The sequence below is a fragment of the Acinetobacter sp. CY79 genome (assembly GCF_059515845.1).
In genome coordinates, this window is sequence record NZ_JCAKMY010000002.1 from 57,672 (window position 1) to 115,342 (window position 57,671).

The window sequence follows — 57,671 nt, forward strand, 5'->3', positions numbered from 1 at the left end:
CGTGAGTTGGGTTATCAACAACCGATCACGTTGATTGAAGGCGTTTTTTCAGCAGATGAAATGCCGATCATTATCGAAAAAAATATTGAATGTGTCGTACATCATACACCGCAAGTTGAATGGCTGATTCGTCATAAAGTTCAATACATTCAAAAAGAACTTAAAGTCTGGGTAAAACTCAACAGTGGTATGAATCGCTTAGGTTTTAAAATTGATGCGATTAAAGATGTAATCAATCAACTGAAAGCTGAAGGATTTACATGCGTATTGGCGATGCATTTTGCCAATGCAGATGCCGATCATCCCTTAAATGATGAACAAATTCGTCAATTCTTAAAAATTAAAAATGACTGTGCCCCAATATTAGCATCGTGTTGTAACTCTGCTGCTATCTATAAATATCCTGAGCTTCACTTTGATTTTGTCCGTCCAGGCATCATGCTTTACGGCGCAACACCATTTGCAAATCGCAATATTCACGATCTTGATTTAAAACCAGTGATGACCTTTAGCGCTGAAATCATTGCACTGAATGATATTCAAGCTGGCGAAGCTGTCGGATATGGTTCACACTTTGTCGCAGATGAAGCAATGCAACTCGCCATTGTTTCCATTGGTTATGGTGATGGATATCCACGTGCCTTTCCAAAACAAAACTATGTAGCGATTGATGGACAACTCACACGTGTTATTGGTCGTGTTGCTATGGATATGATTGCCATTGATGTAACGAATCTGAAAACTGAAATTGGTACGACAGTTGAACTTTGGGGTGCGACGCGATTAGTGGATGATGTTGCTGAAGCCAATGGAACCATTGGCTATGAATTACTGTGTCGATTGAGTCAGCGACCTAAAAGAATAAAAATCTAAGTCATACAAAAAAATCCAAGCATTGCTTGGATTTTTTTTAATTGTCTACAAGTTCAACCGACGCTGTATTGACCATGAAAAAAATCAGATCATCAACATGATTTTGTTGAAAAAAATGTGGTTTAAAACCATCAAAACCTAGAGACTGACAAAATTGATGAATCTGGTGATTTCTAGAAATATATTTCATAGACCAATCTGGGAATAATCTCTGTTCTAAAGATTTAATTGCAAATAGTTTGATATTGTCATGCCTTGAATCATTATTTAATTTATTTAACAGCAGATTCAGGATTTCTAACTCACCTTCTAAGTACTGAAAAAAATAGCCATTGGCATAATACAAAACACCTGATATCTGGTGCTTATAATTAAAATCACGAGCTTCACTGAGTATTATCGTCAGATTTTTCAGCAAGCTTTTTTTATCAGATGTACTTTCACTTGCATAACAGAACTGATGCATGATGAACTCTTATTCTTATCCGTAGAATTTGAGATTAACATGCAATCATTAGTAAAGGTATGAAACATGAGAATTTTTAATACACAATCATCTTAATGAAAGTAATCATCAGTCGGTGCTGGAAGTTCTTGCAAACCTTGTTTTAAGGTTTCAGACCATCGCTTACTAATATGGGTAAAGTAAGCATCTTCTTCATAGATACGCTTACCCGCTGGCATAATCAGAGAACCTTTTTGATAAATCACGGCATCCAAAGGCATACCAACCGAAACATTAGACCTTAAAGTCGAAGCGAATGAGATTAACCCACAGCGCAGCCCATCTGACAAACCTGTCTCGTAAGAAAGTGCACGATCTAAAATAGGTTTTCCATATTTACTTTCCCCAATCTGAAAGAAAGGCGTATCACTGGTTGCACTAATAAAGTTACCCTGAGGATAGATATTATAAAGTTGAATATCTTCACCTAAAATTTGCCCACCGACCAATAAACTACAGTAATAATTACTTTGTTCTTGCTGATCCACTGTCACTTCTGCGATCACACGTCTGACCGTATGACCCACCAATTCAGCCATTTCGAACATGGTATTTACACTGTACAAGTTGGGTTCTTGCTTAAGATCTAATTGATTTTTTAAATGTCCAATCACGGCTTGAGTCGTTGCGAGATTTCCAGACGTTTGAATCGTGATAAATCTTTCTCCCTGAATTCCAAAAGTATATAACTTGCGGAAGACAGAAATATGATCAACCCCAGCATTGGTTCTTGTATCACTAATAAATACCAAACCATCTTTTAAACGCATCGCACAACAGTATGTCATTACTTTTCCTTTATTTTTTCTAACAAGGTAGTACTTGCACAATTGTACTCATGCTTTCAATACCCCCTTTTTCGCGCACCCCTCTAATAGGTGCAACATCCCAATAATCACGACCAATTGCAATATAAATATGTGAACTCGGTGTATATTTTTGATTACTCACATCAAAAGTATGCCATTTACCATCTACAAATGCCTCTGCCCATGCATGACTTGCCAAATGAATGGACTCAGGAACATAAAGATAACCTGATGCATAGCGAGCAGGAATACCCAATGCTCGACACATCGCGATAAAGACATGACTGTGATCTTGGCAAACCCCTTGTTGATGGTGAAATGCCTCAAGTGCTGTCGTCGTTACCTGAGTGCTATAACTGATATAAGGCATATATTGCAATAGGGCCTCAGACAATCGAACTAAATTTTGATGATTCGTATAGGGTACATAGCTTCGAGCGAATTGAATCATTTGATCATCACAGACCGTACTCGGCGTCATCTGCAAAAATATACTGGGTCTTAAACCAATCTCAATCGCCTGAGCATAATCTTGCTGAATATCGATCGTTCCTTGAGCCATGATCGTCATCGTTTGATAACTGAATCGCTGTGAACTGGTTAACCAGACATTTTGAAAGGCATCTAATTGTTGTTGCACTAAACCCGGCACACTGATCCCCCAAGATAACACCTGCTGATGTGTATTATTTTGCGGTGTCATTTTAATGTATTGAATACTGTTTTTAGCTTGCTCAGTATAGACATAGTGGGTTTGATGATTAATCATCACTTTCATGCATCCACCTCAAATAAACATTGAACTTGGTCATTTAATTGATAAAAGCTGTGCGCATTACGTTGATGCAATAAATGTTGCCATGCTTCATCAATACTATCCCAACCCTTTGCTTTCAACATTTCAATCAAAGCACTGAGTGATTGAATCGTTTGATCAATACTTTCGTTTAAGCGTATTTGGCGATCCAGATTTTCAAACAGTTGTCCCATACTGAAAAATAGGAAAATATCTTCATTTTCAGACTCAAGCACATCGCTACATTCATCAACAACCGTGCAAATAAGCCCTGCATTGAATTTTGCTGTATCAATCATGTGTTTCAATTCACAATAAGCATCAATTGAAAGTACACCGCGCAGGTCTTGAATATTATTGATCACCAATTGGAATTGCTGGTAGAACGATGCAGGCTGTTCTGGACTCATCACCAATTCATTCAGTGAACTTGCATTAAATGCTGGAAGGCAAAATGCATGTGCATAGGCTAAAGCTTGTTCATCATTTTGAAATGGGAATTGACCGCATAAATCTTGAATACGAGCAAGGTAACGGCCGACCCAATAAATATTTTGTGCATTACTGTTTAGAATAATCATGTCCTTGTCCTGATTTCATTAGGAATGAGGTGTGTCAACGACCCATGTATCTTTAATGCCACCACCTTGTGAAGAGTTCACCACCAGCGATCCTTGTTGCATCGCTACACGTGTCAAACCACCAGGCACAATTTCAGTTCTATACGGCGAACTTAAAACGAAAGGTCGTAAGTCAATATGTCTTTCCGCAATACCAAAATCGGTCATGGTCGGTGCAACGGAAAGTGCTAACGTGGGCTGAGCAATATAATGATGTGGGTTGGCTAGCAACTTGATTCGGAAAGTATCAATCTCTTGCGAGGTCGACTGAGGTCCAATCAACATGCCATAACCACCTGAACCTTGCGCCTCTTTAACCACCAATTGATCTAAGTTTCGATTGACATAGTCCAAGGCATCGGGATCGCGACACTGATACGTCGGTACATTTTTTAAAATCGCCTGTTCGCCCAAGTAATATTTGATCATCTGATCTACATAAGGATAGATCGATTTGTCATCAGCTACACCTGTACCTGGTGCGTTCGCAATGACGACATTATGGTGTAAATAGGCAGACATTAGGCCCGGAACACCTAGAGTACTCGTCGGCATAAAGAATAAGGGATCTAAGTAAACATCATCTAAACGTCTATAAATAACATTGACTTGCTGTTTCCCCCAAACCGTTTTGACATAAACCTTGCAGTTTTCAACAAAAAGGTCACTTCCTGTTACCAAAGGTACATCCATTTCCCTTGCTAAAAAGCAATGTTCATAAAATGCACTGTTATAACGCCCCGGGGTCAGCACGACAATAAAAGGCTGATCCACGTATGCATTTTCAATCAGAATTTCTTTTAGTAGTTGCGGATATTGTTCAATGCCCATCAAATTACTTTTTTGACAAAGTTCAGGCATTAATTTTTCACTGATCTTACGGCTTTCTAACATATAAGAAACACCAGACGGTGTTCTTAAATTATCTTCCAGAACAAAGAAATCTCCTCGTTTATCTCGAACAATATCAATACCGCTGATTTGGCTATAAATTTTCCCTTTCAATGTGTGATTACACATTAATGGTTGATATGCTTCATGCGTAAGCACTGGGAGCTCTGGAATAATACCGTCTTTCAAAATGTCTTGATGATGATAAATATCATGTAAAAAATGGTTTAATGCTTGCACCCTTTGCGCGCAACCCTGCTCTATTTTTGTCCATTGTTGTTTAGCAATCACACGCGGAATTAAATCATACGGAATAATTCGATCGGTGCCTTCTTGATCATCGTAAACAGTAAAAGTGATACCTTGATGTATAAAATGCTCTTTGGCTTTTAAGTTTAATGCTTTGAGCTCATCCAGACTTCGCTCACATAGCCATGATTCAATCTTTTTAGATGATTCACCTGAAATACTCGCATCATCCAACATTTCATTAAAAAATTCTGATTTTAAATGGTCGAATAAATAAGCTGTACTGTTATGTTCTACTTCGATTTTTACTGATTTTTCAAACGCAACTTGCGTCTTTGTTGTAAAACCATTCGAAGTTGTATCTTTATCCTCTTTAAGCATACAGACCTCATCATTATTTTAAATTATTATCTCTATTCAATTCATTAAGTCATTAAGTCATTAAGCAAATTGAGTGCCAAACAAACAAAACATTGGCTTATCTCTATTAATTACTGATCTAGAAGATCCATTCAATGTGTTTATTGATTTAAGTTGTTTCTAAATATAGAAAATTGAGGCTTGATAATCTGACTCAGTTTTCTTATTGTGTCAGAGTAAATTTAAAGTCATTGTTAATATTAGATTATGTCATCACAAGAAAAAGAAACCTCAAATAGCCTGTATCGACAATGGCAAATTCTCTCTCGACTTTCGACTGGAAAGTGGATGGGAACACGTGAACTTCAAGAAACCCTTGAGCGTGAAGGTATCGAAATTAGCTTGCGTACCATTCAACGAGACTTAAATCAAATTTCTCAGCGCTTTCCTATTGAAAGTAATAAAACCGTACCACAAGGCTGGCGTTGGCGCTCAGATGCGCCTATCCAAAGCTTACCACATATGACCAGCTCTCAAGCTGTGACATTTATGATGGTTGAAGAACATTTAAAACATTTACTCCCACCCAGCCTAATCGAAGAAATGAACCCTTGGTTTGACTTGGCTCGTCGTAGCCTTTCAACTCAAAATAACGTTCGCCAGTGGATTAACCGTGTTCGTATTGTCCCTGCCAATCAACCCCTGATTCCGCCTGTGGTTGAAAAATATGCACAGCAAGCGATTTATGAAGGCTTATTGCAAGATAAGCAAATTGAATGTGTCTATCGCGCTCGTGGTCCATTGGGTGAAGATCGTAGTTATATTCTGAATCCGCTTGCTTTAGTTCAGAAGGGTTCGATTATTTATCTCATTTGTACTCGTCATGATAAAACTGAAGTTCAAACCTTTGCACTTCATCGTTTTAAATCTGCTTCTGTACTTGATACACGTGCCCTCCACCCTGTGAATTTTGATATTGATGCTTATATTGATTCAGGTGCTTTAGGCTTCCGTGTTGATTTTGATAAACCGACTGAGCATGTTGAGCTTGAATTGATCATGAATGAAGCCGATGCATTATATTTTTCCGAAAGCCAGCTCAGTAGAGAGCAAACCATTACGCAAATTTCAGATGATTTGTACAAAGTCAGTGCCAGTGTTCCCTTTACTTCTCAATTGGTGTGGTGGCTAAGAAGCTTTGGTAAGAAAATTATTCGTATTGAACCGCTCAATGTCTTCAATGCAGTACATGAAATTGAATAATCACATTTACTTTATGTTTTTATTCTAAAAATCCGCATAAAAAAAGAGCCTAATTCGGCTCTATCTAAAATTTTTAGGATGGTTATCTAAAATCAAAATCTTTTTATATGGTTAGGATTTACAACAGTGTTTAACCCCGGCATCTGTTGTAGATGATTGATCTTTAGATTGATGCATAAATGAATATTTAGCATTGCATCATACAGCATGCAAGTTCATAGCCATTATAGCGAATCGCTTTTTTAGTCATGATGCTTACCTCTCGTTGTTGGTGTAAAAATAAAGTAGCATCGTAAATCCAGTATGAAAAATAATTAAAACAGCTTAACTAATCTTTAATTTTGGTATGAAAGACTAAAAATTGAAAAAGCCTGCAATTTGCAGGCTTTTGTTTAACTGTTATTTTATAACTAAAGAATTTACAACTGTAGAATTTACAACTTAAGCAGACTTTTTCGTCTGAGCATTCTTACGAATTGTAATCATGACCAATTGAACTGCAGCAGGTGTCACGCCTGGAATACGACTTGCTTGAGCAAGTGTTTCAGGGCGAACATCTTTAAGCTTCAAAGTAATCTCACGAGACAAACCAGAGACAATATCGTAGTCAAAATCAGCTGGAATCTTGGTATCTTCCAAACGCTTCATTTGAGCAACATCTTCATGCTGACGGTTAATATAACCTGCATATTTCACTGCAATTTCAATTTGCTCACCGACAAATGGCGTTACTTCAGAATCTGTCAATTCTGCGATTTGAGCAAAGTTGATATTTGGGCGTTTCAATAGATCAATTGCAGAACATTCTTTAGAAAGATCAGCACCTGTCATTTCTACAAACTTTTTACCCATTGGGTTGTTGGGTGCAGCCCATAGATGTTGTAAACGACCAGTTTCGCGCTCGACTGCTTCCATTTTTTCACAATAAGACGCCCAACGCGTATCATCTACCAAGCCAAGTTCACGACCGATTGCTGTTAAACGCTGATCCGCATTGTCTTCACGAAGCATTAAACGATATTCGGCACGTGATGTGAACATACGGTACGGTTCTTTGGTACCCAACGTGATTAAATCGTCAACCAATACCCCCATATACGCTTCATCACGTTTCGGTGTCCATTGCTCTTGATCCCATGCACGACGTGCAGCATTCAAGCCGGCAAGTAGACCTTGCGCACCCGCTTCTTCATAACCTGTTGTACCGTTAATCTGACCAGCAAAGTACAAATTATTAATGGCTTTAGTTTCCAAAGAGAATTTCAACGCTTGTGGGTTGAAGTAATCATACTCAATCGCATAACCTGGACGAAGAATGTGTGCATTCTCCATACCTTTCATTGAACGCACTAATTCAAACTGAACGTCAAATGGAAGCGATGTTGAAATACCATTTGGATAAAGCTCATGCGTATCTAAACCTTCAGGCTCAAGGAATACCTGATGAGAGTCTTTATCGGCAAAACGGTGAATTTTATCTTCAATCGATGGGCAGTAACGTGGACCTACACCCTCAATCACACCGGTATACATCGGTGAACGGTCTAAACCACCACGAATGATGTCATGTGTTTTTTCATTGGTATGCGTGATATAGCAATTTACTTGTTCAGGATGCATTGAAGCATCACCCATGAATGACATTACAGGAGATGGAAAATCACCCGGCTGAGCTGTCATCACAGAGAAATCAACGGAACGCGCATCAATACGAGGTGGCGTACCCGTTTTTAAACGACCTACAGGAAGATTCAACTCACGTAAACGATGAGCTAATGAAATTGAAGGTGGATCACCTGCACGACCACCGCTCGATTTTTCGAGTCCTACGTGAATCACACCGCCCAAGAATGTTCCTGCTGTCAGTACTACAGTTTTCGCATCAAAGCGAATTCCCATTTGAGTGACTACACCTTTAACGGTATCGCCTTCAACGATTAAATCATCAGCAGCTTGCTGAAAAATGTCTAAATTTGCTTGGTTTTCTAAAGTCTCACGAATCGCAGCTTTAAAACGTACACGGTCAGCCTGCGCACGCGTCGCACGTACCGCAGCACCTTTACGTGAGTTTAGAATACGGAACTGAATACCACCTTTATCGGCAGCCAGTGCCATTGCACCGCCCAAAGCATCAATTTCACGGACTAAATGCGATTTACCAATACCACCAATCGCGGGATTACAGCTCATCTGCCCTAGAGTCTCAATGTTATGAGTAAGGAGCAATGTCTGTCGTCCCATACGTGCTGCAGCCAAAGCCGCTTCCGTACCTGCGTGACCGCCACCGATAACAATGACATCGTAAACTTTAGGATAATGCATAGTGGTATTTAGGAGATAAAAATAATGACTGGAAATTATAGCAAATTTTAAAACACAAGAGGCACATTCTCTTGCATTAATTCGCAACCGACGATTACAGTTGATTTAAAAGATTTCATGATTGGTAAAGGTATTTCAACTCAAAATAGGAATGTTCCATTCATGATTAGATACATGTAAAAATGAATTATTTACATCATTACCATGTCATTGTATTGCTTATTTTTATAGCATATTAAAAGTTAACTCAGCACAAGGATAGACGATATGAATTTCAAAAAAATATTCATGCCTTTATGTATCTGCATGGCGATGACGACCACTGGTTTTGCAAATGATAAGGTTGAAAACACCTATAACGCCAAACAGTATCAAAATGTCTGTAAAGGAAAAACTGAAGGTGCCGAAGTGAGTTTTCCATATAAAGGAATCATTTGGAATGGCACCTGTCAAACGCAATTTTTTCCAAGTAATGCAACAGGTTTAAAAGGGACTGAGGAGCCGTTAATTTCGAGCTGTAAAACGGATGCTGATGTTAAATCGATTAATATTGAAGGAAAAGACTATAAAGGAAAATGCGCGCTAGGTTATGCACCACCGATGCCCAAGACTTAATCGGTCGTTCCAAATAAACCCTAGTCACAACTCATGTCACTTAAAGCAATCATTTCTAACGATTTGATTGCTTTTTTTTGATTTAGAAGCTAAAACTGAAGCTCAATAATATTCGAATATTAGATCGAATTCCTAAATTAAAACAATAATCTATTCAGGACGAATATATGGATAATGGATTAATCACAATTTTTTTGCCACTTGCACTTGCCATTGTCATGGCAGGATTAGGCTTAGAACTCACACTCAAAGATTTCGCTCGTGTTTCCAAACACCCTAAAGCCGTGTTGATTGCACTGTTTTCACAATTGGTGATTTTGGTTGCAATCGCTTTTCTAATTTGCAAGGTGTTGAATTTGCCACCACTTTTGGCAGTGGGTCTGATTTTATTGGCAGCATCACCAGGTGGAGCAACAGCCAATCTGTTTAGTTATTTATTCCGTGGAGATGTGGCTTTAAATATTACATTAACTGCGATTAATGCCATTATCGCCGCTGTGACGCTTCCACTGATTGTTAACTTTGCGATTCATCATTTTATTCAAGACTCCACGCAAATTGGTTTACAATTCAGTAAAATTTTACAAGTTTTTGCGATTATTTTAATTCCTGTCAGTATCGGTATGTTGGTGCGACGTTATGCACCGAATATTGCTGATAAATTAGAAAAACCTGTTCGTATTTTTGCGGTGCTGTTTTTAGTTCTGATTGTAATCGGCGCAATTTACTCCGAACGTGCAAATATGATGAATTATATCGGTCAAGTCGGTCTTGCAACGGCTTTATTCTGCTTCGCTAGCTTATGTGTGGGTTATTTCTTACCACGATTCTTTGGCATTCCAAGCTTTCAAGCACGAGCATGCGCATTCGAGATCGGGATTCATAACAGTACACTTTCCATGACCATTGCTCTTACAATTTTACATAGCACCCCGATTGCCATGCCTGCTGCGATTTATTCAATCTTTATGTACATTTTCGCCATGATCTTTGGTTTTTTGTTGAATCGCTTTGCACCGATCACGCAAAAGCAAGCTGAGATAAATGCACAAACTTAGATTTTATAAATTTCAACCATACATATTAAAAGGGTATTCAAAAGAATGCCCTTTATCTATTTCACTCAGCATGAAAGCTAAATCCCGACACACCTCTGTCGAATAAGTTACAATACGCCATCCAATATATTTTTAGGTTTTAATACTGTGAAGTGGTTACAAATTCATATTACTGTTGAAAAGTTACAAGTCGAATTCACCGAGACGCTTTTAGAATCGCTTGGTGCTGTGAGCGTGACTTTAGATGATGCTGAAAATCAAGATTTACTTGAACCACTTCCAGGTGAGACACCGCTTTGGAATAAAGTCATTGTAACGGGCATCTATGCTCAGGAAGATGATGAACAGATTGATGTTGTAGCGCTTGAGACCTTTATCCGTACTCAACTTCCAACTGAACCGATGCGTAGTGAGTTCATGGAAGATCAAGAATGGGAACGTACATGGATGGATGCCTACGAACCGATTCAAATTGGTGAAAAATATTGGATTGTTCCTGAATGGATGGAAGCGCCTGAAGCAGATGCTGTGAATATTAAACTTGATCCAGGTCTAGCATTTGGTACAGGTAATCACGCATCTACATTTCTTTGCTTACAATGGTTAGGCAAAACGGATGTGAAAGACAAAATTGTGATTGATTATGGTTGTGGTTCAGGCATTTTAGGTGTAGCTGCTCTGTTGCTGGGTGCTAAAAAAGTCTATGCTACAGATATTGATCCACAAGCCGTTTTAGCCACACAACAAAATGCAGATTTAAATGGTGTACTGGATAAACTTTATGTGGGTCTGCAAGAAGAGTTTAATCAAGAGCTTGGTGATCAAAAAGCGGATGTCTTTGTTGCGAACATTTTAGCAGGCCCTCTTATGGCACTTGCGGCTGACTTCTCAACATTGATTAAATCTGGGGGTGAGTTCGCACTTGCAGGTGTGATTGAAGAGCAAGTTGATGATGTTTCTCGTGTTTATTCTGAATATTTTGATATATTAGATGTAGAAAAACGAGACGGCCATTGGTGCCGAATTTCCGGTAAACGCCATCAATTCAATTAACTCATTTTATACTATGACTGAAAAACAAACCCGCTGCCCAAATTGTCATACCGTTTATAAGGTCTCCGTGACTCAATTAACGATTTCGCAGGGTATGGTTTGTTGTCCAAAATGTTCTGCTCAATTCAATGCATTGGTTCATTTGGTTAAAATAGACAATGATGACGCTGATCTAATGCTCAGTTCAGAGCATTCTCCTTACTCTCAAAAATTAGATTTTGAAGAATATGCATCGGAGACTCATGTACTGGACATTTTCGAGCGCAAAATCGAAGGATCCAATATTAACCTCAGGACTTACCTGAATAATTTAAATACCTTTAATAAAGACCCGATTACCAACTACCCTTCGCTAAATCTTTCTTCACAGCACAATATTGCCTCTCAAGATCCACAAGCACACAGCACGCTGTATTATCTGATTTGGACCTTTGCCAATTTCATTTTGGCACTTTTACTCATATTTCAAATTTTGTGGTTTAACCCGAATTTTTTAGATCGTCATCCATTCATCAATTCAGCATTTATTGCAACCTGTCATGCTTTCAACTGTGAAACGATTGATGAACGCTACATGCAGATCAAAATGAGTCATATCGCCTTGGTAGATGCAAACGACCAGTCGACTCTATTTAAAGGTCAATTGATCAATCAATATCAAAAAGGCTTAGCACTGCCTTTGATTAAAGTCACTTTAATCAAAGATGACAAAATTGTGCTTAAACAGATAAAAACACCTTCTGAATATTTAATCAAAAGTTTAAATGGAATTACACGGATTCCCACAAAAAGCCCATATCGTTTCGAATTTAGCGTAAATAAACCTAAAAATTCCTTTGATCGATATAAATTAGAAGTGATACGTCCTTAAAACTAAAAAAAAACATAAAAAAGTGAAAAAAAATGTAGTTTTCTTGCTCACTTTTTCTAAGACAATGGTATGATACGCGCCACGAAAGCTATGCCATAGCAACTTCTCGCAATTTTTCAAAAAAATACTTCTCACTATTGTGCTTAATTTAAATATTTTGCGCATGGAGTTTTTTCTTTTTTTGAATATAGCCAGTAACAAATATTAAAGTATTGTTACGGTTAAATTTCGCGCAATTGTTATTTATATGGCAAGCTAAAGTTCTTGTTTTAGAGCCATCCGTTTTAGGATCTAGAACGGGGCTCGTTTTTTACTTTGACCACATTTTATCACTTCACCCAAGTGATTATTGATTTTCGGATTATCTCGCATGAATAGCAAATCTCCTATTTTTACTGCACAATCTGATGTCGCTCTTCGTATTCACGTAGATCGCGCAGTTCGCCATTATTTTGCACAGTTGCAAGGTGAGCAGCCATCTCAGGTTTATGACATGGTGCTAGCAGAAATGGAGAAACCTCTTTTATCTGTAGTATTAGAATACACACGTGGTAATCAGACGCGTGCTGCCGAGATCCTCGGATTAAACCGTGGTACTTTACGTAAAAAGTTGAAAGCTCACGGTTTAATGAGTGAATAAATGATAAAATGCTTGCGATTTCGCAGGCATTTTTTTTAACTTGCATTTCGCAAATTTGTTTTAATCTGTTTCTATAAGACTGTGACGAAGATCATGACTATTAAGCGCGCTTTAATCTCTGTTTCTGACAAAACTGGTATTGTTGAATTTGCACAACAACTTGTTGCTCTAGGGGTAGAAATTTTATCAACTGGCGGTACATATAAATTGTTGAAAGACAATAGTGTCGCTGTTGTTGAAGTTTCAGAGCATACAGGTTTCCCAGAGATGATGGACGGTCGTGTTAAAACACTACATCCGAAAATTCATGGTGGTATTTTAGCTCGTCGTGGTTTAGACGAAGCTGTAATGGCTGAACACAACATCGATGCGATCGACTTGGTTGTGGTTAACCTATATCCATTCGCAGCGACTGTCGCTAAACCAAATTGTTCACTGGCTGATGCAATTGAAAATATTGACATCGGTGGTCCAACGATGGTTCGTGCTGCGGCAAAAAACCATGCATCTGTGGGTATTATTGTTAACGCATCTGATTATGATACTGTTGTTGCTGAATTAAAGGCTGAAGGCAGCTTATCTCATGCAACTCGTTTCGATCTAGCAGTTAAAGCATTTGAACATACTGCACAATACGACGGCATGATCGCCTCTTACTTAGGCGCACGCGTTGGTAAGGAAGAAGGTCAAGCAGACAAATTTGCACGTACGTTCAATACGCAATTAAATAAAGCGCAAGATTTACGTTACGGTGAAAACCCACATCAATCTGCTGCATTCTATGTTGACTCTGCTGCAACTGAAGCATCTGTTTCAACGGCACAACAGTTACAAGGTAAAGAACTCTCTTATAACAACATTGCAGACACTGACGCAGCGCTTGAATGTGTTAAATCATTCGCTAAACCTGCTTGTGTCATTGTAAAACACGCAAACCCATGTGGCGTTGCAGTATCTTTAGACGGTATTAAAGCTGCATATGATTTAGCTTATGCCACAGATCCTGAATCTGCATTCGGAGGCATCATTGCATTTAACCGTGAATTAGACGTTGCAACAGCTCAAGCAATTGTTGATCGTCAATTTGTGGAAGTAATCATTGCTCCAAGTGTTGCTGAAGGCGTGCTTGAAATCACTGGTGCGAAGAAAAACGTACGCGTATTGGTATGTGGCGAATTACCAGCAATTGATGAACGTACTGCACAACTTGACTATAAACGCGTCAATGGCGGGTTATTAGTACAAGATCAAGACTTAGGCATGATTACTAAAGATGATCTTAAAGTTGTGACTAAACGTGCGCCAACTGAACAAGAAATTGACGACATGATTTTTGCTTGGAAAGTCGCGAAATACGTGAAATCAAATGCGATTGTATATGCTAAAAACCGTCAAACCATTGGTGTGGGCGCTGGTCAAATGAGCCGTGTTAACTCTGCTCGTATTGCTGCGATTAAAGCTGAACATGCAGGACTCGTTGTTGAAGGTGCAGTTATGGCATCTGACGCATTCTTCCCATTCCGTGATGGTATTGATAACGCTGCCAAAGCAGGGATCAAATGTATTATTCAACCGGGTGGTTCTATGCGTGATGAAGAAACAATTGCAGCAGCGGATGAAGCTGGTATTGCAATGGTGTTCACAGGTATGCGTCACTTCCGTCACTAATTGATGGTGAGTTTTGTAATGACAATGTCATTTACATTAAAGCACATAGATTTTTAATCTGACATAAAGTCCTCTCCTATTTTTAGGCTGAGGACTTTATGTCATTTTCGATTCATGGAGTATGAACCGATGAATATTTTAGTTTTGGGTAATGGCGGTCGTGAACATGCGTTGGCATGGAAAATCGCACAAGATGAAAAAGTAGCTAAAGTTTTTGTCGCACCAGGTAACGCAGGCACTGCAACTGAAAACAAATGTGAAAACGTCAATTTAAGCATTTTAGACAATGCTGCAATTATCGACTTTGCAAAAAACAATGCGGTTGAACTTGTGATCGTTGGTCCAGAAGCACCACTTGTAAATGGTGTAGTTGATGCTTGTCGTGAGGCGGGCGTTAAAGTTTGGGGCCCGACACAATATGCGGCTCAGCTTGAAGGCTCTAAAGCATTTGCAAAGCATTTCTTAAAACGCCATAACATTCCAACTGCTTTCTATGACGTATTTACAGAAGTCGATGCGGCAAAAGCTTTTGTCGAAAAAAATGGTGCGCCAATTGTGATCAAGGCTGATGGTCTTGCTGCGGGTAAAGGCGTGATCGTTGCCATGACCAATCAAGAAGCATATGACGCAATTGATGACATGCTTGCAGGCAACAAATTTGGTGATGCAGGTTCTCGTGTTGTGATCGAAGAGTTCCTTGCAGGTGAAGAAGCTTCTTTCATTTGTATGATTGATGGCGACAACATTTTACCAATGGCAACTTCACAAGATCACAAACGTATCTTTGAAGGTGACCAAGGTCCAAACACGGGTGGTATGGGTGCTTACTCTCCTGCTCCTGTTGTAACTTCAGAAGTGTTTGAAAAAGCCATGAATGAAGTAATGCGTCCAACTGTTGAAGGCATGAAAAAAGACGGTCATGTTTACACAGGTTTCTTGTATGCAGGTTTGATGATTGATGAACAAGGTCAACCTAAAGTGATCGAATTCAACTGTCGTTTTGGTGACCCTGAAACTCAACCCATCATGATGCGTTTAAAATCATCTTTAGTTGAATTAGTTGAAGCTGGTATTGCGGGTAACTTACCTGCGGAAGCAGAGTGGGATGAACGCAAAACGGTTGGTATCGTACTTGCGTCACGTGGCTACCCTGAAACTTCAAGCAATGGCGATGTCATTACAGGTCTAGACACGATCATGACCGATGCGAAAGTATTCCATGCAGGGACTAAAGCACTTGAGAATGGTGATATCGTAACTGCGGGTGGTCGTGTGTTATGTGTAACTGCACTTGGCGGTACGATTGGCGAAGCTCAAGCAAAAGCTTTAGAGCTTTGTGAAAAAGTAACGTTTGATGGTGTTCAATACCGTAAAGATATTGGTTACCGTGCCATTGCGCGTGAAAATGCTTAATCTGTATTTTAATTAAGAAAAACCCCGCTGAATGCGGGGTTCTTTATGTGCCTTTACATGCTCTATTTAATTTCGATTTTAATGATGATTAATCCACTGGATATTTATCATCTGAATACTCATTGTAGTTAAGCAACAACCCACATAATTGCTATAAATCTGCAATCAATCCCAATAATCATGTGATAGCGCATTCACATCAAAGATGTTCCCAATCTTGTGATAGCTTATTTCAAACTTTATATAGTGAAAATAAAACTATAGAAACAGCAAAAACATCGTTACTCTTCTAATAAGGAATCAACATATAAAAAACCCAATACACTGGATCTCTTATGAAAAAAATTCTCCTTTTCAGTTTAGCACTATTTACTATACTGCTTTCAGCTTGCTCAAAGCCTAAATCAAACGAACATGAAACAGCGAATACCAATACTTCAGCGGAACTTCGTACCATTCGCCTTGTTTCAACAGGATCAGATACTGATATTTGGAATTATATCGCTGGATTGCCTGAAACCAAAGAAGCCGGTATTAAGCTTGAAGTTAAAAATTTAACCGACTATGTATTACTCAATACAACAGTGGCTAGCGGTGAACAGGATGTCAATGCATTCCAATCATTTAACTATTTGGCTGCGTACAATGCTGCCAATAAAGATAAAATTGCTGCTGTTGCAACCACGTATTTAGAGCCAATGGGTATTTATACCAATAACATTAAGACTGTTTCAGCGTTCCCACAAGGTGCAACTATTGCTATTCCGAACGATACAGCCAATGAAGCACGTGCTTTATCGCTTCTACAAACTGCGGGCTTAATCAAGCTAAAAGATGATTTTGATGTCGCTAAAGGTAGCGTCAATGACGTGATTGAAAATAAGAAAGATATCCAACTCAAACCCATTCAAATGACAACTGCGATTCGTGTCAAAAAAGATGTCGATGCGGTTGTATTAGGCAATACCCTTGCGCTTGAAGGTGGTCTAAACGTATTAAAAGATTCTATATTCCATGAACCTGTAGATAAAACTACAACCTTGTATGTCAATTTATTAGGTGTAGCTGAAAAAAATAAAAATGATCCAATTTATGCAAAATTGGGAGAACTTTATCATTTGGCTAAAGTACAAACTTTTTTATCTGAGAAATTTGATGGCACTAAATTTCAGGTAAACCGTCCAATCAGTGAGTTTGCAGACATTAAGTAAGACTGTTCCACCCGAGTTCTGAATATCAACCTAGGTGATAAAATAGAATAGCGATTGTCATCACTGAGGTTGTGCAATTAAGTCTTATTTTTAGATCTAATTAACTTTCATAAAAACAGACGATAAGATCAAAATGAAAAAAATAATTACTAAAATACATCCATTTGGACCTTGAACACTCAGCTGATTGCATCGCTATGAACTTCGACTCATAAATTTTTACACCTTACATTCGATATGCTGAGAATCGAATCAGCGCATAGATCATATTTCATAAGTTAGTGAAACTAGCTTGTCCGAGATTAATTTAAACTTTGATCAATTTCGATATATATTATTTATATTCAATAAAATATTATATCAAGTCAAAAGCAGAAATATAAAAACTTAAACAATCAATATAAGCTTTTGTAATATCTAGGTAATTTAAATAAAAATACAAACCTTAATCATATTATTAGATAAAAAACTTAATTGTTTACACTATATCAGATAACAATTTACTGATAAGATAAATTCAAATCCACAAGCAAATATCGACATATTATTTCTACAATAATCGCTTTTAATCTTAGGGTTTTAAAGAAAGAAATAACATCCTGTCATTTGCATAATACAGCAATACTTTGAGTCTTTTGAGTGTATTTAGCGTAAATGCATACTATGCAACACTCATTATACTCACTCAAATTTAGAGTAAATATTTCATTTACTCTAGGGAACATTTATGAAAAAGATCATTGGTCTTGTATTGGGATTAAGCGTAGCTATCGCAGGTTGTTCTAAACAAGAAACTCCTGCTCCTGAAGCTAAAGCTAAACCAACAGATACAGCAGCAGTTCAAACCGTAACTATCGCGTCAACCGGTTCAGATGCTGACACATGGCGTCACATCGCGTCTTTACCTGAAACCAAAGAAGCCGGTTTAAAGCTTGAAATTAAAAACTTTACTGACTATGTTGCGATGAACACAGCTGTAGCCAATAAAGAAATTGATGTGAATGCTTTCCAATCTTATGCTTATTTGGTTGCTTTCAATGAATCTAATCAAGATAAGATTGCGCCATTATCGACTACCTATTTAGAGCCAATGGGTATCTACTCGAGCAAAGTTAAAAAACTGGAAGAGTTTAAACAAGGCGCAACGATTGCAATCCCAAATGACGGTGCAAACGAATCTCGCGCATTATTGTTATTACAATCAGCAGGCTTAGTAAAGCTTAAAGCTGACTTTGACAATGTAAAAGGCACAACGGCTGATGTAAGCGAAAATGCGAAACAAATCGTGATTAAACCGATTCAGATGGCAACTGCTGTACGTGTGAAAGATGAAGTTGATGCAATTGTTTTAGGGAATACGTTGGCCATGGAAGGTGGTTTGAACGTATTGAAAGATGCGATCTACTACGAACCAATCGATCAAAGCACAAAAATGAATGTGAACATTCTTGCAACCGCTGCTGATCGTCAAAATGATCCAGTTTTACAAAAAGTAGGTGCGTTGTACCATACTGAAGCGGTAAAACAGTTCGTTCAAGAAAAATTCGCAGGTACAAAAGTTGATGTAAACAAACCGATTAGCTACCTCACTGAATCAAAATAGTAATATACTTCTATTCAATAAACAGGCAAATTAACTTTGCCTGTTTTTCATTTTATATATAGTGCTTGACGATATGATCGAATTTAAAAATATTTCAAAACACTATCAACTCAAAGGTCAAACTATACGCGCGTTGGATCAGATTAATTTATCGATTCCTCACGGCAGTATTTTTGGCATTATTGGGTATAGTGGTGCAGGTAAAAGTACGCTAATTCGCTTGATTAATTTATTGGAAAGACCCAATGAAGGTCAGGTGATGATTAATCAAAAAGACTTTACTGTATTGGATGCTCGTTCGCTCCGTCAAGAACGCGCCAATATTGGCATGATTTTTCAGCACTTCAATTTACTGCAAACCAAAACAGTTGCTGCAAATATTGAGATGCCGCTTAAGCTCTTAGGTTTTAGTAAAGCTGAACGTGAAAAACGCTTAAATGAATTACTCGAATTTATTGATCTCAAACATAAAAAAGATGCCTTCCCTGATGAGCTTTCAGGTGGTCAGAAACAACGTGTCGGTATTGCACGCGCCCTTGCCAATCATCCTAAAATTTTACTGTGTGATGAAGCAACCAGTGCGCTTGACCCACAAACGACCAAGTCTGTGCTCGAATTACTCAAAAAAATTAATAAAGAGCAAGGAATTACCATTGTCATGGTGACGCATGAAATGGATGTGATTGAATCGGTTTGTGACTATGTCGCTGTGATGGAACAAGGGAAAGTCATTGAAACAGGTTCGACTTTAGAAATTTTCAGCCAACCTCAACATCCGACCACGAAAACATTTATACAGACCGTTTTACAACAACAGCTTCCTGTCAAAATTTTGAATAATTTAGAAAATCAAAATCACCACAGTATTTATAGCCTACAGTTTTTAGGTACGTCAGCTCAAGAAACCGTTGTACAAGCGGCAATTAAGCAGTTCGATATCAGCTTGAATATCTTATTTGCCAATATGACCGAGATTCACGGTGCTGTGATTGGTCAGATGTTTGTTCAACTGTTAGGTGATGCAGAGACTATTCAACAAACTATTCAATTTTTTGAACAGCATGGTGTCAAAGTTGAACAATCAGGAGTTTCAGAATGAGAGATTTGATTGTTCAATGGTTAACTGAAATCACAGCGCCATTTTGGAAAAGTTCACTTTCAATCGACCAGTTTGTCACTGCACTGCAAGAAACCTTCCACATGGTTTTCTTTGCGATGATTTTTGGTACGATCTGGGGATTTATTCAAGGGATTACTTTAGTGGTAACACGTAACGGAGGGATTTTACCCAATCGAGCGATTTACCATGGCTTAAACCCCATTGTGAATGCGCTTCGATCACTCCCCTTCATTATCTTACTGATTGCAGTATTACCTTTGACAAAACTGCTTGTGGGTACATCGATTGGTACATGGGCTGCGATTGTTCCGTTGACGATTTATGTCGGCCCTTATATTGGTCGTTTGGTTGAAACATCGCTGCTAGAAGTCAATGAAGGCATTGTGGAGTCTGCTCAAGCGATGGGGGCCTCTCCGCTTCAAATCGTATTTAAGTTTATCTTGCCTGAAGCACGTAGCTCACTGATTCTCAACCTGACTACTGCCACTATTAGCTTAATTGGCGCAACGGCAATGGCCGGTGCTGTCGGTGCTGGGGGCATTGGTGACTTGGCGATTTCTTATGGTTACCAGCGCTTTGATACCAGTGTGGTAATCTTAACTGTGGTTGTATTACTGATCTTAGTACAGCTCGTACAAATGATCGGTGAACGCTTAGCAAAAATGCGATGAAATGAAGCTCTCAGTTGAGGGCTTTTATTTTATTGGCGATCTTATTTTTATCGTTTGCATTTCGCATTTGAAATGTTTAGTGTGCTTGAAAAATCTAAACCCGATAAAAAAATGAAAATTATCACATCCTCAGTTATCGCATTCACCTTAATTTTACCAACATATTCTTTTGCTAAAACCACGATGGACTATGTGACCTCGGTTCAAGTGAATAGTATCGAACTTAGCAAGCCTGTATCCGCCAATCAAGTGGATAAAATATTTGGTAAAACGATTCAAAAAATATCAAAAGAGTACTCCGAATGTACAGCCAACCATGAATATTCAACGGCGTTTAACCATCATAAGCAGCTCAAATTCGAAATATTTGCAGAAGACAATCCGCAAATCAAATCGGATGAATACTACAAAACAAAAAATAATTTCCAGCAACTCAGCACAACCAAAGGTCGTGTCTGGCTTAGTTGGAGCAATGCTACCCACTTAACCGAGCAACTCAAATTAAATCAAAAAACAATCGATGCAAAATATACCTTAGCCCAATTCAAAAAAGACTTTCCAATCTCTGCTAACAATAAAAACAATATTGTTTTGATACTCAATGCTTCCGAGGCAAAACATTACCTCAAAAATCCAACAGATTTTGATGCTGCTTATACGTCAGCTTTGTATTTTAAATTTCAGAATGGCAAATTAGCCAGCCTTGAGATCAATCAAGGTATTGCCTGCTAATTTAATAGGAATGAGCCTTTAAGCTTGCTACATTTAAAGGCTATTCATATTTTTTAAATGGCTTAATCCACCCAAAGATCAGCGATCTTTTTCATTAAATCCGCTCGAAATGGCGCTGTTGGATTGCATGGATTGCGTTTCACTTCATTCTCATAGAACGCTTGCCACTCTTTCACCATTGGCAACGTCACACCTTTGTCTTTAAAACCTTGGATATCTTTTGAAGCTACATTTTCCAAACGCGCTTTTGCCCCTTCAGGTCCTGTCGCCCAACCAATCACCCCTTGACCAAAACTCGGTAGACTCATGTTATTTGGCGTTGCAGGCACTGCATTTCGTTCAATACTTTCATTCACTTTACATAATGGGTCACGCTTAAATTCGCTACTCGCCTTATTCTGCGCTGGCGAATTACTCGCACATGCAACCATCACACTTGAAGCTATCAAAATTGCTAGGATATTCCATTTTTTCATTTTCTAGATTCAACCCTATATATTTATATATTCAAAATACCCTGCTGTTAAAAAGCTGAAAAGCTCAATTTTATGCTTTTATATTTGAATGAATAAATTATGACTAGAATTTACAATTTTGCCTGCATAAATTAGGATGAAATTAGAAAATACTGTTCGATCAAGCAAGTCACCTAAGGATATGTTCATGGCTTACCAAATACACGTGATTGATGTTAAAAATGCACTTCAGAATTATATTTGGTTATTGGAAGACACTGACACCAAAGAAGCGATTGTCGTTGACCCAACTGAAGCAGATCTAGTTCATTCTTTTTGCCTAAACCATCAAATTTCACTCAAACAGATCTGGCTGACGCATTGGCATAAAGACCATATTGGCGGTGTGCCTGAACTGATTGCTGAACATCAAATACCTGTCTATGGACCTCGAGAAGAACTGTCGAAAATTCCTTTTATCAGCCATCCACTAGATAATAATGCCCAATTTCAATTTAATGGATTAGTTGTCGATGTTTTTGCAATTCCAGGTCATACGCTTGGACACATTGCATTCTTTATTGATGAGATTGATACGCTGTTTTGTGGCGACACATTGTTTGCAATGGGGTGTGGTCGCTTGTTTGAAGGCACAGCGGAACAAATGTATCAATCGCTCAATCGCTTGGCCGCCCTCCCGCCTCGAACTCAAGTCTACTGCACACATGAGTACACCCTATCCAATGGCTTGTTTGCACTCACTGTAGAGCCAGACAACAAGGCACTACAACTACGTGTAAAAGAAGTCCAAGACCTCAGAGCAGCAGGTAAAATCACACTCCCGTCTAGTATTGAACTAGAACTTGAAACCAATCCATTTCTACGGGTTGAAAATGCCGAAGAATTTAAACATATTCGAGAACGAAAAGATAATTTTTAGAACAGTATTGCTATCTAAATGAATTATTTAATTTTATTTTTCGTAAAAATTTTCATAAAATTAAACACTTGAACGTTTAGTTTAGGTGTTTATTTAAATAATCTCTCAATTTCACAATAAAATTCATTCAATCCAATCACACAAACTCATCACAAAATAAAAATATTTCCAAAAACTCAAATTTTTTTATATTTTTATAAATATTTATTTAAAACATAATCTTAACTTAAATTTACAATGCATCTTGAAACATCTTTAATATTTCAAAAATAAGAAGTGGGTATAAAATAAACAAACAAAATTATTTTTACTCATCCATCAGCATTTGCCCTTTAAAAAGTTTTTTTTCACCCCTATTTAATAAAGATCACTAAAAGGAGTTATCTAATGAAAAAGGTTGTTAAAGCAAAAAATTTAATCGCATTTCGTATTTGGTTAGAAAAATTAGGCTATTCAGTAAAAACCTTGACCGATAACCGCGGCTTTACTTTTAGCTTTAAGAAAGAATATGGTTTAGTCACGTGTGATTTATCTGGCAACAATTTGGCGATGCAATTGGGCGAAGAGTTCGAAGATCATTTAAAAGCTTAATTACTTTTCAGAAAACTGATTGAAGTTATTCTGGTAATTAAGCTCTAAATTTTCTAAATCAAATTAAAAAGACAAGTAAGACCATTCATGCCCAAGGATTTGGGCTTTTTTATGTTTTAGATTTAATCATTAAATTTCATAACCAAAAATAATCTAATATTGATGCACACAAACAGATTCAAAAAGATTTATCAATTCAACATAGTCATTCAACTGAGCGATTAATCTAGCACCTGCCCCTTTAAGTTTATAGATTAGAAATTTATAAAATATTTTTAAATTGATTTATCAAATTTTAGGCAATAAAAAAGCAAGGTATCAAACCTTGCTTTAATCATGGTGGGGACGGAGAGACTCGAACTCTCACACCTTGCGGCGCTGGAACCTAAATCCAGTGCGTCTACCAATTTCGCCACGTCCCCATTAAACACTCAAAATCTGAGGTTCATAAAACTTGGCAGAGGATCAAGGACTCGAACCTTGACGAACGGTTTTGGAGACCGTCATGCTACCATTACACCAATCCTCTATTTCACTTACTTCGGTCGTTCCACCTAGTAAATTACTTGGTGGGGACGGAGAGACTCGAACTCTCACACCTTGCGGCGCTGGAACCTAAATCCAGTGCGTCTACCAATTTCGCCACGTCCCCGATGGCTGTGTATATTATAGAGATCACCCCCACCTGACAAGCCCTTTTTATTAAAAAAATGATTGTTTGATTAAATATAAAACGATTTAACTATTCCTTGCTTTTTCTTTAAACAATATCGCTTAATTGCTGTTTTATTTGATAAAAATTTGTACAACGCAATGCTTTATTCTTATTTAAAAGTAGCTCAAACAAGCTTTCAAATTGTTTAAATTGCTCATCTAATTCAATTTTTAAGCTTTGACAGTGTAATTTTGCCCATTCCATGTAGGTTTTTGCTTGTAATTTAGTTTGTGTTAACCATTCCAACCAAATAATACCGAGTGCATAAAGATCGGTTGCATACGTTTTTGGTTCAGCATGAAATAACTCAGGTGCCATATAGCGTGGCGTAGCGGTATTTTCCAGCGAAGCTTTACGATTTAGATCTATGCATTGCTCCAGATCAATCAACACCGCGCTATTTTTAAAAGTTCTAAAATGCTCAGCTTTTAAATCACCATGGAGATAGCCAAGTTCGTGTACGTTCTCCAACACTTCAAGACTCTGTAAAAAAACTGATTTGATAGAACCCAAAGGTACACCTAATGGAGAAATACCAAATAAGGCTTGAAGATCTTGAATAATCAAAATTGAAGGAACAGCATTTTCTATTATTCGATGTTCTAATTGATTAAAGTCGATGATTTGGTGTGGCGCTAAAAGCTTTGGATTGAGCTGATAAATATTCTGATATTGATTGATCTCATTTAAAAAACTCAGTTCATGCTGTGCGCTCATATTTCTATTTTGCAATTTTATCCAATAGCTTTGGCCATCATTTGCGATTCGATACAAATGACGACCAAACTTTTGGCTTTGCTCTGAATTATGAGCTTGCTTGAGCTGAGGGAAGATTTGATCTTGAAATTTGAGGTTCAACACGTTGGCTTTTCGCTTGCAATGGTTTCAATAGGTCTAAGCAATGCTCAATGGTTTTGCCAATTCGAGCATGTGCTTCAATACTGGATATTTTAGACCATGTTGCACGCTCGCCTTCTTGTTGTAAAACTTTAAATAAATGCGGACGTGGATTTTGCAGCATGTATTGATAATGTTTATAACTAAAATTTCCAATAATATTTAAATCACCATAATAACGCTGATCGACAATACCATAACCATGATCCAGCATACGGCGCACTGTTGGCACCCGCCCCATACGATCACGGGTGAAATTCATTACATCCATTGCAATCGCCTTACCATGCGTACGTACAATACGCTGAGGCCAACTGAGTAGGTCGGTACGAAAGCGCTCTTCATCTGATTGCATGAACGGTACAATATGCGGATTGACCTGACTGGCAATGGTGTAATTGACATTATACAAGCGTGCCAACTTCTCCTGAGGGAAGTCACTTCGTACACTACCATCCACCCAGCGGATACTGGCCAAATAAGGGGTATGAACACCATCATAGCGCTTACTGGTTAAACGTACTGGTGGGAATAAGATTGGCACTGCACAGGAAGCAAGCACAGCACTCCACACCAATAAATCTGGTGCAGTATACTTATTCATAATACGCGCACCCTCTTGTGCTACGTCATAAGGCGCAACACTGATATTGATATCTAAGCCGGATTTTTCATAAGCTTCTTCAAAGGTCAGATCACCTAAATTTTCCACCAAGAACTTTTTAAGATAGCGCACATCGGCAAAGCCACCATCTCCGCGGAGTAATTCTTTGAAACTCCGAAAATGGAATGCTTCACTGTAGAAACTTTCACCTGTAAGAATCTGATCAATTTCGGCTGAATTCGATACACCGAGCATTGCTGTCATCATTGCACCTGCACTCGAACCTGAGAGCACTTTCGGCATTAAGTCCTGTTCTCGAAGCGCTTTACATACGCCTGTATGAAATAAGCCCAATGTTGCACCACCTGAAAACATCATCGCAGGCTGACCATAAGCCAGCTGACAGTTTTGGAAAAAATCGATCTTTTCTTGAATACTCAGTGAATCACACTTGTGAGATGCGATAAAAATCAGGCTTTCACTGACTTCATGAATATAATCCTCAATGATTTTTTTAGTTCCAACAAAGGTTTGTGTATAAAGCATCGGGTGACCAATATTCGCAACATCATGCGATAAGCCTTCCCTTAAAATATAAATCAAATCCACGACACGATTTTGTAGCTTGTAACGACGCAACATGTTCAAACGGCGTGAGATAATTTCAGCATCAAAATATGGAGAACTATTGTCATATTTCCATTCTTGAGAACCCGTTTCCAAGTCTAAACTCAGTGCAATATCTTTCCATTCTGCGTAAGTTTCAGCTCGATTCAGCTCTCTTTTTAATTTTTTAATACGGTAAAGTTGATGTGGATTAAGATCAGAACGGTGATTAAATGCCATTTTTAATTATTCCTTTGATTTTAATCCTGAGGATTCAAAATTTTTCTCCTCAAAACTATGCTGAATTTATGCACATTAATCAATCACCAAAATATTATTTTATTGATGATTAAATACTTTAGCTTTGTGATCAATCTTCAGTTATTGTTCGGTGAACTATGCTAGATTAAGATGGTTTTAAACAATACTTTAGCTTAAATATATGGCAACTTTAGAACTTCCAGATCACCTTATAGAGCGCCTTTCCACTGTTCTAGAACAATTACAAAATGTTCTACCAGAACCCAAGCAAGATACAGACTTCACTGCTCCTGCCTTTAAATGGCAGAACAAGCAACTCAAAGCAATTCACCAACCGAAGCAAATTCTTTTAGATGACTTGAAAGGCATTGATCGTCAAATGCAAAAAGTGTTGCAAAATACCGAGCAGTTTTTAAACGGACTGCCTGCAAATGATGTGCTACTGACAGGTTCCCGAGGAACAGGTAAGTCTTCTATTGTGCGTGCACTGTTATCAAAATATCAAAATGATGGTTTAAGACTGATTGAAATTGAACGTGATGATCTAGCGGATTTACCTGAAATTCAAAAGCTCATTCAGAATCGTCCTGAAAAATTCATCGTCTATTGTGATGATTTGGCTTTTAATGCTGAAGATGAAAATTATCGAAGTTTAAAAAGTGTTTTGGATGGTTCACTACAGTCTGGCTCAAATAATTTTATTATTTATGCCACCAGTAATCGTCGCCACTTACTGCCTGAATTCATGCATGAAAATACGCCTGTCACACGGGTGGATGTACCACAGTACACCGAATTACATCCTCAAGAAGCAATTGAAGAAAAGATCTCATTGTCTGATCGATTCGGATTATGGTTGTCCTTTTACCCGATGGATCAAAATCTGTATTTAGAGATCGTTGAACATTACTTAGCGAAACAAAATATTCCAATGACTGAATGGGTTCGTGCAGAGGCGCTACGTTGGAGTCAAAGTCGTGGGCAGCGTTCTGGTCGTGCAGCCTATCAATTTTCTAAGCATTGGATTGGCTCACAGCAATTAATTAATGCTCAAAAATAATAAATCCTCTATATTATTCAATAGGATGAGTTTAAAAACTCATCCCTTTTTTTATTTATGGATTCAATTTAATATCTGCAATAACATATAAAGTATTGCCATCAATGATTGTTTTTTGATTGTCTAAATACTTTTGCTGAATCACGCCTTGATCATCACTAAATGCATAATCATCATCATTGAGTATTGCTAAATGCTGTTGATCAATCAGCCAAAGCCCCTCTACTTTGTCATGTGGATACTTGAGTTTTTCTATCAAATCTAATACCAAAGTTTTACTGACTGGATGTATACCTTGTTGCTCTAATCCATCCCATCCATGTTGCAAAACATATTGTTCCGGAGTGAGTCCCCCGATTAGCAAACCTAATTCCTCATCCTGTTGAAATAATCCCTGCGATTGAATAGCTTCTAAATCGGTAGCATGCTGAATTTCTATTTTAAAAATGCGTTTAAATGCCTTGGGATTATCTTTATAAAAATCATCATCTCGTTCAGATACCAAAAACTGATGTTCATTCAACGCCATAATTGCGGTATTAGAATGCACTGTTTCGCTAGCCTCTTGACGATATAAGTATTGCGAAATTTTGCCTGTAACCAAATTTAGCATCAATATTCGAGTTAAATCAGCAGCATTCACCGAAGCATTTGGTAAACTCATAGCAGATTGCATAATGCCGACCAATGTGGTTTGATCAGAACTAATGTCTAACCCTTCCATACCGCGATTTTGTCGGCGTCTAGAATATTCTAGCGGTAACATATATCCACCAACTCGGCGACTATCCTGCTCATAGGCATTAATGCGGTCAATTTCAACACCTTCGGCATTAAAATGGACTAAATGTGGACCATATTCATCACTCACCCAAAAAGTTCCGTCTTTGAGTGCCACCAATGCTTCACTGTCTAAGCCATATTCATCTGTGCCTGGCACTATTCGCTGACCATTTCGATCATAGGCCGTTTCCTTATTTGCGCCAAAATGCGCATTAGGTAAGCCTGTAATATTTTTCCCCTGTGGTGTCTTTAGTAATATTTCTTTAATTTTTATAATTTTTCCGTCATGAGTAAGTTCGAAATGACCAATACGTGGACAATAACTTGGATCTAAAAACTTTTTACCGTGATCCTCATTTATATTGTAGTCGGTGTTTGGTCCACGGTCTGTTAAGGCATAAAACTGATTTGGATGTACCGGGTGTGGTGAAAGGTCTGAACCAAATCCCCCTAAGCGAAACTCGATCATTCGCTCTGGATTTGCACCATCAGTAATATCATGCACATTCATGATCTTATAATCAAAACGTACACCTTGGGCAAAGGCTTTATAATCAATAGTTGTATTCAGTGGGTTTAACATCGAATTTCATCCTTATTGGCATTATTTTTCATTTTCTCGTTTCAATACTGCTTCATTTCTAATTACAAAAGAAGACTTCTTGTCCGTTTTGTTCGCCGTATCATGGTGCTTAAACAAGGAATTTAACCATGAAAAAGAAAAATACTGCAGTGATTCCCAAACGCCTGTCTCGAGTTCACTCCAATTCGTTTAATTATGAATTGGATTTCGATCAGATTAATTTTAGGAAACGCCCTGAGCTTTATCGTATTGGTCGTGGTGAACAAGGTGTTCTATTGGTAGAACCTTATAAATCAGAAATTCTTCCCTTTTGGAAATTTGCCGATCCTGAAAAAGCAACAGAAAGTAGTGAGAAGATTTATGCATTATTTTTAGATTACTTAAATAACAATGATTTTGTCGGTGCCGATATGGCGAGAAAATTTCTTCAAATGGGCTATACCCGTGCAAGACGTTATGCAAACCATAAAGGCGGTAAGAAATATGATGGGCCCGTACCTGATGATAAAAAAGGTTTAAGCGGTGCACACGGACGAAATGAACTTCCTCGAACGTCAGAAGACCCTATTAAAGCTGAATCGGCTCGAATATTTAAGGCAAAATGGGATAAGGCAAAAATTCACCCAAAGTATATTGAATTAAAAGAAGATTTTAAAAAATTAATTCATGAAAATTGAAATTAATACAAGTGATACAAATTTTGATACTCATTTTCTATGACAAAAATTCAGGTTTAATGTTAAACATAAACCTGAATCAAAAATACTGAGCAAAAAACGTCTCTCACTAATATTCTTATTCAGAATTTTATCATTGAATCTTTCAATATGCACAAACATTCCCTTATTTCTAAATTTCTTGGTCACTCCCTTCTAAGTTTAAAGCCATTGCTTGATTCTGCTGTCTCGAGTTCAAGACTTACGTTCTTAGATGATTCAATTATTCGTCCTAGAATAGACGAACAATATTACAGCTGGACTCACTATGGGATTTATATTCCCAACTTACCTGAACCGCATCGCTATTTGAATATCATCATTATCTTAGGTACACCAAGCGCCCTAGCATTTGACCATCATCATTTGATTTCAGCTAAGAAATCCCCTCGACGTACTGCAACAGTATTTTCAAGTACTGCAGCTCGTTCAAATTCTTTTTTGAAAGCTTATGATTTTGATGAGGAATGTGACATTACCGAACAGGGAGATCTCATCCGTCTTGGGAATGATTTAAAAATTCAGGGACAATTGCCAGATATAACACTTAAAGGCCAGTATTTGGGATTAACTTTCAATTTTAATTTAGAAGTCACTCGTCATGTTTCTTGGTTTTTAAAAAATCCCATTTATGACCATTTTAGTTTGCTGTCGAAAATTTCGGGCACGTTAAAAGACCAGCACCGAACATATCACATTACAGATCTATGTACCTATGAGTACGCACGATCCACAGGCATGCATACATTTTATTCTAAACTTTTGCCTCAACAGCATAAAATCCCACTCGATTTTTTTACTTATCAAATCATTAACGTGAATCAATCTACTCAAATTTTACTGACGAAAGCAGATATTTTGGGCAAAGTGGCTACTTACTCCGCTCATATTAGATACCTCAATCAACATGCAGAAGTCTATACAGATGTAAAATTTGAAGTTGTGGAATACTTTGATCAACCCAAGGTATCACCTTATGGTCAAGCAATGAAAATTCCAAAAACGTTCCAGTGGGTCGTAAAAAAAGAGGGTTTAGAGATTTTAAATGTGCTGGGGGAATGTGAAACTGAATTTCAGTACGGTCTGGGTTGTGGGTATGCCGCTTCTTATCGATACAAAGGCATATTAAAATCTGAAAATATTGAGGGTGTTGGATATATAGAATATATCAATCTCCAAAAAAATGACTCCTGAACACCCGATGTCCACTTTTTAGGTACAATTAAATTACACTTAGTTTTTCAATATTTGAATCCATACAAATAATGCACATCACGATTAATTAAAAATACTTCATTACTAACTCATTAAGACCAATGAAATAAATTTACGCTAACTTGATATTTTTTAGTATGGTTTGCATTCTTTAGAAATATTCATTTGAGACATGAATTTTCTTTATTTCGCTTATGGCGTTGGCTTGTTGGCTTGTAATGAATATTGTGTTATTCACTCTCACTTTAGTGGGTCACCAATTTTCAGATAAGCAAATAAATGAAAGCATTACTCATCTCTTTTTTCATTGGGTTGATTGTGATTGGCCTTATGATTACTTGTAAAGCGCCACGAAAAAAATTATGAATTTACTCCTTTTAGTTTTAATGTTCGTTACTGTAATAGGTGGATTTATCTTTATTTCAGGCTTTGTTCACACTGCGTTTAATCTATTTCTTTTAGGTGGTTTTTTGCACTGAGTGCTAGAACAGGTGCATTTTCTTGTATAAATGATAAAGCGGTAAATCTAAAATAATGTTGATTTTAAAACTAAAAAATTCAGTTTAAGTTTTTTTTAAAAAGTGTGGTGATAAAAAAGAGGCTTAAGCCTCTTTTCTTTCAATCAATCTGCTTGTGGATTGCTTAATTCAGTCATCGGCCAACGTGGTGTGGTCGTGACAACCAGATCATCCTGTTGCCCCGCTTTCAAGCGTTGATAACCAGAGAAAGCAATCATCGCGCCATTGTCCGTACATAATGCAGGTTCTGCATAATATACCTGAGCTTTGATCTTCGCCAGATCAGCTTCTAAGCGCTCACGCAAGCGTTTATTAGCACTTACACCACCTGCGATCACCAAACGTTTCAGATTGGTTTGTTTCAAAGCTTTTACAGACTTTTTAACAAGGGTATCAACCAAAGCTTCTTGGAATGAAGCCGCAATATCAGCTTCACGCCCCTGACCTTCCACTTTTTTCAATTGATTAGAAACAGAGGTTTTTAAACCACTAAATGAAAAGTCTAAACCTTGATGTAACATTGGACGTGGAAAATCAAAGGCTTTAGCATCACCTTGCTCAGCCAATTTTGAAATATTTGGACCACCTGGATAAGGCAGGCTCATCATTTTAGCCACTTTATCAAATGCCTCACCTGCTGCATCGTCAATCGACTCACCCAACATTTCGTATTGACCAATACCGTAAGCCGCCATGAGTTGCGTATGACCACCTGAAACCAGGAGTGCTACGAACGGAAATTCCGGTGGAGTCTCTGACAATAATGGAGCAAGCATATGACCTTCCATATGATGTACCCCAATCGCAGGCTTATTTAAAGCAAATGCTAAAGTTCGACCAAACAAAGCACCGGTCATCAATGCACCCATCAGGCCTGGGCCACGTGTATAAGCAACAGCATCAATCTGTGACTTATCTACACCACTTTCTTCAAGCAATTGATTCATCAAAGGAATAAGCTTCCGAACATGGTCGCGAGAAGCCAATTCTGGCACCACACCACCATATTCTGCATGCAATTTAATTTGACTATAAAGTACCTGTCCTCTTAAGCCGACTTCACTGTCATAGAGTGCGAGACCTGTTTCGTCACACGAAGTTTCTAAGCCCAGAACGATCATTAAATTGCCTTTTATACATTTCAAAATATTGCTAAAGCTATTATAGACTTGTGGTATGAGATGTAAATGAGTAAAATACTGACCTTCACTTGTGACTTAGCGCAATTCGGCGTTAAGTCTTATCCATAAACTAGAGGATTCTTCATGCCACAAGTTAAATTGAAAGAAGGCGAACCAGTAGACGTAGCTATCCGTCGTTTCAAACGTTCATGCGAAAAAGCTGGTGTTTTAGCAGATGTTCGTAAGCGCGAATTCTATGAAAAACCAACTCAAGAACGTAAGCGCAAAAAAGCTGCTGCAGTTAAACGCTACCAAAAGAAATTGGCTCGCGAATCTGTACGCACTACTCGCCTTTACTAAGATTAATTTGTGATTGATTGACTGTCTGGAATATATAAATGACTACTTTAAAAAGCCAAATAACTGAAGTTTTGAAGGTAACAATGCGTGCCAAAGAAATGGACAAGTTAACGGTAATCCGTAGTCTTCAGGCAGCAATTAAGCAAATCGAAGTCGATGAACGCGTTGAACTAGATGATAATCGAGTTCTCGCGGTCATTGAAAAGCAAATCAAGCAACGTAAAGAATCGATTAAAGCCTTTGAAGGTGCTAATCGACAAGACTTAGCTAGTAAGGAACAAGCCGAAGTTGAGATTTTATCTCAGTTTCTACCAGCAGCTATGACTGAGGAAGAACTTGATTCCGTGATTGAGCAAACTATTCTTGCTCAACAAGCTACTAGCATTAAAGATATGGGTAAGGTGATGAATTCTCTACGTCCGATCATAGCCGGACGTGCCGATCCTGCACAAGTTTCAGCTAAAATCAAAGCTAAACTGGCGTAACCCTCTTTTCGTATACTGTTTGATTTGGTCTATTTAATCTCATCATCTTTCGATGAATTCTCTATTTGATTAAATAGCCAAATATATAATCCAAGTTTCTTAGATTCAAAAATAATAAAAATAAACTTGCTCATTTTCAGCATCCTTAATCACTGATCATGCTTTGATTTTTAAAATTTCATTTAATTCTTCAAATTATCCGCTTTAATTCTGATTTAAATCACATTGAATATCATAGTCTTTTAAAATTTGCATTTCTTTCGATTGTTGGACTTTATCGATCACATCTTGTTTTGTCATATTTGCATAAGAAAAAGGTAGTGAATCTCTATTTTTAGTGGTTAATTGATAAAAATCATGTACATAAGTAGCCACAATTGAACAGTATTGATTTTTTTGCTGAGTATTAAATTGAACCGTGGTTGGTGGTAGAGACTTTAAAAATTCACGCATATCCTGACTATATTGTTGCGTGATTTTATCTAAATCACGAGCAAACCTTTCAGGAAGTTGCTGCGCAAATGATGGAGTGCAAAGTGCAATGAGAAGCAACGCCAATATCTTATTTTTCATCAAGTTAATTTCTTCAATCCATGATTAAACACCAATGATTATATGTTGAATTCACACTTACAACCATCGATTTACCACATAAATCAAACACTAAGCGTGATTAAGTTCTACAAATTTAGGTTTATTTTCAATATAAAAATATTCTTTAGGAAACGGCACCTTGCCTTTTGTCACTGTGCCCAATCTTAGACGAATAACATCAGGTAAATCGAGACGGTAAGAATAGATTGGACTACCACATACGCCACAGAATACACGTGCTTTATTTGGCGTATGAAAATATTCTTTTAAAATGTCATGACCCGTACAGATTTCAAATTTGGAGCGTTCTAATGCACTATTCCATGCCATAACTGTGCCTTGAGCTAATTGACAATCACCACAGAAACACAGAATACTTTGATGAATTTGGCCGTGATACTGATAACTCATTGCGCCACATAAGCACTGACCTTTAATCATTCTCAGCTCTTTTCCTACCATACTATTTCCTTACCATCCTATAAGGGTCGTTTTAAATTATAATTTTAATTACTCTTTAATTCGAAAACTTAGCTTAACAAAATGTTTTAAATTTTCTGAGTATGCTCTTTTTGCATGGCATTCAGTCGGCTATTAATCTTCGCTGACATTGAATTGTTTTCCTTAGCGAGCCGTTGTGCATGGATTAGAGATTTAATAGCCACCTCTTCAGCACCTTTCCAATACTCAACTTCTGCTCGATAACGCAGTACATTAATTGTTCGCATTGGATTTTCACGGTTTAAATTTGCAGATTGCTGCATCAGTTGCCAAGCAACAATATCTCGATTATTTTTAATCAGGAATCTATTTACGATTCGCTCCGCTTCAATAGGCTGTTTTTTTAAGTTATAGATATGCGCCAACTTATAAGCTAGCGCTCTATTTTCAGGCATGACTCTTTGCTTAGACAAAATCACCTGCATTGCAGCATCTATTTTATCTTGTTCTAAATAAAGATCTGCTTGAATCAAAGCCAATAAGGTATGTGCAGGTTGAATCGTTTTAGCCACATCTAATTGCTGTTGGGCTAAAGCGAGCTCACCTTTTCTCAGGTAATATTCAGCAAGTGCCAGTATTCCACCAAAATTTTTATTCTGCGCTAAAGTTTTCAGTTGTGATTCTGAAGATTGACTGGTCACCACTGCGGTGTACCACTTAATCACTTCGAATTCTTGCTGAGTATTACTAAGTGGTATACGTGGAAACTGATTCGCTCTTAACCGAGCTTCACTCATACGTTGCGTCGTCAATGGATGCGTAAACCAAAAATCAGGCATAAAGCTGACGCGAGCCGTTGCACGATTCATGGTCTCAAAAAAATCAGCCATACTGTGCGGGTTATATCCCGCTCCATACATTAACTGCATCCCAATACGGTCAGCCTCACGCTCCTGATTACGGCTGTAGCTGAGTTGTTTATCGACCAATGCTGCCTGAGTTCCCATCATTACCGCACTACCAACATCACTATCTGCTTGTGCTGCAATGGCAGCACCGACAATAATACCAGCGAGTGCTAATAAACCTTGCCCCTTAAATGCTTCCTGAGAGCGACTATAATGACGCTGTGATACATGCGCAATTTCATGCGCCATCACCCCCGATACCTCATCTAGGTTCTTAGATGACGTGATTAAACCTGCATTTAGCGCAAACAAACCACCAGGTACTGCAAAAGCATTAATTTGAGGATCATTTACAATAACCAGTCCAATCGGTCTTCCAAGCTTAGTTTGGCTTAATATACGTGTAAATATGGACATGAATTGATCTTCTAACCAGACATCATGCAAAACTGGTAGTTGATTTTGAACTTGACGATAGACTTTTTCACCGATCATTTGTTCGCGTTGCTGATCAATCAAACCTACTCCAGCCCCAATCTCAGGAATGTCAAATGTAGGTACCTTTTCAGTATTAAAAATATCATCAGCGCTACACATAGCACTCAAACATAAACTCAATGCAAATAAGGTTTTTTTCAAAACATCAACTCAAACAGATGAATACGTTCAGACTATAACACTGAAAATTGAATGAATTTGCAATGATGTGTTATGAATCTTTAACTTTTAAAAAGATAAAAATCACATCAACATATAGCTCAAAACCTAACTCCCCCAATAAGATATTTTAAAAATAACTCACATAAAACATTTAGCAGAATTTTTCATTGACTAAACATTTCGGAAGTTCACCGTCTAATGCTTGGACTAGATTTAAATAAGCTAGTTCAGCCATTTTCAGGCGTGTTTCAGCCGTAGCAGAGCCAACATGAGGTAAGGTCACCACATTGTCCAGCTCAAATAATTCAGAATCTTGCAAAGGTTCTTTCTGATAGACATCTAAGCCTGCAGCAAAAATTTTATTTTGTTTTAATGCATCAATTAAAGCATCTTCATCGACCACTGAACCACGTGAAATATTGATAAAAACCGCGGAAAGCTTCATTTTGTTAAATTGCTCACGCCCCATGAGGGCTGTCGAATCTGCATTTAAATCTACTGCAACCACAATAAAATCAGACTGCTCTAATAACTCATTGAGTACTAAATATTGTGCATCGACCAACTGTGCACGTTCAGGTTTTGGATTTCGATTATGATAATTAATCTTCATATTAAAACCATGAAAGCCACGTTTCGCAATCGCCAATCCAATATTTCCTAAACCAATAATACCGAGCTTTTTGCCATATATGTCTAAGCCGAATTGAGCTGTTCCAACTGTCCTTGTCCATGAGCCTTGTTTAGTCCAAGAATCTAACTGAGGTACTTTACGTGCTGCACTCATCAACAACGTAAAAGCTAAATCTGCGGTGGTTTCTGTCAATACATGTGGTGTATGTGCTAACCAAATTTTCTTTTGATTCAGATAGTCAACGTCGTAATTGTCATATCCAACACTCACTGTAGAAATAATTTTAAGTCTTTGAGCAGTGTGCAGATTCGTTTCATTCAGTAACCGACCCGCGCCAATCATTCCATCTGCATCAGCCACTTCATTTAGAATTTGCTGATTAATATCACCAGCTTTCGGATCAATCTGTACGATATGATAACGATCTTTTAATTTTGCAAGAATGATTGAATCAATTTGACTAAATACCACAACCTTTTTTTGCATATACATCCCTAATATTGTTTTAAATCCTTATGGTCTTTTATACACTTTATTTATTATTTTGTTTGAAGCTTTATTTTATTTATTAAAAGGATTTTATGATCTATTCAATTTTTAAAACTTTAATCTTATATTTTTGAAAGATTATTTTACTGGCTTTTGCATATAATCCCATAACTCACTCTTTAATAGAGGCTGATCCAACATTTCTTGGAGATTTGGCAGTTCAACGATGTTATCAATTTGAGCATGTGCAATTTTACCTATGCTGAGAATCTGCTTATCCGCTTTTAAGGCGTCCACAAAACCTTGGATATAAACTTTCACACCCCGACCATCTTGTAATGGTGCTAGTGCAAATGGCCATTTTAAAACAGCAAACTGACCCGTTTTAGCCATTTGAATATTTTGCCATAGTGCAGCCTGCTCAGAAGTCAATTGAGTTGTGTCAACTAAGATCACACAATTTTCAAGGCTGAATGCCTGAAGCTCGAAAGGTGCAACATAAACTGCCTCCCGTACTTCTGTAGAAATCACAACCCTTGATTTTAGATCATGTTGTTGATTTGACTTCTCGACATGAGATTTTTCTAATGGATTCTCATCAACTTTATTTGGTTGAATAATTTGATCAGCGTTGGTCGTATTTTTAGATTCAAATACTTCGGAAGTGTCTAAATGATCAACGTGGAAGTTGTGAACATCATGACGCTCTGGCGCTGCTTGGTCACGATACAAACTTGATGTATAGGTACGCGTCCGCGCATCAGCTTTAGGCATCCATAAATCAATACCAATCACTGACAATATACTGCGCTGATGCTCTACCATATTCACATTCATTTCATACGTACTAGCATTTAATGGGCTGGACATTCTACCGATTTTTACAATGAATTGCTGAGCTTTAATTCCTCAACCAATCATACTCTTTTTCAATATTCTTGCTTACTCTTCTTCGCCAACCCCATTCCATTTTGGGACGCGTTGTTATTCTAAGCAATTTAATCATCATTTGTTTAAAAAATATCAATTTCGTTGTTTATTTTCCAGAAAACCCGCTAAACAATCATAATACTATTCTTCTTATGCATTTGACTCACAATCTCTTCACTGTCAAACCCTAAGCGCCAATACAGCAGTTCCAGCACATCCAATTCATCCTGTGTAATGACCCGGTCATGCCACAAGCAAATCTCAGCCACACCCAAAATACTTAAACGATCACGCAACAACAACCCTGCTATATCATTCAAGATTTCACCCAAATCTATAGGCTCATCTGAAATTTCTTCATAGATTTCTAATTCTTCAACCGATAATACTCGTTTTAGAATCTTATAACGCACTTCAAGTTGATTTGCGCTATTCAGCTGTTGCACATGGAGTAATGCATCCACCAGACGCACAATTTGCGGTTTCGCATCCTCTAATGAAGTCGGTCGATGAATCGGTAAAAGACCCAATTCTGATTTTACTTTTTCAATTAACAGTGCATCTAACAATCCAATTTCACCATCTTCTTGAATAATTTTAGCAAGTTTAGTAATAAACTGGCGCGCACTGGTGGCTGGCATATTGCCTAGATTTGAGCAAGCCTCATGAAAAATTTGGATATGGACACGACCATCGATATGAAGAAGAGAATCGACAATGGCACGGCTCACCTGTGCATTTGAAGGAATGAATTCTCGATATTGACGAATCATCAAAATCGCGATCATCACCTCTCTTGATCCAGTCGCGGTTTGCATAGCACGGGTAATTAATTCTGGACGTGACATCTGTTGACGTACTTCCAAGCTTAAAGGCTTGATCGCATCCTTGATTGCAAAACTAATTGGGGATAATCGCAATAATGGCAAAGGCTGTGGAGACATCCAAGGATTATACTCTTCTGCAATCGACTCCTCTAAAGATCGCATCAAACTGAACAAAGGTTGAGATCGAAGTTTCTGTAAATTTTCCAATTGCAAATCTTGAAGTAGGCTTGGATTTAACTCATAAATACGATCTTGAATGCTAGGATGAATATTCAGCCAACTTTGTGGGCTTAATGAGTTTGCAAAGCACATGTGTGAAATTGCTTCTGAGTATTCACTATGAATCTGTGAACCTGCATGATGCACATAGATGCGAAGTAAAGTCTGAACATTGGCATCATTGAGTAATAACTTTTTGGTTTTGAAATCATTATAATAAGTTCTTCCCCCTAAGGTCATATATTTAATCAAACGATTGATTAAAACCCCCAGACTACCAATCAGCCAAATTACCCCTCCTATAGCAACCAAACTCGTTTCAAACTTATGCCGAGTATTCGATGCATTGCGCTTAAATCCCTTTTTAGCAATTTGACTCCCCCATTGACTAAACGTCGTTACCCCACTATATAAAATTTTTAAACGCGTATTTTCCGTGGCCTCACCTGACAAAATTTTATTAAATTCATGTCCCAACAAGCCATAAAGCTCCAGTTCATCCAAATTTTGTAAAGCACCCCAGGTTAAAATAATCACGGTGTCTTTGGGATGGAAACCAGCAGTGAGTGCATTTACTCCAATTTCATCTTGTAGTACATACAATGTAGGAATATCAATTGCGAAGTTATTGGCTAACTTCTCCGTTAATTTTAGTGCAAGTCTCTCTTCAGGAGTACTCTCCAAAAGCGTAAGCTGTCTTGCATTCAATTGTTTCGCCAGCGTATGTCCACCTGAACGAAAAACATAAAACTCATAAATAATCGAACCACCGATAATCGAGCCGATCAACAGTAAAAAATAAGGGCTATAACTATTCCAAAGAATAGAGTGTTGAGGATTTAGATAATGGATCAGAAGACCTAAACCACTATTTAAAAGAAAAATGGACAATAAAATGACAAGCGCACTAATACTTGCAGGCCAAAGCATGTTTTTGTTTTTTATTAAATAATGACTTACATCTTTCAATGTAAAAGTTCCTGATTACATTGTATTCAGATCATAAATTAAAAAAGCGAGAATTACTCGCTTTTTTAATCATTTTTTCAGAAGGGCTTATGCGTCTTTTAAACCACTTAAGTCGACCGATGACGCATCCACATTGACATCGATATAGCCATCTTTATCTTTCTTAGCAGACTCACAACGCTTCTGTTCAAGACCATCTAAATAAGCGTCGTTAATCCCCCCCGCCACATAGATCCCATCGAACACTGAACAATCGAATTCACTTACTTCTGGTACTTTTTTGGTACGTACAGCATCTTTTAAATCTTCCAAGTTCTGGAAAATCAAACGATCAGCACCAATTAGTTCACGAATTTCCTCAACATCACGGTTGGATGCAATCAGCTCATCCTTCACTGGCATATCAATACCATAGACGTTTGGATACTTCACCATCGGTGCAGCAGAAGCAAAAAATACTTTTTTCGCACCAGCATCACGCGCCATTTGGATAATTTCATTACACGTTGTGCCACGTACAATTGAATCATCGACTAAAAGTACATTTTTACCCTTAAACTCTAATTCAACAGGGTTTAATTTTTGACGTACAGATTTTTTACGTAACTGTTGACCTGGCATAATGAAGGTACGACCGATATAACGGTTCTTCATAAAGCCTTCACGGAACTTCACGCCGAGGGTATTTGCTAATTCTAATGCTGAAGTACGCGATGTATCTGGAATCGGAATCACGACATCAATGTCATGAAACTCGCCCCACTCGCATAAAATTTTGTGAGCAAGCTTTTCACCCATTTTAAGACGTGCTTTATAAACAGAAATACCATCAATGATTGCATCTGGACGAGCAAAGTAAACATATTCAAAAATACATGGACGATATTCAGGATTTGCCGCACATTGTTTCGAGAATAATTGACCTTCAGCATCAATAAAAATGGCTTCTCCAGGAAGCACATCCCGTTCAACTTTAAAACCTAACGCAGTCAAAGCAACGGATTCAGAAGCAAGAATGTATTCCAGCCCCAATTCAGTTTCACGTGAGCCTAGAATTAACGGACGGATACCATTTGGATCACGGAAGCCGACTAAACCATGTCCAGTGATCATTGCAACGACTGCATAACCACCTTTACAGCGATCATGCACCTTAGCAACAACGTTGAAAACATCGTCAGCATTCGGATTGAGTTTGGCGAGCTTTTGAAATTCGTGTGCAAAAACGTTTAACAACACTTCTGAGTCAGAATCCGTGTTCATATGACGTAAGTCAGTTTTAAACAAGTCATCATGAATTTCTTCAGCATTGGTTAAGTTACCGTTATGCGCCAAAGTAATCCCATACGGAGAGTTTACATAAAACGGTTGCGCTTCAGCACTGCTTGAAGAACCTGCAGTTGGGTAACGTACATGACCAATACCATAATTTCCCAACAACGCGCGCATATGGCGAGTATGGAAAACATCACGAACCATCCCATTGTCTTTTCTTAAAAATAGACGACCATTATGGTAAGTCACTATCCCAGCAGCATCTTGTCCACGATGTTGTAACATCGTTAATGCATCAAACAACATTTGGTTAACCGGGGATTTACCCGCTATACCAACTACTCCACACATAGCAACCTCGCAGACAAGCTAGGATTAATAAAAAGGATTTTTCGTTGAATCTGAAGATGCATCTTTCTGATCAGAATCTTTGGACATTTTGTCACTATCCTGATCATTAGTTTCATCTGAATTAATCTGATTTAAGGCCTTATTGGCAGTATCTTTTGTAAATTGAGTTGCCATAGGTGCATAAGGCAATAATGCTTGGATAAATTTAGACTGTTTCCAATGAGGAGAGCTTTCTACAAAAGAGCCTATTCCTTGCATGGAAATGAGGACGATCAATAAACCTTTCAATGTTCCAAAAGCACCACCTGCTAGACGGTTGAGTGGGCCTAATTTCAGTGTTTTAAGCATTCGATTGAGAATCGCAGTCACAATCCATGTCAAAACAACGATGAGTAAAACAATGAAAGCAAAAGCTGCAATTTTTTGAACAACAGGATCTTGACTGAGCACTGTCATGGAAGGCGCGATTAAATTGGCATATTTAGCACCGATAATCAGTGCAAAAATCCATCCAACCAAGTTCGCAAAGGCATTAACGAATCCTTGACGCAAACCGTTAAGCCCTCCAATGAGCAGAATAATCAGTATGAATATATCTAAGTTGTTCATAAAAATCAGATCATAGCATTAACACAATCTTTGATTAAAGCCGGTCCTGTATAAATCAAACCACTGTAGATTTGTACGAGACTTGCGCCTGCTTGTTGTTTCGCTATAGCCTGTTCACCTGAAAGAATACCACCAACGCCAATCAATGGAATTTGATCTTTTAAGATCTTTGAAAAGGCTTGCAAGCAAGCAGTACTCTTTTCAAACACGGGTGCACCTGATAAACCACCAGCCTCATCGCCAGAAGGAAGGTTTTCTACCCCTTCACGAGAAAGCGTAGTATTGGTCACAATCAAACCATCAATTTTAAATTGGATTAACTGTGAAGCAATAAATTGAATATCTTCTGCTGTCAGATCAGGCGCGACTTTCAACACTAAAGGCACATAATGCTGATATTCTTCTGCAAGTTCCAATTGACGCTTTTTTAGTGTTTCAAGTAATTCAGTCAGCGCATGACCGCTTTGCAAACTACGCAAATTTTTAGTATTAGGCGAAGAAATATTTACCGTGATATATGATGCGTAATTATACACTTTTTCTAAACAAATCAGATAATCAGAAACAGCATCTTCTACAGCAGTATCCGCATTTTTACCAATATTAATGCCTAAAACACCTTTAAAATTGGATGCTTTTACATTTTCAATCAGTTGATCAACACCCTCATTATTAAAACCCATACGGTTAATAATGGCTTTAGCTTCTGGAATACGAAATAGACGAGGTTGCGGATTGCCCGCTTGTGGACGAGGGGTGATTGTACCGATTTCGATAAATCCAAAACCCAAACTTGCTAGTGCATCAATATAAGCACCATTTTTATCTAAGCCCGCAGCTAAACCCACTGGATTTGGAAATTGAATTCCCATACATGTTACAGGCTTAGCTTCAATCACCTGACGCATTACACCTAACTTATAGGTTTTTTTAAGTAATGATAATGTCAGATCATGTGCACGCTCTGGCGCCAACGAAAATAGAAATGGACGAGCAAGCGAATATAACATATTCAAAAAGTCTACTGCTTTTTAAGTTGGCATATTATAGGCACAGTCTGTATAAAAGGCTATGGCTGTCAGTTGTTTATTTTCACCAGTCACTTCACAGTCGCTGTTAATTTAATCTGCTCACCCACTTTATTTAATTCAAGTTTTTCAATGCTCAAACCTATCTGTGCCAGTTGAGTCAGAAAGTTTGCTAAAATTGAATAGTTTGCATGTTCAGCCACAATTTGCGTTGCATCCCCCATTTGTTGTGATGCTACAGAAATACCTTGCTGTTGTGAAACTCTTTGAATCTTATCTGTTATAGATAAATTTAAATCATCGGCTGGCTTCATGGTTGCAACATTGGTTTGCATCCAGACCAAATCATCCTTCAGTTGAGTTAAACGACTTTGTTGTAAGTCAGCAGCTTGATGCATTTTCCATAGCGATGTACCTATGATCGCAACGACAACAATAATCGTCGCACCAATCACCATAATTCGTTCACGCAAAGAAATACGTTCTAAGTTCTCGCTGATTCTATCTAACCATAGATCAAACCAGTCATGTGCTTTATTGAATGCTTTCATTATTGTATTTTCACCGCCCCAATCACACCATTTGCCTGCGTTTGAACATTTCCAAGTTCGGCTTTAAAGCCTTGTTGATTTAACTGACCGACCAAACTTTGAAGTGCATCAGAGCTGCGTGCGACTAGATTCATATTCAGGACATTGGCATCATAATTGACGTTATTCGCCACGATTTGATTTTGCATCAAAATGGGTCCTACTCGACTAATCAACTGCAATGCCTGTGTATTTGCTGTTTGACTTAAACGTAAATTACTCTCAAATAAGCTTTTGATGTTCTGCTCAGTGACACGGCTATTGGCACCAAACCATGTTTTATACTGTTCAATAGACAACACGGCCGTTTGATCTGCTAATTTTTTCAACTTTACCCAACGCGCAAGATCATAACTCAATTGTACAACCAACAATGCAAGCACTAGCATCGCACAGGCTTTCCAATAGCCCGAAGCACGACTTGCTTCACGTTTAGCTTTTGGCAAAACATTAAATGGATGGTTTTTAGCTTTTAAAATAGGCTTGAATTGATAATTAAAACTTTCTCGTTGTTCCGCAGTCGTCATTATAAGCAAAGCATGTTCTTGCTCATCCGTTAGTGCATCATATTTGAATATCTCTGGTTGAGCGCACATATCCAAATATAAAGACAGATCATCTAGCGATGATCCTTGCAACGCACTTTCACGCACCAGTAATTGTTGTTGCACATTGGCAATGATTGTTTCATTGTCTTGCGGAATCGGCAATACCAGAAAGTCTGGTAATAACGCTGTTACTTTGACAGGAATGAGTGTCAGCGAATGCTGCATGGTTAAAACTGCATTTTTCGCAATCGCAAGAATAGAAAGTTGATCGGGTGCTTCAAAACTCGAAATCACGTTCATTTGATCAATCGGGAATATCACATATTCTTCAATTAAATATTTAATTCCATCATGACCCAACTGTTTATATTGAGCTTTAGGGATTTTTTGCTGAATAATTTGCACATCACGACTGGGAAAGAAAACCACGGCTTCCTCCCCTTGATATGGTTTGATCTCTTGAATCAATTGCTCAAGACTAGATGCCTGCATCCAGTTATCACCACGTGACCATTGCCAAACCCCATTGGCCTCAGGCATCCATAGATACAACATTTATAATTTTCTACCGTTTAATTTTTAAATTGATTTATATGTTAGGAATAAAGGATTTTCGCTGTGTTGACAAGCCATTTGCGATAACACTTTGCTCATAAATACGTGCTTCTGCAAGCGCATAAGGATTAAATGATTCATGCGTTAGTTGTTCAGCAATATGAGCCACAACATTCATATGGCAAACCACCACAATATTTTCGAAAGGCAATTGGCTCAGCCAATCAATCGCTTCTTTGGCATGATCATCGGGCTTGATTTTGTCACAAATCAAAACTGTAACTTCTGGAAAAATAGTTTGCAGATGTGAAAGCGTTTCTTGTGCGCGTATTAAAGGACTCACCACAAAAATATCTGGCGTCACCTGATCTTTTAAGAAAATTGCTGTTTGCTTCGCCTGCTCATGTCCGCGTCTCGTCAAAGGTCGTTTAATATCATTACCATCTGTAGCTGGCGATGCCTCTCCATGACGAACCAATGTTAATTGCATATATTTTCCCTAAAATTAAAATCCTATTTTAACGAAGCATGATGACATTTTTTTGATCATTTTGATCATTTGTGTTTAAACATCTAAAGCTCTAAACCTAAAAATGATCAGTCGATGTATTGCCATATTAAAGGTGTTGAAGCATCCATATAAATTGCTACGATTTTCTAAAAATATCATTCTGCTTCGTTTAAAGTCTTTTATTCAGCATTCAAACTATCATACTTTGTTATGCGGTAGCACAAACTCGACGTCACTACGATGACCATTTTTCATCAGTGATACTGCAATATGCATCGCTGGGGCACCTTCATATATCACTTCATAAAGTGCTGTGGTAATTGGCATATAGACATCGAGTTCTTTAGCACGGCTGTTGACCTGAACAATCGTGTTAATACCTTCAGCAGTTTGACCCAACTCTTGAGTTGCTTGCTCCAAAGATTTTCCTGAACCAAGCGCGAAACCGACTTGATAGTTACGACTTAACGGACTACTACAGGTTGCGAATAAATCACCAACGCCGGATAAACCCAAGAATGTCAGTGGATTCGCACCTAACTTAACAGCAAAGCGACTCATTTCTGCCAAGGCACGCGTTAAGATCATGCTCTTGGTGTTTTCACCCACTTTATAAGCAGCAGCCATACCCATTGCTACTGCATAGATATTTTTTAGTGCGCCACCTAGCTCGACCCCATTCACATCATCACTACCAAAGACACGGAATAAAGCACTATGTAAAGCTTGTTGGACTGCATAGCGCACCAGCTCTGAATCACTGGCAATCACTGTACCTGCTGGCATTCCTGCCATGATTTCTTTGGCAAGATTCGGTCCTGACAAGACACCATAAGGCACTTCAGGTAGCTCTTCACGAATAATATCACTCATAAAACTAAAGGTTTTAGCTTCTACCCCTTTGGTGAGAGAGACAACAGCTTGCGCACTTATAAATGGCATAATTTGACGTAATACATCACGAAAAGAGTGACTTGGAATGGCAACCAAAATAATGTCTCGATCACGTACAGCCTTTTCTAAGTTAGACTCGGCAACCAATCCTTTCTCAAGTGTAAAATCGGGTAAATAACGTTGATTAATATGCGTGGCATTAATCTCAGCCGCAATTGCTGCATCACGAATCCAAATTTTGGTATCACAACCATTTCGTACAGCAGTATTCGCCATCGCTGTACCAAAGCTACCCCCACCTAATACAGTAACGCGCAACGCTGTTTTACTGTCCACTGCGACAGGTTCAACCAAATCCGTGAATTTTAATTCCGACATTATTTTTATCCCAAATTTTTAATTTAACTGTTCAATTTCAAAGCTAAGTCGATACCATCTAAATACTGGTTAAGGCTTCCAATAAGATACATTAGACTCAAACGGCATCTCTAAACGCGCAGGAATTGATTTAAAAGCAGTTCCTATATAAATAATCCCTGAAATCAGATCATCTGATTGCAAACCTAATTTTTGCTTAAACCAATTTGATTCAACCACTGCCCCACTACGCCACATAGTTGAAAAGCCTTGAGCTTGAAGCGAAAGTAGAAAATTCTGTACAGCAGCGCCTGAACTTAAGGTTTGCTCAAAGTCAGGAACTTTAGGATGATCTTGAAAACGTGTCACCGCCAAAACAAGCAGTGGCGCTCTCATTGGATGATGTCGAACACGCTCGACTTGTTGCTCATCAATTTCACCCAAGTCGCGCATGGCTTCAACCAAAATCTCACCAAATGCCTCTCTTTGCTCAGCTGCCACCACTATAAAATGTGTGGGTTTCAATCGATGATGATCTGGTGCAGTTAATGCCGCCTGAAATGCAATCTCAAGTTGTGCGGCATTTGGTGCAGGTTCCACCAAGTGTCCAATTGACTGACGCTGATGAATATTCTGATGTACTGCATCTAGAAAAGAATCTGACATTGACTACAAATCTATGTATTACGTATTGAAGCTTAGCTTATCACAAACCTCAAAATTTACTCTATAGCTGCATTTGTCTATAGCAGAATCAAAATTCACAAAAAACCTGATTAAAATTCAAAATATATACAAACTATTCAAAATCAATCCTTAACTCACCGCTAATATAAACGTTGAAATTTATCTAAGCTTTAGGAAGAAAAATAATGAAAGCATTTTTAACAACATCAACAGTTCTCACTGCCGGACTATTGCTCACTGCCTGCGCATCAAACCCCACTGAAACATTGGCCATTCAAAAGGCAAATAATCAATATGAGGTTTCAGGTTTAGGTAAAAGCCAAATCATTGCAAAAAACAATGCCATTACGGCTGCCAATAAAACTTGTGGTAAAAATCATGCCCCTATGCTTGTGGATGAAAAAACAGAATATAACGGCGCCTTAAAAGGTGTATTTGATGAAAAAACAGGACAAATGGTCTCTGCAGCAGCGAGTGTTTTAGGCTCAGTGATTGGAAAAAATACAACCATTGAAAAAGACACCGACTACCAAACGGTATTAACCTTTACCTGTAAAGCCAATTAACGATTTAAGATCAATACTGATTCAATAAAAAAGCCCCGTTGAGGGGCTTTTTTATTGAATGACATTTAAATGTTCATCAATGACGTCTTTTAGGATTAGCAATAACCATCTAAACGTGTGAGTGGAATTTTTTGTCCAATCGCTTTTTCAATTTCAGGAAGATAAAATGCATCATCTTCCGACAAGAAGCTGATACTTACACCACTGCTTCCTGCACGTCCTGTGCGTCCAATGCGGTGCACATAGTCATCAGATTGCTCAGGTAAGGTAAAGTTAATCACATGTGATACGTTATCTACATGAATACCACGTCCCGCAACATCTGTCGCAATCATGATATTGTGTTGACCATTTTTAAACTGATCAAGCATCTTGATACGCTTATCTTGAGCAATCTCGCCTGACAACATCACGACTTTATAGCCATCACGTTTCAAGTGGTCATATAACTTACGAACCTGATCACGACGATTGGCAAAGATCATCACTTTTTCAATCGGTTCATCCCGTAGAATTTCTTCCAAAAGTTTATACTTATCTGACTTTCCAACCACATAAACACGTTGTTCAACATCCGCATTGGTTTTCTTATCCGGCTCAATTTCGACTGTGACAGGCTCAAACAACCATTGCTGTGCCAAATTAAGCACGTCATAGCTAAAAGTTGCAGAAAATAATAAGGTTTGACGTTGTTCTTTACGTGGAGAATAACGCACGATACGTTTAACTGATGGAATAAAGCCCATATCCAGTAGACGATCCGCTTCATCAATCACTAAAAATTCAATTTGGTCTAACCAGATTTCTTTTTGTTCAGTAAAATCAATTAAACGACCAGGTGTCGCGACAATAATATCGACAAAGCCTTGGTCCAACTGCTTCTTTTGTTTATCAAAATCAACACCACCCACCAAAGTGACTACATTTAAGCCAGAAAACTTAGTCAGATCTTTTGCATCATTTTCAATTTGAATCGCAAGTTCGCGGGTTGGTGCCAAAATCAAAGCCCGTGGCTCACCACGAAAACGTTGATGTTGAATTGGATTTTTAAGTAAATCATTAATAATACTGACAAGAAATGCAGCAGTTTTACCTGTACCCGTTTGTGCGCGACCAATTGCATCATGACCTGCTAAAGTATATTGCAATACTTTGGCTTGAATTGGGGTCATTTCTTTAAACCCTAAAGCATCAATGGCTTGCTTAAGTTGTGGCTCTAAGTTTAGGGTTTCGAAACCAGATGACATATATACGTGCTCGGCGGTCAGATTTAAAAATATTATATTCATTATAAACAAAAAACGCCCCAATTCCTAAAATTGGAGCGTTAACCTAATTTAAAAAAACTAGGATTAGTCTAAAGGCTGAACTTCTTCAGCTTGAAAACCTTTTTGACCTTGTACAACACTAAATTCTACGCGTTGGCCGTCACGAAGTGAACGGTGACCGTCGCCTTGGATAGCACGGAAATGAACGAAAACATCATCACCGCCAGCGCGTTGAATGAAGCCAAAACCTTTAGTGTCGTTAAACCACTTAACTACGCCTTGTTCGCGAGCTGTCATAAGTTAATCCTCAGTTGGTAAGAAAAGGGACCACCCGGTGTTGCAAACAGCAGAGCAAACAAATTTTAAAACATTTTTGTATTTCAAAGCTTGTAATCATTCTATAAAACTATTAACAAAATCCCGGTTACATCCATTCATAAATAAGGCTTAGAGACGAAAAATCCCTATTCGATTCCTTAATTACGCAACGAGCTTATCATGTGTTTATTACAATTAATAGAGGTTTTTGCTCAAAATATTATACAAAAATTTGTTTATTTATCACCCAAATAGATTAACCGTAGAATCACTACCCTAATTTTTATTGAAATTTCACAAAATATCATTCGTAATGCTGCACACTTTGTTAAAATAGCAGGGTAAATATTATATTATTGAATGAAATGAATGCTTTAATTGAAATCGATGCTTTGGGTAAACCCTGCCCGCTTCCCTTATTACTTTTAAAAAAGCAATTAAAGCTCCATACGCCACCGCAAAGTTATTTATTGAAATCATCAGACCCGAATAGTCAGCTAGATATTCGCCGTTATTGCGAAATACATAACTATAGATGCAATTTTTTGCAAATTTCTGAACAAGAATTTCATTACGTAATTGAATCTTAATTGTTTTCAATTAAACTGATTGTGTGGCAATGTTGAATATTAATTTACATTTCACTACCCAATTCCCTTTAACACCACATGCAAATCGAATTAAGATATTGTTATTGGTTTTATAACTATTATCCGATTTAAGGAGAACACATGACTGACAGCAGCAATCAATTGATGCCCCTGTCATTGTCTGCGCCTGGGGTAAATCTTGGTGCTTATATGAGCACTGTGAATCAAATCCCAATTTTGACAGCTGAACAAGAAAAAGAGTTAGCTGATCGCTATTTTTATGATCAAGATTTAGATGCAGCCAAAATGTTGGTGATGTCGCATCTGCGCTTCGTTGTGCATATTGCTCGTAGTTACGCAGGTTACGGTTTACCACAAGGCGATTTAATTCAAGAAGGCAATTTAGGCTTAATGAAAGCTGTCAAACGCTTCGACCCCAATATGGGTGTGCGTTTGGTGTCATTTGCCGTGCATTGGATTAAAGCCGAAATTCACGAATATGTCATTCGTAACTGGCGTATTGTAAAAATTGCTACCACCAAAGCACAACGTAAACTGTTCTTTAATTTACGTAGTCTAAAGAAATCGAGCAAAAAACTTACTTTAGACGAAGCAAAATCAATCGCTTTAGACTTAAATGTGACACCTGAGCAAGTGTTAGAGATGGAAGGTCGTTTGACTGCCTATGATGCTGCATTTGATGCCCAAGGTGATGATGACGATGAAAATACAACTTACGTATCGCCTGCACTCTATCTAGAAGATAACCGCTATGATCCTGCACGATTAGTTGAAGAAGAAGACTACGAACAGCAAAGTACGTCTGCTTTACACACTGCTATGGATCAACTAGATGATCGCTCACGCAACATCTTACAGCGTCGTTGGTTAGATGATGATAAATCGACATTGCATGAACTTGCCGCTGAATACAATGTATCAGCCGAGCGTATCCGTCAGCTAGAAAAAAATGCGATGGATAAGATTAAAGTTGCAATGTCATCTAACTAAATTTATTTAGCACATCAACTTTAGATGATGGAAATTCAGAATATTTAAAAAAGGGCTTTTATGCCCTTTTTTATCGATAAAATGTTGTGATTTCCGTAATTCGTATTGGTTAATTTATGCTAATGTTAGTCGCAAAGTTATAGAGCTTAAATCGCTATGTGGATTAGTATCTCTGCCATAAATCTTGCGCTCGCTGTCATGTTGGGTGCCTTTGGTGCACATGGCTTAAAAGCACGTGCTTCTGATGCACAGCTCGCTTGGTGGTCTACTGCAACAGATTACTTTTTCTATCATGCTCTTGGATTGTTGCTACTGGGAATTCTAGCAAAAGTGATTCCTCAGCTTCCGATTAAGGCGAGTTTTATACTGATTCAAATCGGTATCCTATTTTTCTGTGGTTCACTATACATCATGGCATTAGGACTCCCACGTAGCTTAGGCATGATTACACCTATCGGTGGTGCTTTGATGATTGCAGGCTGGTTAATTTTGGCATGGAATGCCTTTAAGTACGCACGATAATGCTTAGGCTACAGCCCCCTAAGCACTTAATTTTCTAATGTTGAAAATCACAATTTAAAAAAGGATTTAAGCTGTGAATATTTATCTAAATGGCGAAGTTCAGCAGACCCACTGTCAAAACTTACTACAACTGATACAGCATCTGTCACTTGATGGAAAACGATTTGCAGTTGAAGTTAATGAAATGATTATTTCTAAAAGCAAATTGGAGCAGACTCCGATTGCTGAATCAGATCGTATTGAAATTATTCACGCTGTCGGTGGCGGCTAAAACGGAGTAGTTATGCAGGATCATCCTCTCATTATCGGTTCTCGGTCTTTTCAATCACGCCTGTTGGTCGGTACAGGTAAGTATAAAGATCTTCAAGAGACTGATTTAGCAATTCAAGCCAGTGGTGCTGAGATCGTCACACTTGCAATCCGACGTGTCAATATTGGGCAAGACCCAAGTCAACCGAATTTATTATCAGTTATTACCCCTGAAAAATACACTTTACTGCCAAATACGGCGGGTTGCTTTGATGCCGATACAGCAGTGCGGACTTGTATGTTAGCGCGTGAATTACTTGATGGGCACAACTTAGTAAAACTTGAAGTTTTAGGCGATGAAAAGACGCTGTATCCAAATATTATGGATACCGTTAAAGCTGCTCGAACCTTAGTGGAAGATGGCTTTGAAGTCATGGTTTACACATCAGATGATCCAATCGTGGCACAAGAACTGGAAAGTATCGGCTGTGTCGCAATTATGCCTTTAGGCAGTTTAATTGGTTCTGGGCTTGGAATTTTGAACCCACATACCATCTCGATTATTAAAGAAAATGCCAAAGTCCCTATTTTAGTTGATGCTGGTGTTGGAACTGCCAGTGATGCAGCAATTGCAATGGAACTCGGTTGTGATGGCGTATTGATGAACACAGCAATTGCCGCTGCACAAAACCCAGTATTAATGGCATCAGCCATGAAAAAAGCAGTAGAAGCTGGACGTGAAGCGTATCTTGCGGGTCGTATGCCCCGTAAACGTATGGCAAATGCAAGCTCACCTGAAACGGGATATTTCTTTAAATAATCAATCCAATTATTTTAAATTGAAAATAATTGGATTGATGACAAGCTCACATTAAAAAGGATGCCTAGACATCCTTTTTGATTTAAACAAACTAATGGGATTGAAATTAACAAAGGCTTACTCAAGATAGAATTTAGTTATTTTATGGCATGTGGAGGATGGGAATGGCCAAGGCATACTTATACCTTCAGATAACAAAAGCAAAAAATGCAACTGATAGGTTTTGATTACAATAGCTTTCATCGCGCCTCTGGAGAACAGAGTGCAAGTAGTTATAATTTTTCTACACTAAGGGTTAAGCGTAGCAATGGCGGCAATCAATTCGAGGATGGTCAAGCTAAAAACACATGGAACAGTTTTAAATTCAACAAACCATTATTGCTAGAGAACATTAATTTTGATGATTTCTATACGCAATTTGAATATTAAAAAAATCCAGCGGATTAAGTACAAATCACCCAAAAAATTGTTCAGCTTTCATCAATAAAAAACAGCTTCCTGATGAAGCTGTTTAATTTTAAAGATTAACAATATTTAAATTAGGCAATCAAACCTTCGTCACGCATCGCAATTTGGACAGACTGACGCGCAGCAACTTTGTCACGAATGGCATTGATATTATTGTACGGCGTTAAATCATGTTTAATGCCCTTTGACCAGTTGGTGAGTACAAAGAGATATGCATCTGCTGGCCCAAAATTATCATCGACTAAATAATCATTATCTGAATCACCAATTGATTTATCGATAAATGTCAAAAGACGATCAATCTCTGCATAAGCTTTCTGTTTTGCCTCGTCAGAAAGTGGTACACCAAAAAATACGGCATAGGCATCATGCAATTCAGAGTTCAAGTATCCCAACCATTCAAGCACTTTGGCACGTCCCAACCCTGAAGGTGGGATCAAATCTTGCTTAGGATCATGCTGAGCTAAGAAAGGTAAAATTGCGACGTTCTCAGTCAAAATTAGACCCGGATTGATTTCTAAAGCAGGCACGTAACCTTTCGGGTTAATTTGATAGTAATCGTCCCCTTTTTCAGTTTGATGGTTTTTTATATCTACTTTTACTAAGTCAAAATCAACATTTATTTCATTTAAAATGATGTGAGCAGCAAGTGAACAAGCACCTGGCGAATAATACAACTTCATATATTTTCCTTGTCTTTTAACTTAGTTTTTTACTTCTATTAGTTTTAAATCGCTTCTGGTTTTTTTTCAAGCTGAAGTGCTTTTAAATTTGCAAGCAAGCGTAAAAAATCAATCTGAAACTTGAATATTCATTAAAACCTATACTCGTCCAACTCATTTTTATGCTTTTCATTTACAAATAACTTACCATACCCCAAATTTTAAGCTCTTGGACAATTTGCGTGATCAGCCTGAAAAAAGATGAATGGTTTTCTAATATTCGCACTGATGTACTTGCTGGTCTGGTCGTTGGATTAGCATTGATCCCTGAGTCTATTGCCTTTTCTGCGATTGCAGGCGTTGATCCTCAAGTTGGTCTATACGCATCATTTTGTATTGCCGTCACCATCTCTTTTTTTGGTGGCCGTACAGCCATGATCTCGGCTGCAACGGGTGCGATGGCTTTACTCATGATCACTTTAGTTAAAGAACATGGTTTGCAATATCTTTTAGCTGCCACTGTGCTGACAGGTATTATCCAAATGATTGCAGGTTATTTCAAAGTGGCTAAGTTAATGCGCTTTGTTTCTCAATCCGTGGTCTATGGATTTTTAAATGCCTTAGCTATTTTAATTTTTGTCGCTCAACTCCCTGAGATTTCTAGAATGGATTTATCAGGCTATCTATTTTTAGCTTTAGGTCTTGCGGTCATTTACTTATTTCCTTATCTCCCCAAAATGGGTAAAGCGATTCCATCTCCTTTGGTCTGCATTATTGTATTGAGTTTACTGGCGCTTTTGCTTGGTTCAGATATGAGAACAGTAAGTGATCTTGGACAGCTCCCAGGCACTTTACCGATTTTCTTGATTCCTAATATTCCATTTAATTTAGACACATTGCTGATTATTCTGCCCTATGCCATGACGCTGGCAACAGTCGGTCTGCTTGAAACCATGATGACGACGACTGTGATCAATGAAGTCACTCAAACTGAGGGCGATCGTCATCAAGAATGCCGTGGTCAAGGTGTTGCCAATATCGTCAGTGGATTCATGGGTGGAATGGCAGGCTGTGCCATGATTGGTCAATCAATTATCAATGTTTCATCAGGTGCGCGCACACGACTTTCAACATTAGTGGCTGGGGTTTTCTTACTCTGCCTTGTGGTGTTTTTTAAAGATTGGTTGGCTTATATCCCCATGGCGGCTTTAGTTGCAATTATGGTGATGGTGGCTTTAACGACTTTCAATTGGGATTCAGTCAAAAATTTCAGCAAACATCCAAAGCAAAGTAACATCGTGATGCTCAGCGTGGTTGCGATTGTACTTGCAACCCATAATTTGGCACTGGGTGTCTTGGTTGGTGTAATGCTTTCAGCGCTTTTTTTGGTGAATAAACTGGAAAGTGAGGTGAAAGTTCAATCTGAGCTAGAGGGAAATAAACGTATCTATGTGGTGAAGGGTCAAATCTTCTTTAGTAGTTCGGAAAAGTTTTATCAGTTTTTTGATTTCGATGAATCCATTCCAGCTATTGAGATTGATTTAACCCATGCGCATATTTGGGATATTACTTCTGTGAACATGCTCGCTAATATTGTCTCAAAGTTTGAGTCTAAAAACATTCATGTTGAAGTGATTGGATTGAATCAAGCCAGCTCAACACTCATTGATCGAGTTTGTGATTAAGCCTGTGTTTAAGTTTGAAAATAAAAAGCCTGAGTCACTTCAGGCTTTTATAGTGGACATCTATAGTAGACATCAAAAAAAAGCTTATGCTTTTAACCATTTTCTACGGGTAATCAATAATCCCAATAAACCTACGAGACTCATCAGCGTGGTCGAGCCTCCCCCTGATTTATTCGAACTACTCTCTGGCAAAGCAGTACTTTGATCATTCAACTCTAAATCGACAATAACTGGATCATGATCTGAAGAACGATAAGCATCATCTGCATAAAACCCAGCAATCTGTTCAGGTGTTTTAAATTCTTCATTATAATCAAGCGCAGTCGGTTCATCTGCATTGATATGCCAAGCAAAGCTTCTTTTCACCAATGGATACAACGTTGCATCCGCAATCGCATGGTCTAGATTGCCTGCACCACCATAACCTTCGGTATTACTCGCTACACCGAATACATAACTATATGCAGATTGACCTTGACCTATCTTTTCATCATTTAACAATATTTTATAGTTAGCTTGTTCAAAAGCTAAGATTGGATCTTCTTTTGCATAGCTATTCAAATCACCCACCAATAAGTAATTTGGCTGTTTAACCTGCGTTGGATTTTTGGCAATCCATTGAATCAGCTTTTGTACAGCCGTCAGACGTGTTGCATTCCAACAGCCTTGTCCATCTCCCTGATCTGCATCTAGTGAAGTGAGTGAATCTGGACAACTACCCTTAGACTTTAAATGATTAGGAACCACGGTAAATGTTTTACCGCCAGCAATCGGTTGGAATGTTTGGGCTAAAGTTACACGATTTTTTTCGGTTAAATCATCATAAATCACTGCATCATTTACAGGTTTAACGCGCTTACTGTTATAAATAATCGCAACAACAATCGCATCACTTCCTAAGCGATCAACTTTTGGAGGTACCACATATTTCCAGTCCACCCCTAAAGCACGAGTCAGGTAAGCGATTGCACTTTTTTCATCATAGCCATTATTTGCAATCTCCATCAAACCATAAACATCAGCATCTATTGCTTTGATGGCACTGATAATTTTTGCGTGTTGTCGGTTAAATTCAGATACTGAATTTGCACCACGTTCAGATTTCAAACCGTTCAATGAAGCATTGTCATAATTAAGCACATTAAATGCAGCAACACGCGTTTGCTTAGAATCTTTAGCAATTATAGGTTTTCTAGGGTTTTCATTCACGATAATTTCGGGGTGCTTATTATGAGCCATTGGTTGAATCCGCCAAGCGCCATATCGATATTCTAAAATCCCTTCTACATTTTTGATCTGATACCCTGCACGTAGGGTATTGGTTGCATTAAAACCCAAAGGAAGCCAAGGTGTTCGATTTTGCTGGTTATAACCATCATCCAGTTCAATTTTTGAAAGTTGGTTCTGTTGTGCTAATGATTTTGCTTCAGCAGATTTTGCAGGAAATAAATTGGTTGGAATATATAAGCGCCCAAGACTTAAAGACAACTGTCCATAGCGACCATAGTTATAATTTTCACTGACGGTTAACTGCTGGGGTAATCTCACCCACATGCCTTGATAGCGTTTAGCTGAATGCCCAGTGCTACCATTGATGCTCTGAAATGGTAATTGCAATGGTGTCGCGCTGACAGCACTTAATGCATTACGATCACAAGTGCTGATTTGACTGCTCAATTTGTCAATCTGAAGTTGATTTTCATATGTACTGAGTTGACCTTGCAAAATCACTTCATCACCAACATCTCCCCCCTGAATTGCACTAGCCTTCGGTGCATAAACAAAGATTGCATTGCTCACATTTGCCTTTGCTTGGCTATCTTTAGTTTGCAAATAAAACCCTGAAAATCCATTGTCATAACGATAATCTGCGGTGATCACGCCTTTCACGGTATAGGACTTATTTGTCTCAGCAGATTGTAAATCAGCAATCGCTGTAGTCGGTGCGCTACATTGAATTGACCCTAGTGATGGTTGAGGTTGAGCAGTTGACGTCAAATACTGCTCAAATGCATTGCGGTTTGACCATTTGATCCAGCTGTTATTCAGATCAAAAATGGATTCAGGATCTATACTTTCAACATCATTTTTTAAATTTTTGCGTTGAAAACTATTCCCTTTAGAAATATCTGCCCAACCGGTCGGAGGTTGCTCGCCAACACGACCAAAACGATCAATCGCTT

General features: G+C 38.1%; 57 protein-coding genes and 3 tRNA genes (2 of these 60 cut by a window edge). 28 read left to right on the top strand and 32 right to left on the bottom strand.

The window, feature by feature from the left end; genetic code table 11:
* Positions 1 to 873 carry the 3' portion of an alanine racemase gene (gene alr / locus AC5YCE_RS01160; RefSeq protein WP_496170542.1) on the top strand. 198 nt of this gene lie to the left of the window's left edge, so 873 of the gene's 1,071 nt are visible here — the last part of the coding sequence; its start codon lies off the left edge, out of view; its stop codon occupies positions 871 to 873.
* A gap of 37 nt (positions 874 to 910) precedes the next feature.
* On the opposite strand, the gene AC5YCE_RS01165 is transcribed toward alr, so the two are convergent.
* From AC5YCE_RS01165 to AC5YCE_RS01185, 5 genes are all read right to left on the bottom strand, one after another.
* Positions 911 to 1,339, bottom strand: coding sequence for a BLUF domain-containing protein (locus tag AC5YCE_RS01165; protein ID WP_496126770.1), 429 nt, complete (start codon positions 1,337 to 1,339; stop codon positions 911 to 913).
* A gap of 92 nt (positions 1,340 to 1,431) precedes the next feature.
* Positions 1,432 to 2,166 carry a proteasome-type protease gene (locus tag AC5YCE_RS01170; RefSeq protein ID WP_496126769.1) on the bottom strand — a complete coding sequence of 245 codons (735 nt, stop codon included), beginning with the start codon at positions 2,164 to 2,166 and terminating at the stop codon, positions 1,432 to 1,434.
* 19 nt (positions 2,167 to 2,185) lie between these two features.
* Entirely contained in the window at positions 2,186 to 2,965 is a 780-nt protein-coding gene (locus AC5YCE_RS01175; protein WP_496170544.1) for a transglutaminase family protein, read from the bottom strand.
* On the bottom strand, positions 2,962 to 3,564 hold the full coding sequence (locus tag AC5YCE_RS01180) for an alpha-E domain-containing protein (protein ID WP_496170546.1): 603 nt from the start codon (positions 3,562 to 3,564) through the stop codon (positions 2,962 to 2,964). The genes AC5YCE_RS01175 and AC5YCE_RS01180 overlap by 4 nt, the downstream gene beginning before the upstream one ends.
* 18 nt (positions 3,565 to 3,582) lie before the next feature.
* Positions 3,583 to 5,124 (bottom strand): circularly permuted type 2 ATP-grasp protein, encoded by a 1,542-nt coding sequence (locus tag AC5YCE_RS01185; RefSeq protein ID WP_496170548.1) that lies wholly within the window; start codon positions 5,122 to 5,124, stop codon positions 3,583 to 3,585.
* A 243-nt stretch (positions 5,125 to 5,367) separates the two neighbouring features.
* Here AC5YCE_RS01185 and AC5YCE_RS01190 point away from each other — a divergent pair, with 243 nt between their 5' ends.
* Entirely contained in the window at positions 5,368 to 6,366 is a 999-nt protein-coding gene (locus AC5YCE_RS01190) for a helix-turn-helix transcriptional regulator (RefSeq protein WP_496170663.1), read from the top strand.
* 441 nt (positions 6,367 to 6,807) lie between these two features.
* Here the strand turns inward: AC5YCE_RS01190 and mnmG are convergent, their stop codons facing one another.
* Entirely contained in the window at positions 6,808 to 8,688 is a 1,881-nt protein-coding gene (gene mnmG / locus AC5YCE_RS01195) for a tRNA uridine-5-carboxymethylaminomethyl(34) synthesis enzyme MnmG (RefSeq protein ID WP_496170550.1), read from the bottom strand.
* 267 nt (positions 8,689 to 8,955) lie between these two features.
* On the opposite strand from mnmG, the gene AC5YCE_RS01200 reads away from it, so the two are divergent.
* The 12 genes from AC5YCE_RS01200 to AC5YCE_RS01255 all read left to right on the top strand — a co-directional run bounded on the left by AC5YCE_RS01200 (position 8,956) and on the right by AC5YCE_RS01255 (position 21,343).
* Positions 8,956 to 9,303: a hypothetical protein gene (locus AC5YCE_RS01200; RefSeq protein WP_496170552.1), complete on the top strand. Its 348-nt coding sequence runs from the start codon at positions 8,956 to 8,958 to the stop codon at positions 9,301 to 9,303.
* Between the two features lie 167 nt (positions 9,304 to 9,470).
* The gene (locus tag AC5YCE_RS01205) at positions 9,471 to 10,361 is read left to right on the top strand and encodes a bile acid:sodium symporter family protein (protein WP_496170554.1); all 891 of its coding nucleotides are present in this window, start codon (positions 9,471 to 9,473) and stop codon (positions 10,359 to 10,361) included.
* Positions 10,362 to 10,508: 147 nt separating this feature from the next.
* Positions 10,509 to 11,414, top strand: coding sequence for a 50S ribosomal protein L11 methyltransferase (gene prmA / locus AC5YCE_RS01210; RefSeq protein ID WP_496170556.1), 906 nt, complete (start codon positions 10,509 to 10,511; stop codon positions 11,412 to 11,414).
* Positions 11,415 to 11,427: 13 nt separating this feature from the next.
* Entirely contained in the window at positions 11,428 to 12,285 is an 858-nt protein-coding gene (locus AC5YCE_RS01215) for a DUF3426 domain-containing protein (protein ID WP_496127186.1), read from the top strand.
* A gap of 370 nt (positions 12,286 to 12,655) precedes the next feature.
* Positions 12,656 to 12,925 carry a DNA-binding transcriptional regulator Fis gene (gene fis, locus AC5YCE_RS01220; RefSeq protein ID WP_001086304.1) on the top strand — a complete coding sequence of 90 codons (270 nt, stop codon included), beginning with the start codon at positions 12,656 to 12,658 and terminating at the stop codon, positions 12,923 to 12,925.
* A 93-nt stretch (positions 12,926 to 13,018) separates the two neighbouring features.
* Entirely contained in the window at positions 13,019 to 14,593 is a 1,575-nt protein-coding gene (gene purH, locus AC5YCE_RS01225; protein ID WP_496170559.1) for a bifunctional phosphoribosylaminoimidazolecarboxamide formyltransferase/IMP cyclohydrolase, read from the top strand.
* A 129-nt stretch (positions 14,594 to 14,722) separates the two neighbouring features.
* Positions 14,723 to 16,006: a phosphoribosylamine--glycine ligase gene (purD, locus tag AC5YCE_RS01230; RefSeq protein ID WP_496170561.1), complete on the top strand. Its 1,284-nt coding sequence runs from the start codon at positions 14,723 to 14,725 to the stop codon at positions 16,004 to 16,006.
* A gap of 335 nt (positions 16,007 to 16,341) precedes the next feature.
* Positions 16,342 to 17,217, top strand: a complete 876-nt coding sequence (locus AC5YCE_RS01235) for a MetQ/NlpA family ABC transporter substrate-binding protein (protein WP_496170563.1) — start codon at positions 16,342 to 16,344, stop codon at positions 17,215 to 17,217.
* A 727-nt stretch (positions 17,218 to 17,944) separates the two neighbouring features.
* A complete protein-coding gene (locus AC5YCE_RS01240) occupies positions 17,945 to 18,820 on the top strand; it encodes a MetQ/NlpA family ABC transporter substrate-binding protein (RefSeq protein ID WP_496125718.1) in 876 nt (291 codons plus the stop codon).
* A 73-nt stretch (positions 18,821 to 18,893) separates the two neighbouring features.
* Positions 18,894 to 19,919: a methionine ABC transporter ATP-binding protein gene (locus AC5YCE_RS01245; RefSeq protein ID WP_496170566.1), complete on the top strand. Its 1,026-nt coding sequence runs from the start codon at positions 18,894 to 18,896 to the stop codon at positions 19,917 to 19,919.
* A complete protein-coding gene (locus AC5YCE_RS01250) occupies positions 19,916 to 20,611 on the top strand; it encodes a methionine ABC transporter permease (RefSeq protein ID WP_496125716.1) in 696 nt (231 codons plus the stop codon). The genes AC5YCE_RS01245 and AC5YCE_RS01250 overlap by 4 nt, the downstream gene beginning before the upstream one ends.
* A gap of 111 nt (positions 20,612 to 20,722) precedes the next feature.
* Positions 20,723 to 21,343, top strand: a complete 621-nt coding sequence (locus tag AC5YCE_RS01255; protein WP_496170567.1) for a hypothetical protein — start codon at positions 20,723 to 20,725, stop codon at positions 21,341 to 21,343.
* 62 nt (positions 21,344 to 21,405) lie between these two features.
* On the opposite strand, the gene AC5YCE_RS01260 is transcribed toward AC5YCE_RS01255, so the two are convergent.
* A complete protein-coding gene (locus AC5YCE_RS01260) occupies positions 21,406 to 21,819 on the bottom strand; it encodes a DUF4951 domain-containing protein (RefSeq protein ID WP_496170569.1) in 414 nt (137 codons plus the stop codon).
* 187 nt (positions 21,820 to 22,006) lie between these two features.
* Here AC5YCE_RS01260 and gloB point away from each other — a divergent pair, with 187 nt between their 5' ends.
* Both gloB and AC5YCE_RS01270 read left to right on the top strand, forming a co-directional pair.
* On the top strand, positions 22,007 to 22,738 hold the full coding sequence (gene gloB, locus AC5YCE_RS01265; protein WP_496170571.1) for a hydroxyacylglutathione hydrolase: 732 nt from the start codon (positions 22,007 to 22,009) through the stop codon (positions 22,736 to 22,738).
* A gap of 387 nt (positions 22,739 to 23,125) precedes the next feature.
* Positions 23,126 to 23,329, top strand: a complete 204-nt coding sequence (locus tag AC5YCE_RS01270; protein ID WP_496125712.1) for a hypothetical protein — start codon at positions 23,126 to 23,128, stop codon at positions 23,327 to 23,329.
* Positions 23,330 to 23,666: 337 nt separating this feature from the next.
* Here the strand turns inward: AC5YCE_RS01270 and AC5YCE_RS01275 are convergent.
* The 5 genes from AC5YCE_RS01275 to AC5YCE_RS01295 all read right to left on the bottom strand — a co-directional run bounded on the left by AC5YCE_RS01275 (position 23,667) and on the right by AC5YCE_RS01295 (position 26,391).
* A tRNA-Leu gene (locus tag AC5YCE_RS01275) sits at positions 23,667 to 23,751 on the bottom strand.
* 33 nt (positions 23,752 to 23,784) lie between these two features.
* Positions 23,785 to 23,858 (bottom strand) — tRNA-Trp (locus AC5YCE_RS01280).
* Between the two features lie 38 nt (positions 23,859 to 23,896).
* Positions 23,897 to 23,981 (bottom strand) — tRNA-Leu (locus AC5YCE_RS01285).
* A gap of 108 nt (positions 23,982 to 24,089) precedes the next feature.
* The gene (locus AC5YCE_RS01290) at positions 24,090 to 24,761 is read right to left on the bottom strand and encodes a protein kinase domain-containing protein (RefSeq protein ID WP_496170573.1); all 672 of its coding nucleotides are present in this window, start codon (positions 24,759 to 24,761) and stop codon (positions 24,090 to 24,092) included.
* 88 nt (positions 24,762 to 24,849) lie between these two features.
* Entirely contained in the window at positions 24,850 to 26,391 is a 1,542-nt protein-coding gene (locus tag AC5YCE_RS01295) for a DUF3336 domain-containing protein (RefSeq protein ID WP_496170575.1), read from the bottom strand.
* 202 nt (positions 26,392 to 26,593) lie between these two features.
* On the opposite strand from AC5YCE_RS01295, the gene AC5YCE_RS01300 reads away from it, so the two are divergent.
* Complete coding sequence (locus AC5YCE_RS01300) at positions 26,594 to 27,472, top strand: ATP-binding protein (protein WP_496170577.1); 879 nt, start codon at positions 26,594 to 26,596, stop codon at positions 27,470 to 27,472.
* 55 nt (positions 27,473 to 27,527) lie between these two features.
* Here AC5YCE_RS01300 and AC5YCE_RS01305 read toward each other — a convergent pair whose 3' ends face one another.
* The gene (locus tag AC5YCE_RS01305) at positions 27,528 to 28,838 is read right to left on the bottom strand and encodes an esterase-like activity of phytase family protein (protein ID WP_496170579.1); all 1,311 of its coding nucleotides are present in this window, start codon (positions 28,836 to 28,838) and stop codon (positions 27,528 to 27,530) included.
* 128 nt (positions 28,839 to 28,966) lie between these two features.
* Here AC5YCE_RS01305 and AC5YCE_RS01310 point away from each other — a divergent pair, with 128 nt between their 5' ends.
* Positions 28,967 to 29,515, top strand: a complete 549-nt coding sequence (locus AC5YCE_RS01310; protein ID WP_496125707.1) for a DUF4385 domain-containing protein — start codon at positions 28,967 to 28,969, stop codon at positions 29,513 to 29,515.
* 150 nt (positions 29,516 to 29,665) lie between these two features.
* Positions 29,666 to 30,748 carry a DUF6670 family protein gene (locus AC5YCE_RS01315; RefSeq protein WP_496170581.1) on the top strand — a complete coding sequence of 361 codons (1,083 nt, stop codon included), beginning with the start codon at positions 29,666 to 29,668 and terminating at the stop codon, positions 30,746 to 30,748.
* Positions 30,749 to 31,391: 643 nt separating this feature from the next.
* Here the strand turns inward: AC5YCE_RS01315 and tsaD are convergent.
* Positions 31,392 to 32,408, bottom strand: coding sequence for a tRNA (adenosine(37)-N6)-threonylcarbamoyltransferase complex transferase subunit TsaD (tsaD, locus tag AC5YCE_RS01320; protein ID WP_496170583.1), 1,017 nt, complete (start codon positions 32,406 to 32,408; stop codon positions 31,392 to 31,394).
* A 144-nt stretch (positions 32,409 to 32,552) separates the two neighbouring features.
* Here tsaD and rpsU point away from each other — a divergent pair, with 144 nt between their 5' ends.
* A complete protein-coding gene (gene rpsU, locus AC5YCE_RS01325) occupies positions 32,553 to 32,768 on the top strand; it encodes a 30S ribosomal protein S21 (protein ID WP_001136722.1) in 216 nt (71 codons plus the stop codon).
* A 38-nt stretch (positions 32,769 to 32,806) separates the two neighbouring features.
* A complete protein-coding gene (locus AC5YCE_RS01330) occupies positions 32,807 to 33,253 on the top strand; it encodes a GatB/YqeY domain-containing protein (protein ID WP_496125704.1) in 447 nt (148 codons plus the stop codon).
* 204 nt (positions 33,254 to 33,457) lie between these two features.
* On the opposite strand, the gene AC5YCE_RS01335 is transcribed toward AC5YCE_RS01330, so the two are convergent.
* From AC5YCE_RS01335 to AC5YCE_RS01400, 14 genes are all read right to left on the bottom strand, one after another.
* Positions 33,458 to 33,826, bottom strand: coding sequence for a hypothetical protein (locus AC5YCE_RS01335; RefSeq protein WP_496125703.1), 369 nt, complete (start codon positions 33,824 to 33,826; stop codon positions 33,458 to 33,460).
* A 90-nt stretch (positions 33,827 to 33,916) separates the two neighbouring features.
* Positions 33,917 to 34,288, bottom strand: coding sequence for a GFA family protein (locus AC5YCE_RS01340; protein ID WP_496170585.1), 372 nt, complete (start codon positions 34,286 to 34,288; stop codon positions 33,917 to 33,919).
* A gap of 107 nt (positions 34,289 to 34,395) precedes the next feature.
* Positions 34,396 to 35,835: a M48 family metalloprotease gene (locus AC5YCE_RS01345; protein WP_496170587.1), complete on the bottom strand. Its 1,440-nt coding sequence runs from the start codon at positions 35,833 to 35,835 to the stop codon at positions 34,396 to 34,398.
* A gap of 172 nt (positions 35,836 to 36,007) precedes the next feature.
* Complete coding sequence (locus AC5YCE_RS01350; RefSeq protein ID WP_496170589.1) at positions 36,008 to 36,976, bottom strand: 2-hydroxyacid dehydrogenase; 969 nt, start codon at positions 36,974 to 36,976, stop codon at positions 36,008 to 36,010.
* 141 nt (positions 36,977 to 37,117) lie between these two features.
* Positions 37,118 to 37,849, bottom strand: coding sequence for a hypothetical protein (locus tag AC5YCE_RS01355; RefSeq protein ID WP_496170591.1), 732 nt, complete (start codon positions 37,847 to 37,849; stop codon positions 37,118 to 37,120).
* A gap of 185 nt (positions 37,850 to 38,034) precedes the next feature.
* Positions 38,035 to 39,924, bottom strand: coding sequence for a M48 family metalloprotease (locus AC5YCE_RS01360; protein ID WP_496170593.1), 1,890 nt, complete (start codon positions 39,922 to 39,924; stop codon positions 38,035 to 38,037).
* 87 nt (positions 39,925 to 40,011) lie between these two features.
* A complete protein-coding gene (purF, locus tag AC5YCE_RS01365; protein WP_496170595.1) occupies positions 40,012 to 41,550 on the bottom strand; it encodes an amidophosphoribosyltransferase in 1,539 nt (512 codons plus the stop codon).
* A gap of 24 nt (positions 41,551 to 41,574) precedes the next feature.
* Positions 41,575 to 42,159: a CvpA family protein gene (locus AC5YCE_RS01370; RefSeq protein WP_496125696.1), complete on the bottom strand. Its 585-nt coding sequence runs from the start codon at positions 42,157 to 42,159 to the stop codon at positions 41,575 to 41,577.
* 5 nt (positions 42,160 to 42,164) lie between these two features.
* On the bottom strand, positions 42,165 to 43,169 hold the full coding sequence (locus tag AC5YCE_RS01375; RefSeq protein ID WP_496125724.1) for a quinone-dependent dihydroorotate dehydrogenase: 1,005 nt from the start codon (positions 43,167 to 43,169) through the stop codon (positions 42,165 to 42,167).
* An 89-nt stretch (positions 43,170 to 43,258) separates the two neighbouring features.
* Positions 43,259 to 43,738: a type II secretion system protein M gene (locus AC5YCE_RS01380; RefSeq protein WP_496125695.1), complete on the bottom strand. Its 480-nt coding sequence runs from the start codon at positions 43,736 to 43,738 to the stop codon at positions 43,259 to 43,261.
* Entirely contained in the window at positions 43,738 to 44,880 is a 1,143-nt protein-coding gene (gene gspL / locus AC5YCE_RS01385; RefSeq protein ID WP_496125694.1) for a type II secretion system protein GspL, read from the bottom strand. Before gspL ends, AC5YCE_RS01380 begins: the two co-directional genes overlap by 1 nt.
* A 34-nt stretch (positions 44,881 to 44,914) precedes the next feature.
* Entirely contained in the window at positions 44,915 to 45,370 is a 456-nt protein-coding gene (locus AC5YCE_RS01390) for a SixA phosphatase family protein (protein WP_496170597.1), read from the bottom strand.
* Between the two features lie 219 nt (positions 45,371 to 45,589).
* Complete coding sequence (locus tag AC5YCE_RS01395; protein WP_496170600.1) at positions 45,590 to 46,663, bottom strand: NAD(P)H-dependent glycerol-3-phosphate dehydrogenase; 1,074 nt, start codon at positions 46,661 to 46,663, stop codon at positions 45,590 to 45,592.
* 69 nt (positions 46,664 to 46,732) lie between these two features.
* Positions 46,733 to 47,308 carry a nitroreductase family protein gene (locus tag AC5YCE_RS01400; RefSeq protein ID WP_496170602.1) on the bottom strand — a complete coding sequence of 192 codons (576 nt, stop codon included), beginning with the start codon at positions 47,306 to 47,308 and terminating at the stop codon, positions 46,733 to 46,735.
* 206 nt (positions 47,309 to 47,514) lie between these two features.
* On the opposite strand from AC5YCE_RS01400, the gene AC5YCE_RS01405 reads away from it, so the two are divergent.
* Complete coding sequence (locus AC5YCE_RS01405; protein ID WP_496125690.1) at positions 47,515 to 47,895, top strand: hypothetical protein; 381 nt, start codon at positions 47,515 to 47,517, stop codon at positions 47,893 to 47,895.
* A 95-nt stretch (positions 47,896 to 47,990) separates the two neighbouring features.
* On the opposite strand, the gene rhlB is transcribed toward AC5YCE_RS01405, so the two are convergent.
* Together rhlB and AC5YCE_RS01415 are read right to left on the bottom strand one after the other, a co-directional pair.
* The gene (rhlB, locus tag AC5YCE_RS01410) at positions 47,991 to 49,142 is read right to left on the bottom strand and encodes an ATP-dependent RNA helicase RhlB (protein ID WP_496125689.1); all 1,152 of its coding nucleotides are present in this window, start codon (positions 49,140 to 49,142) and stop codon (positions 47,991 to 47,993) included.
* 105 nt (positions 49,143 to 49,247) lie between these two features.
* Positions 49,248 to 49,460 carry a cold-shock protein gene (locus AC5YCE_RS01415; RefSeq protein WP_004822370.1) on the bottom strand — a complete coding sequence of 71 codons (213 nt, stop codon included), beginning with the start codon at positions 49,458 to 49,460 and terminating at the stop codon, positions 49,248 to 49,250.
* 386 nt (positions 49,461 to 49,846) lie between these two features.
* Here AC5YCE_RS01415 and AC5YCE_RS01420 point away from each other — a divergent pair, with 386 nt between their 5' ends.
* The 5 genes from AC5YCE_RS01420 to AC5YCE_RS01440 all read left to right on the top strand — a co-directional run bounded on the left by AC5YCE_RS01420 (position 49,847) and on the right by AC5YCE_RS01440 (position 52,673).
* The gene (locus AC5YCE_RS01420) at positions 49,847 to 50,071 is read left to right on the top strand and encodes a sulfurtransferase TusA family protein (RefSeq protein WP_496170604.1); all 225 of its coding nucleotides are present in this window, start codon (positions 49,847 to 49,849) and stop codon (positions 50,069 to 50,071) included.
* 141 nt (positions 50,072 to 50,212) lie between these two features.
* Entirely contained in the window at positions 50,213 to 51,082 is an 870-nt protein-coding gene (rpoH, locus tag AC5YCE_RS01425; RefSeq protein WP_496170606.1) for an RNA polymerase sigma factor RpoH, read from the top strand.
* 156 nt (positions 51,083 to 51,238) lie between these two features.
* A complete protein-coding gene (locus tag AC5YCE_RS01430) occupies positions 51,239 to 51,604 on the top strand; it encodes a DUF423 domain-containing protein (protein WP_496170608.1) in 366 nt (121 codons plus the stop codon).
* A gap of 73 nt (positions 51,605 to 51,677) precedes the next feature.
* On the top strand, positions 51,678 to 51,875 hold the full coding sequence (gene thiS / locus AC5YCE_RS01435) for a sulfur carrier protein ThiS (RefSeq protein WP_496150199.1): 198 nt from the start codon (positions 51,678 to 51,680) through the stop codon (positions 51,873 to 51,875).
* 12 nt (positions 51,876 to 51,887) lie between these two features.
* Positions 51,888 to 52,673, top strand: coding sequence for a thiazole synthase (locus tag AC5YCE_RS01440; RefSeq protein ID WP_496170610.1), 786 nt, complete (start codon positions 51,888 to 51,890; stop codon positions 52,671 to 52,673).
* 539 nt (positions 52,674 to 53,212) lie between these two features.
* On the opposite strand, the gene AC5YCE_RS01445 is transcribed toward AC5YCE_RS01440, so the two are convergent.
* Positions 53,213 to 53,824: a glutathione binding-like protein gene (locus tag AC5YCE_RS01445; RefSeq protein ID WP_496170612.1), complete on the bottom strand. Its 612-nt coding sequence runs from the start codon at positions 53,822 to 53,824 to the stop codon at positions 53,213 to 53,215.
* A 221-nt stretch (positions 53,825 to 54,045) separates the two neighbouring features.
* Here AC5YCE_RS01445 and AC5YCE_RS01450 point away from each other — a divergent pair, with 221 nt between their 5' ends.
* Complete coding sequence (locus AC5YCE_RS01450) at positions 54,046 to 55,488, top strand: SulP family inorganic anion transporter (RefSeq protein WP_496170614.1); 1,443 nt, start codon at positions 54,046 to 54,048, stop codon at positions 55,486 to 55,488.
* An 84-nt stretch (positions 55,489 to 55,572) separates the two neighbouring features.
* Here the strand turns inward: AC5YCE_RS01450 and AC5YCE_RS01455 are convergent, their stop codons facing one another.
* Positions 55,573 to 57,671 carry the 3' portion of an ExeM/NucH family extracellular endonuclease gene (locus AC5YCE_RS01455; protein WP_496170616.1) on the bottom strand. The gene runs 403 nt beyond the window's last position, so 2,099 of the gene's 2,502 nt are visible here — the last part of the coding sequence; its start codon lies beyond the right edge, outside the window — the gene reads right to left on this strand; it ends in the stop codon at positions 55,573 to 55,575.

Bases quoted from the DNA above. Each gene is read 5' to 3' on its own strand.
- AC5YCE_RS01165 (WP_496126770.1), bottom strand. From the start codon at position 1,339: ATGCATCAGTTCTGTTATGCAAGTGAAAGTACATCTGATAAAAAAAGC.
- AC5YCE_RS01170 (WP_496126769.1), bottom strand. From the start codon at position 2,166: ATGACATACTGTTGTGCGATGCGTTTAAAAGATGGTTTGGTATTTATT.
- AC5YCE_RS01175 (WP_496170544.1), bottom strand. From the start codon at position 2,965: ATGAAAGTGATGATTAATCATCAAACCCACTATGTCTATACTGAGCAA.
- AC5YCE_RS01180 (WP_496170546.1), bottom strand. From the start codon at position 3,564: ATGATTATTCTAAACAGTAATGCACAAAATATTTATTGGGTCGGCCGT.
- AC5YCE_RS01185 (WP_496170548.1), bottom strand. From the start codon at position 5,124: ATGCTTAAAGAGGATAAAGATACAACTTCGAATGGTTTTACAACAAAG.
- mnmG (WP_496170550.1), bottom strand. From the start codon at position 8,688: ATGCATTATCCTAAAGTTTACGATGTCATTGTTATCGGTGGCGGTCAC.
- AC5YCE_RS01200 (WP_496170552.1), top strand. From the start codon at position 8,956: ATGAATTTCAAAAAAATATTCATGCCTTTATGTATCTGCATGGCGATG.
- AC5YCE_RS01205 (WP_496170554.1), top strand. From the start codon at position 9,471: ATGGATAATGGATTAATCACAATTTTTTTGCCACTTGCACTTGCCATT.
- AC5YCE_RS01215 (WP_496127186.1), top strand. From the start codon at position 11,428: ATGACTGAAAAACAAACCCGCTGCCCAAATTGTCATACCGTTTATAAG.
- fis (WP_001086304.1), top strand. From the start codon at position 12,656: ATGAATAGCAAATCTCCTATTTTTACTGCACAATCTGATGTCGCTCTT.
- purH (WP_496170559.1), top strand. From the start codon at position 13,019: ATGACTATTAAGCGCGCTTTAATCTCTGTTTCTGACAAAACTGGTATT.
- purD (WP_496170561.1), top strand. From the start codon at position 14,723: ATGAATATTTTAGTTTTGGGTAATGGCGGTCGTGAACATGCGTTGGCA.
- AC5YCE_RS01235 (WP_496170563.1), top strand. From the start codon at position 16,342: ATGAAAAAAATTCTCCTTTTCAGTTTAGCACTATTTACTATACTGCTT.
- AC5YCE_RS01240 (WP_496125718.1), top strand. From the start codon at position 17,945: ATGAAAAAGATCATTGGTCTTGTATTGGGATTAAGCGTAGCTATCGCA.
- AC5YCE_RS01245 (WP_496170566.1), top strand. From the start codon at position 18,894: ATGATCGAATTTAAAAATATTTCAAAACACTATCAACTCAAAGGTCAA.
- AC5YCE_RS01250 (WP_496125716.1), top strand. From the start codon at position 19,916: ATGAGAGATTTGATTGTTCAATGGTTAACTGAAATCACAGCGCCATTT.
- AC5YCE_RS01255 (WP_496170567.1), top strand. From the start codon at position 20,723: ATGAAAATTATCACATCCTCAGTTATCGCATTCACCTTAATTTTACCA.
- AC5YCE_RS01260 (WP_496170569.1), bottom strand. From the start codon at position 21,819: ATGAAAAAATGGAATATCCTAGCAATTTTGATAGCTTCAAGTGTGATG.
- gloB (WP_496170571.1), top strand. From the start codon at position 22,007: ATGGCTTACCAAATACACGTGATTGATGTTAAAAATGCACTTCAGAAT.
- AC5YCE_RS01270 (WP_496125712.1), top strand. From the start codon at position 23,126: ATGAAAAAGGTTGTTAAAGCAAAAAATTTAATCGCATTTCGTATTTGG.
- AC5YCE_RS01290 (WP_496170573.1), bottom strand. From the start codon at position 24,761: ATGAGCGCACAGCATGAACTGAGTTTTTTAAATGAGATCAATCAATAT.
- AC5YCE_RS01295 (WP_496170575.1), bottom strand. From the start codon at position 26,391: ATGGCATTTAATCACCGTTCTGATCTTAATCCACATCAACTTTACCGT.
- AC5YCE_RS01300 (WP_496170577.1), top strand. From the start codon at position 26,594: ATGGCAACTTTAGAACTTCCAGATCACCTTATAGAGCGCCTTTCCACT.
- AC5YCE_RS01305 (WP_496170579.1), bottom strand. From the start codon at position 28,838: ATGTTAAACCCACTGAATACAACTATTGATTATAAAGCCTTTGCCCAA.
- AC5YCE_RS01310 (WP_496125707.1), top strand. From the start codon at position 28,967: ATGAAAAAGAAAAATACTGCAGTGATTCCCAAACGCCTGTCTCGAGTT.
- AC5YCE_RS01315 (WP_496170581.1), top strand. From the start codon at position 29,666: ATGCACAAACATTCCCTTATTTCTAAATTTCTTGGTCACTCCCTTCTA.
- tsaD (WP_496170583.1), bottom strand. From the start codon at position 32,408: ATGATCGTTCTGGGCTTAGAAACTTCGTGTGACGAAACAGGTCTCGCA.
- rpsU (WP_001136722.1), top strand. From the start codon at position 32,553: ATGCCACAAGTTAAATTGAAAGAAGGCGAACCAGTAGACGTAGCTATC.
- AC5YCE_RS01330 (WP_496125704.1), top strand. From the start codon at position 32,807: ATGACTACTTTAAAAAGCCAAATAACTGAAGTTTTGAAGGTAACAATG.
- AC5YCE_RS01335 (WP_496125703.1), bottom strand. From the start codon at position 33,826: ATGAAAAATAAGATATTGGCGTTGCTTCTCATTGCACTTTGCACTCCA.
- AC5YCE_RS01340 (WP_496170585.1), bottom strand. From the start codon at position 34,288: ATGATTAAAGGTCAGTGCTTATGTGGCGCAATGAGTTATCAGTATCAC.
- AC5YCE_RS01350 (WP_496170589.1), bottom strand. From the start codon at position 36,976: ATGCAAAAAAAGGTTGTGGTATTTAGTCAAATTGATTCAATCATTCTT.
- AC5YCE_RS01355 (WP_496170591.1), bottom strand. From the start codon at position 37,849: ATGTCCAGCCCATTAAATGCTAGTACGTATGAAATGAATGTGAATATG.
- purF (WP_496170595.1), bottom strand. From the start codon at position 41,550: ATGTGTGGAGTAGTTGGTATAGCGGGTAAATCCCCGGTTAACCAAATG.
- AC5YCE_RS01370 (WP_496125696.1), bottom strand. From the start codon at position 42,159: ATGAACAACTTAGATATATTCATACTGATTATTCTGCTCATTGGAGGG.
- AC5YCE_RS01375 (WP_496125724.1), bottom strand. From the start codon at position 43,169: ATGTTATATTCGCTTGCTCGTCCATTTCTATTTTCGTTGGCGCCAGAG.
- AC5YCE_RS01380 (WP_496125695.1), bottom strand. From the start codon at position 43,738: ATGAAAGCATTCAATAAAGCACATGACTGGTTTGATCTATGGTTAGAT.
- gspL (WP_496125694.1), bottom strand. From the start codon at position 44,880: ATGTTGTATCTATGGATGCCTGAGGCCAATGGGGTTTGGCAATGGTCA.
- AC5YCE_RS01390 (WP_496170597.1), bottom strand. From the start codon at position 45,370: ATGCAATTAACATTGGTTCGTCATGGAGAGGCATCGCCAGCTACAGAT.
- AC5YCE_RS01395 (WP_496170600.1), bottom strand. From the start codon at position 46,663: ATGTCGGAATTAAAATTCACGGATTTGGTTGAACCTGTCGCAGTGGAC.
- AC5YCE_RS01400 (WP_496170602.1), bottom strand. From the start codon at position 47,308: ATGTCAGATTCTTTTCTAGATGCAGTACATCAGAATATTCATCAGCGT.
- AC5YCE_RS01405 (WP_496125690.1), top strand. From the start codon at position 47,515: ATGAAAGCATTTTTAACAACATCAACAGTTCTCACTGCCGGACTATTG.
- rhlB (WP_496125689.1), bottom strand. From the start codon at position 49,142: ATGTCATCTGGTTTCGAAACCCTAAACTTAGAGCCACAACTTAAGCAA.
- AC5YCE_RS01415 (WP_004822370.1), bottom strand. From the start codon at position 49,460: ATGACAGCTCGCGAACAAGGCGTAGTTAAGTGGTTTAACGACACTAAA.
- AC5YCE_RS01420 (WP_496170604.1), top strand. From the start codon at position 49,847: ATGAATGCTTTAATTGAAATCGATGCTTTGGGTAAACCCTGCCCGCTT.
- rpoH (WP_496170606.1), top strand. From the start codon at position 50,213: ATGACTGACAGCAGCAATCAATTGATGCCCCTGTCATTGTCTGCGCCT.
- AC5YCE_RS01430 (WP_496170608.1), top strand. From the start codon at position 51,239: ATGTGGATTAGTATCTCTGCCATAAATCTTGCGCTCGCTGTCATGTTG.
- AC5YCE_RS01440 (WP_496170610.1), top strand. From the start codon at position 51,888: ATGCAGGATCATCCTCTCATTATCGGTTCTCGGTCTTTTCAATCACGC.
- AC5YCE_RS01445 (WP_496170612.1), bottom strand. From the start codon at position 53,824: ATGAAGTTGTATTATTCGCCAGGTGCTTGTTCACTTGCTGCTCACATC.